The organism is Aeromonas sp. sif2433, from assembly GCF_019218705.1.
Taxonomy (GTDB): domain Bacteria; phylum Pseudomonadota; class Gammaproteobacteria; order Enterobacterales; family Aeromonadaceae; genus Aeromonas; species Aeromonas encheleia.
On sequence record NZ_JAHUXD010000020.1, the window covers coordinates 1 to 40,375 of the forward strand.

Genomic DNA, 40,375 nt, shown 5'->3' on the forward strand with positions numbered 1-40,375 from the left:
TATTGCTAACAAGTCGTTTTGGTCACTTCACCAGACATTGAAAATCAAAAATTGTTTTTGATGCTCGATGCTGTGAGTGCCCACACAGATTGCTTGATTCAAATTGTTAAAGAGCGTTGCAACGTTTAGTCGCTGCGGGAGTGGCATTCTACTCAACCGCCTTCTCGAGTCAAGCCTTATTTTCAGAGGCTTTATCGAGGTACCGACCGGCTTGTTTGCGTTGCCGCTTGCCCTGTCGATGTGGCGCATTATAGATAGATTGATCACGCTGGCAAGGGGGTTACTGCAATAAAACTGTAAAAATCGGCACTTTCTTAGTTATTCATATCCAACCACAGCTTTTGTACAAACTTATCCACAGAAAGGGCCTTCGATTGCTAGAATGGCCGAAAACAAGGAGGCCAAGATGGACCTGAGACTGAGACCTTACAAAGGAAAACGCCCGCAACTGGGCAAACGAGTATATGTGGATCCCTGTGCCACTCTGGTGGGTGATATCGAGCTCGGCGACGATGCCAGCATCTGGCCCCTGGTGGCGGCGCGCGGAGACGTGAACCACATCCGCATCGGCGCCCGCAGCAACGTGCAGGATGGCACAGTGCTGCACCTGAGCCGCAGGAGTGCCAGCAATCCCGATGGCCATCCGCTGCTGATAGGTGATGATGTGACCGTGGGCCACAAGGCCATGCTGCACGGCTGCACCATAGGCAACAGGGTGCTGGTCGGCATGGGGGCCATCCTGCTGGATGGGGTGGTCGTGGAAGACGAGGTGATGATAGGTGCCGGTAGCCTGGTACCGCCGGGCAAGCGGCTCGAGTCCGGCTTCCTCTATATGGGCAATCCCGTCAAGCAGGCGCGGCAGCTCAAACCGGCAGAGCTCGCCTTTCTGAAGATCTCCGCCGATAACTACGTGCTGCTCAAGGACGAGTATCTGCAAGAGGCCTGAGGCAGACAGAATGAACAGAGACAAGAAGCCCGGCATGCTGCCGGGCTTCTCTGCTTATATAGCTAGCCAATCACTATGGTCAGGATCAGTGGGCCTGATCCCAGTTGTCGCCGGTCCCGGCTTCCACCACCAGCGGCACATGCAGCTCGGCGGCGGCCGACATCTTCGCCTTGATGATGGCGACATACTCTGCCAGCTTCTCCTCGCGGATCTCGAACACCAGTTCATCGTGCACCTGCATCAGCATGTGGATGGAGTCATCCGTGATGCCACGGAGCCAGCCATCGACGCCGATCATGGCGCGCTTGATGATATCGGCGGCCGTGCCCTGCATGGGGGCGTTGATCGCCGCCCGCTCGGCACCCTTGCGCAGACCGGCATTGCGGGACTTGATGTCCGGCAGGTAGAGGCGACGACCGAACAGGGTCTCGACATAGCCCTGCGCCTGCGCCTGCTGGCGGGTACGCTCCATGTAGTCGAGCACGCCGGGATAGCGCTCGAAGTAGAGATCCATGTACTTCTGCGCCTCGGCGCGACCTATCCCCAGCTGCTTGGCGAGGCCGAAGGCGCTCATGCCATAGATCAGGCCGAAGTTGATCGCCTTGGCACTGCGTCGCATGTCGGTGGTGACCGCATCCAGCGCCATCCCAAACACCTCGGCCGCGGTCGCCTTGTGGATGTCCTTGCCTTCGGCAAAGGCGGTCAGCAGCCCCTGGTCACCGGAGAGGTGCGCCATGATCCGCAGCTCGATCTGGGAATAGTCCGCCGCCACCAGCTTGTAGCCAGCGCTCGGGATGAAGGCCTGCCGGATGCGGCGCCCCTGCTCATTGCGCACCGGGATGTTCTGCAGGTTCGGATCGGTTGAGGAGAGCCGGCCGGTCGCTGCCACCGCCTGATGATAGGAGGTGTGCACCCGCCCGGTCTGGGGCTTGATCATCAGTGGCAGCTTGTCGGTATAGGTGGACTTGAGCTTGGCCAGGCCGCGGTGCTCCATCAGCAGGCGCGGCAGATCGTAGTTCTCCGCCAGCTCGGCCAGCACCTCTTCGGCGGTGGAGGGGGCGCCCTTGGGGGTCTTCTTGAGGATGGGCAACCCCAGCTTGACGAACAGGATCTCGCCGAGCTGCTTGGGTGAGGAGAGGTTGAACTCCTGCCCGGCCAGTTCGTGTGCCTGCCGTTCCAGCTCCGCCAGACGCACCTCTATTTCCTGGCTCTGCTGGTGCAGCAGCTTGGGATCTATGGTGGTACCCAGCAGCTCCATCCGTGCCAGCACGGGCAGCAGGGGCAACTCGATCTCGGTGAATACCTTGGCCAATTCAGGCAGCTTGCTCAGTTCGCCCCAGAGGGTCTGATGCAGGCGCAGGGTGATGTCGGCATCTTCGGCCGCATAGGGTGCGGCCTGCTCCAGCTCGATCTGATTGAAGGTGAGCTGCTTGGCCCCCTTGCCGGCGATCTCTTCGAACGAGATGGTCTCGACGCCCAGATACTTCTTGGCCAGGGAGTCCATGTCGTGACGGCTGGCGGTGGAGTTGAGCACATAGGATTCGAGCATGGTGTCGAAGGCGATGCCCTGCAGGTCTATGCCGTGGTTGAGCAGCACGTTGCGATCGTACTTGAGGTTCTGACCGACCTTGAGGCGGGCCGGATCTTCCAGCAGCGGCTTGAGCTTGCCCAGCACCAGGGCTTCGGTCAGCTGCACCGGCGCCCCCAGGTAGTCGTGGCCGAAGGGGACATAGGCAGCCTTGCCCGGCTCGATGGCAAAGGAGACGCCGACGACCCGCGCCTCCATATAGTCGAGACTGGTGGTCTCGGTGTCGAAAGCAAACAGCGGGGCGGCGTTCAGCCGAGCCAGCCAGTCGTCAAATTCGCCCTCGTCCAGGATGCAGCGATAATCGGTCTCGATGATGGCGGCGGCAACCGGCTCCTCATCCGCAGCATCCTGACTCACACTGCCTGTGCTGCCAGCACCTTCGTTATCGGACTCCAGCTCCTTGATCAGGTTGCGCAGTTCGTACTCGCGATAGACTTCCAGCAAGGACTCCTTGTCGATCGGGCCCAGTTGCAACTGCTCCAGCTCCTGCTCCAGCTCGACGTCGGTCTTGATGGTCGCCAGTTGATAGGAGAGACGAACCTGCTCTTCCTGCTCGCGGAACTTGTCGGCAAACGCCTTGGAGCCACGGAAACCGAGGGCGGCCACCTTGTCCAGGTTGGCGGCGATCTGGTCTATGCTACCGATCCCCTGCAACAGCGCCTGCGCCGTCTTCTCGCCCACCCCGGTCATGCCGGGAATGTTGTCCACCTTGTCCCCCATCAGGGCCAGGTAGTCGATGATGAGCTCCGGCGGCACGCCAAACTTCTCGATCACCCCCTCCCGGTCTGTGGTCACGTCCTTCATGGTGTCGATCAGGGTGACGTGATCGGAGACCAACTGCGCCATGTCCTTGTCACCGGTGCTGATGAGCACCGGCAGCTGTTTCTCGGTCGCCTGGCGAGCCAGAGTGCCGATCACATCGTCGGCCTCGACCCCTTCGACCATCAAGAACGGGAAGCCCATCGCCTTGATCATCTGGTGGATGGGGGCGACCTGGCTGCGCAGATCGTCCGGCATGCTGGCACGGGTCGCCTTGTACTCGGGGTAGATGTCGTCGCGGAAGGTCTTGCCCTTGGCGTCGAACACCACGGCCACATGGCAGTCGGGGTATTGTTTGCGCAGGCTGCGCATCATGTTGGCCATCACCCGGACGGCGCCACTCGGCAAACCGGTCGATGTGCGCAGATCGGCCTGCTGGGAGGCGAAGAAGGCGCGGTAAAGATATGAAGAGCCGTCGACCAAGATAAGGGGATTGCTAGGGGCCATGAAATCGTCCTGCCAGGAATAAACAGCCGTTAGGATGCCACAGGGCCCGCATCACACCAAGGGGCGGGGATACAGCCTCAGGCGGCCAGATGGAGGGTCGGCGCTGTGGATAACTCTGTGCTCAAAAATGGGAGCTCGTTAGACCCATTGTGACAAAGCTGTGCGTAAATTATAAAAACAACATATAAAACATAAAGTTGAGATCACCAAAACCGATCATCTCAAAATTGAAATGATCTCGATCAATGTGGAAAAAGATTTAAGGGAGTCAATACGGCAGGATCCGAAACGAAACAATCCTAGCACAGCGAGATGACTTGACCAGCGGAGGGCCAGCGATAACCATACAAAAATACAACAATCTACCCTGGCTCACATTTTCAACAACGAGGAGTCTGCCATGAAAAAAGTGGCCGTGATTTTGAGTGGCTGCGGCGTCTTTGACGGCACCGAGATCCATGAAGCCGTCATCAGCCTGCTGGCGCTGGCCCGCCAAGGTGCCGTGACCCAGTGTTTCGCGCCCAACGTGCCGCAGTTGCATGTCATCAACCATCTGACCGGCGAGGTCAGCACCCAGGAGAGCCGCAACGTGCTGGTCGAGGCGGCCCGGATCGTGCGTGGTCAGATCCGGGACGTGGCCGAGCTGGATGCGGCCGACTATGACGCCCTGCTGCTGCCCGGTGGCTTCGGCGCCGCCAAGAACCTGTGCGACTTCGCAGTGCAAGGCGCCCACTGCCAGATCCAGCCGGATGTGCTCAGGGCGTGCCAGAGCTTTGGCGCCGCCCGCAAACCGGCGGCCTATATCTGCATCGCGCCAGCCATGATCCCGCTCATCTACGGGGCCGGCACCCTGGCCACCATAGGCACCGACGAGGCGACCGCCAATGCCATCGAGGCCATGGGTGGCAGCCACCTCAACTGCCCGGTCAACGAGTTCGTGGTGGATCAGGAGCGCAAGGTCATCTCGACCCCGGCCTATATGCTGGCGCAGAACATCGTCGAGGCGGCCGATGGCATCGAGAAGACGGTCAAGCAGTTGCTAGCGCTCTGATGCCTCCCTTGCCATAAACAAACGGGCCGCTCATGGAGCGGCCCGTTTTCAATCTTGTCTGTCAGCGCAGGGATTAGATGGCTTCGCCCATCTGCTCCATCTTGCCAAGCAGGGCGCGCAGACGCTCTTGCCAGGCAACGTGCTCGTTGCGCAGCTGATGGTTCTCGTCTTGCAGCTTGCTGTTTTGCTCTTTCAGCTCGTCCAGCTCCATCTTCAGCAGGGAGATGTTGTCGACGGCGGATTGGACTTTGGATTCGAGTTGCTCAAGGACTTCTAGTGACATAGTTGCATACCTGTTTGTTCAATTGCGATGCCCTACAGCGGGCGATCAAGCGCGTGGAGCCAGCATACCCTGAGGGCATTGGCACAAACAAGCCGGTGCGTTGCAAAATGCGCCTTCCCTGCCGGTATTGTCTAAATATGCGTCGGTTTTTCTCGCAGGCCGCTGCGCCGCAGCCGCAAGGCCGGCTCCAGGGCACGGCGGCGATACTCATGGCGCCGCCGGCCAGGGGGTCGCTTGCTGCCGGTGTCACCCGTGCAGGGCGATAAATGCCCCCAGCAACAGGCAGGCGACCCCGTACATCAGCAAGCCGTAGAGCAGGTTCCAGCGCAACAGCAGCCCGGCGCTCAGGTTATAGCGCGACGCCAGCGCCAGATTGGAGCCGGACAGCGGACTGGTGCCGGTGGCCAGCCCCCACCCCAGCAGGAAACACATGCCGAGCAGGCTGGGATCCGGGGCCAGTGGCCACAGCAGGGGGGCCAGTCCTGAGATGCTGATGAGCGGGTGCACACCTATGATGGCCACCAGGAAGATCAGCAGCAGGGTCAGGCAGGCCTCCAGCCAGCCGAAGTGATTGAACAGCGGCAGGCCGTGGCCACCGCCGACATCGATCACCGACAGCGCGCTGTTGATGCCCGCCGCCAGCAAGCCGGCCCCCAGGAACAACACCAGTTGGCCGCCGATGGCGGGGAAGCGTTCCACCACCTGCCGCTTGAGGGCCGCCCCCCGCCCGGCATGGGGCATGAACAGCAGCGCCAGCAGCGGCGCCACCAGCGCGATCACCGCCAGGATGCTGAGCTGGGGCCAGAGCCGGTTGATCAGCAAGACCAGCAGCGCCAGCGTCACCGGCAGCCCCAGGGTCTGCAGCCGCAGCGGGTAGCCCGCGAAATCCGCCACGCCGAGCCGCTCCACCTGCCAGGCCGTCAACCCCATCGCCAGCAAGGCGGCGACGATGCCAAACGGCAGTATGCTGGCGAGTTGCAGGCCGGGGGCATAAGTGAGCGCCACCGCCATGGCGACGAAGAAGGGGGACCAGAAGGCGGCCGCGCAGAAGATCCGGCTCAGCACCATCACCTGGCGCCGCTCCAGGGTGCCATTGCGCTCCAGCCGGTCGCCGATGATGAACAGCACCGAGAGATTGATGACGGCGCCGAGCAGATTGAGGCTGGCCATGGTGCTCCACAGCCCCTTGCGACCCGACCAGGAGCTGGTGCCAGTCAGCAGGCCGGAGGTAGCGAGGTTGAGGGTGCTGACGGCGGCAAACATGGTGAGCATGTTGATGTTGGGCAACAGCCAGTCGCCGGCGCTGAGACTGGCTCCGCGCCACCAGGAGAAGATCAGCAGCAAGAGCGCGGCACCATAGAGGGCCAGGGCCTGACGCCGTGCGGCGCCCACCAGCCAGGGCCAGGTGAGCAGGGAGGCGGCCCAGGCGGCGATGGCCGCCGGCCAGGGAGAGAAGCCCAGATAGAGATGCAGCAGGTTGAGCAGCCACATCCCCAGGATCAGATAGCCTGACCAGCGCTTGACCATGGTACCGCCTCGGTCAGGGGATCAGAGACACTGATCCATGTCCAGCGAGGGCTTGTCGCACTCGGGGCGACCCACGATCTTGGCCGGCACGCCGGCGACTGTGGTGTGGGGTGGCACCGGGTTGATCACCACGCTGCCGGCACCTATCTTGGCGCCGACGCCCACCTCTATGTTGCCGAGCACCTTGGCACCCGCCCCTATCATCACCCCTTCCCGGATCTTGGGGTGGCGATCGCCACTCTCCTTGCCGGTCCCGCCCAGGGTCACGCTCTGCAGGATGGAGACATCGTCCTCGATCACCGCCGTCTCCCCGACCACTATGCCGGTGGCATGGTCGAACATGATGCCCTTGCCGATCCGCGCCGCCGGGTGCACATCGACCCCGAACACCACTGAGATCTGGTTTTGCAGATAGAGCGCCAGCGAACGACGCCCCTGGCGCCACAGCCAGTTGGCCACCCGGTAGCCCTGCAGGGCATGAAAGCCCTTGAGGTAGAGCAGCGGCGTCGAGAAGAGATCGACCGCGGGATCCCTGTCCTGCACCGCGCAGATGTCGGCGGCCACCATGGCCAGCAACTCGGGCTCGCTGCGCAGGGCCAGTTCGATCACCTCACGCAGGGCGATGGCCGGCATGGTGGTGCTGTCGAGCTTGTTGGCCAGCTGAAAGCTGAGCGCCGAGCGCAGATCCTGATGATTGAGAATAGTGGAGTGAAAGAAGCTGGCCAGCATAGGCTCCTGGGCCGCCATGCTCTGTGCTTCCAGCTGAATTTTTTGCCACGTTTGGGCAACCAGATCATCCATGTTGCAGCCTACTGTTGTTCAGGGTGAGGGCCTTGTTGTTCTTTTGTCAGCACCGAGATGGGGTCCATGTGGATAATCACATCCATCCGCTCAAATGACTGGCGCACGGCCAGCTCAGCCTCGTCGGCTATCTGATGGGCCTTGACCAGGGGCAGCTGATCATCCAGTTCCAGATGCAGCTGCACGAATCGGGTCGGCCCGGATTGGCGGGTACGCAGATCATGGACACCGTGTACCCCCTCCACGGCACAGCAGAGCGCCATTATTCTCGCTTGTTCTTCCTCTGGCAACTGACGATCGAGCAGCGCCTGTACCGATTCGTAGCCGATCTGGACGGCTCCCCACACCAGGAACAGACCGATCAGGATGGCAAACAGGCCGTCGGCCCAGAACCACCCCTGCCCCGCCAGCACCAGCGCCAGCAGCACGCCGGCGTTGAGCAGCAGATCGGAACGGTAGTGCAGCATGTCGGCCTTGATGGCCACGCTGTTGGTGCGCTGCACCACCCAGCGCTGGAAGCCGACCAGCAGCAGGGTCAGCAGGATGGAGCCAGCGCTGACCCAGAGCCCGGCCTCCAGCCGCTGCACCGGCACCTGATTGAGCAGGGAGGAGATGCCGTGCATCACCAGCAGCAGGGCCGAGCCCGAGATGAAGGCCGACTGGATGAGGCCCGCCAGCGACTCCGCCTTGCCGTGGCCGAAGCGGTGCTCGTTATCCGCCGGGGCCAGGGCGTAGCGGATGGCGAACAGGTTGATGAGGGAGGCGCTGACGTCCATCAGGGAGTCGGTCAGAGAGGCGAGCAGACTGGACGAGTCCGTCATCAGCCAGGCGATCAGTTTGCCGGTGATCAGCAGGCTGGCGACGGCGACCGCCGCCATGCTGGCCAGGGTGACCCAGCGAGAATATTGTTGTTGGCTCAAAACCGGCTTTCCTCTGGCGCGTAAAAATTTATTATACCCTGACCCGGGCGTCAGTCTGACGCGCAAAATCAGCGGAATGATTCCAGATGAATAAAATACTCCTGGTCGACGACGATCTCGAGCTGACCCAGCTGCTCACCGAAATCCTGACTCTGGAAAGCTTTCAGGTCACGGTCGCCGAAGATGGCGAGGAGGGCCTGCTGCGGCTGGCAGAGCAGGAATTCGATCTGGTGCTGCTGGATGTGATGATGCCAAGGCTCAACGGCTTCGCCATGCTGACCAAGCTGCGCAAGCGTCATGACACCCCGGTGCTGATGCTGACCGCCCGCGGCGACAGCCAGGACAGGGTCAACGGGCTGGAGGCCGGCGCCGATGACTACCTGGCCAAGCCGTTCGACGATCGCGAGCTGCTGGCCCGGGTGCGCGCCATCCTGCGCCGCACCCAGACCCTCTCCCCCCAGCGCGGCGCATCGGACGAGCTGCGCTTCATGGATCTGGTGCTGCAGCCCGGCCTGCAACAGGCCCGCTGCGACGATCAGTTGCTGGAGCTCACCGCCACCGAGTTCGGCCTGCTGGAGTGCCTGCTGCGCAGCCCCGGCCAGATCGTCAGCAAGAATCTTCTGTCTGAACAAGTGCTTGGCAAGAAGCTGGAGCCCTTCGATCGCGCCATCGACATGCACCTGAGCAATCTGCGCAAGAAGCTGCCGGAGCGCAGCGATGGCCAGCCCCGCTTCAAGACGGTGCGCGGCCGCGGCTACCTCTGGCTGGAACAGGCCTGAGCCGATGAACAGCAACCGCTCCTTCGGCGGCCTCTCCACCCAGATCTTCCTCTGGTTCTGGTTCATGCTGCTGGTCGTGCTGGCGGCCGTGGTCATACTGCCGACCCTGGATCCGCGCAACATCATCCCCCTGCCAGAGCATGAAGTGTCCAGGATGAACAACAATCTCAGGGCGCTGCAGGCGGGCATGGAGCCGGACCAGGAGTTCGATCTGTCCAAGGCCATCGAGTCCGCCGGGCTGCTGCCGGTGGACAACGTCTACCTGCGCGATGCCAAGGGGCAGATGCAGTCCACCGCCCACCTCAGCAAGTTCGTCATCCGCTTCATGCTCGATGCCGACAATCCGGCCAAACCCATGCTGGGGAGCGAGCACAAGCGGGCCATCGCCGGTCCCTTCCAGATGGTGCATCACGGCCAGACCTACCACGTCTACTTCGGGCTCAACGTCGAGAACTCCTACCTGTTCCTGTTCATCCAGATCCTGGATCACCCCATCCAGATCCTGGGCATCGCCATGCTGGTCAGCACCCCGCTCTGCCTGTTGCTGGCCTGGCGGCTGACCCGCCCCATACTGCAGTTGCAGCAGTCGGTCTCCCGGCTGGCGGAGGGCAACCTGGAGGCGCAGATCCCCAACCTGGGGCGGCGGGACGAGATTGGCCAGTTGGCGGATCACGTCAGCCACATGGTGGATACTCTCAAGAGCATGATCCAGAAGCAGAAACAGCTGCTCTCCGACATCTCCCACGAGCTGCGCAGCCCGCTGACCCGCATCCAGCTGGCGCAGGCGCTGATCCGTCGCAAGCAGGGGGACAGCAATGAGCTGGCACGGATCGAGACCGAGATAGCCCGGCTCGACAAGCTGATCGGGGATCTGCTGGATCTGTCGCGAGTACAACAGCATGTGGAGGCCCCCGTACTATTGCCCCTTGCCGATCTGCTGGAGCCCATCCTGGACGATGCCATGTTCGAGGCCAACCAGAACGGCAAGCAACTCAGGCTGCCGCCACTGCCGGCCGAATTCCTCAAGATGTGGCCGGATCTGCTGGCACGCGCCCTGGAAAACCCGCTGCGCAACGCGCTCAAATATGCCCGCGAGTTCATCAAGGTGGACTGGTATCCGGAGGGGCGGGAGTGGGTGATGACCATCCGGGATGACGGCCCAGGCGTGCCGGTGGCACAGCAGGCGCAGCTGTTCCTGCCCTTCTTCCGGGTCGACGATGCGCGCAACGCCAAGACCGGCGGCACCGGCCTCGGGCTGGCCATCGCCGCCGAGGCGATCCAGCGCCATGGCGGCACCATCCGGGCCAGCAGCAATCAGCCGAACGGGCTCGTCATCACCATCCGCCTGCCCATGGCGTGAGACAGCCCTTTTCATCCCAACGGGCGCTGGTTATGCTGGCGCCCTTTCTGCCCCAATCTCGGCCCCCATCAGGATCCCGTCATGCTCGACATCGTGCTCTATCAACCGGAAATCCCGCCCAATACCGGCAACATCATCCGTCTCTGTGCCAACACCGGCTACCGGTTGCACCTGATCGAGCCGCTGGGATTTGAATGGGATGACAAGAGGGTCAAGCGGGCCGGCCTCGACTACCACGAGTTTGCCGAGGTGAAGCGCTGGCCGGACTATGAGAGCTTCCTGGCGGCCGTGGCGCCGACCCGGGTGTTTGCCTGTACCACCAAGGGGCGCACCGCGCACTCGGCGGCGCAGTTTGCGCTGGGGGATGCCTTGCTGTTCGGGCCTGAGAGCCGGGGTCTGCCTGCGGATCTCATCGAGAGCCTGCCGTTCGAGCAGCGGCTGCGCATCCCCATGCTGCCGCAAAGCCGCAGCATGAACCTGGCCAATGCGGTCTCCGTCTTCGTCTATGAGAGCTGGCGCCAGTTCGGCTACGAGGGCTCGCTCTGAGTCGATGCCTGCGCCGGGCCGCAGCCGGCCAGACGCCGCATCATCACCATCCGATGAAGTATCACTGTGCGCCGCGGCTCGCGGGCTCGGCGGCATGCCCCTGACCCAGCAGGCGCCCATCGGACTCCATCCGCCAGCATAGCCAGCCAAGGGTCAACCCCCTCCCCGCCATCAAGGCCGCCATGGCGGCCCACAAGGCCGCCACACCCCAGGCCTGGCACAGCCACCAGACCGGAAAGAAGCCGCAAAACGCCGCTATCAGCATGCTGTTGCGCATCTCGCGGGCGCGGGTCGCGCCGATGAAGACCCCGTCCAGCAGGAAACACCAGACTGCCAGCATCGGCATGACGATCAGCCAGGGCAACTGGCGGTTCGCCTCGGCGATCACCGCCGGGATGTCGGTGATCTGGGCGATGAGCCGCTCTCCCCCCAAGGCGAATGACAGGCTAAAGCCGAGGGCGATCAGCAGGGCCCAGCCCAGGTTGAGGACTATGGCCTCCCGCAGCCCCTGCCGATCCCGCCGCCCTAGGGCCCGGCCCACCATGGCCTCCACCGCGTAGGCAAAGCCATCCAGCCCGTAGGAGATGAGCATCAGGAAGTTGAGCAGCACCGCGTTGGCGGCCACCGCTACATCCCCCAGCCGCGCCCCCTGCAGGGTCATGAAGGCAAAACAGAGCTGCAGGCAGAGGGAGCGGATGAAGATATCCCGATTCAGGCCGAGCAGGCGCCGCAGCGCCGGCCACTGTCGCCAGCGCTGCCAGGCCCCCTGCCACACGTCGGCGGACAGATGGCGCAGTTGGCGGCTCACCAGCCAGAGTCCCACCCCCAGCGCGCCGTAGTCGGCCAGCAACGAGGCGGCGGCGACCCCCTTCACCTGCCAGCCCAGCCCCAGCACGAACCAGGCGTCCAGTACCATGTTGATGAGGTTGCTCAGGATCAGCAGCAGCATGGGGCTGCGGGCATCCTGCATGCCCAGCAGCCAGCCCATGATGACCAGGTTGCACAGCGCGGCCGGGGCACTCCAGATCCGCACCGACACGTATTCCCCGGCATAACCCTGCACCTCGGGCGAGCCGCCACTGAGCGCGATGAGCGCCGGCAGGAAGGGCAGCAACAGGAGCAGCAGTGCGGTGCCCAGACCAATGGCCAGACCCAGCGCCCGCGCCAGGGTGTCCAGCTGTCCCTCGGCGCTGGCGGCGCCATGAGCCTGGGCGGTCAGCCCGGTGGTGGACATGCGCAGGAAACCGAGCAGCCAGAAGAGGAGGTTGATGAGGGTGGCGCCGACCGAGACGCCGCCGAGGAACCAGGCCTGGCCGAGATGACCGATCACCCAGGTGTCCACCAGCCCGAGCAGCGGGGTGGTGATATTGGAAAACACCATGGGCAGGGCCAGGGCAAACACGGCCCTGTGGCGCCTGGGATCCCGCAGCCAGAGCGGGATCAGCATGGGCAGGGCCACTGTTGGGGCATCATTCGTCGGCCAACCGCACTATCCGGCCAAAATCGGAGACCAGGGTCGTCATCGCCACATGGGGCACCTGCCCATCCACCATCTGGGGACGGAACACCGCCACCAGCTTGCCCTGCGGATCGATCAGCACTATGGAAGCCGAGTGGTCGATCAGGTAATCCTTGTCCCCGCTCTCCGCCATTGAATAAACGAGGCCGAGGTTGCGCACGAAGGGGAATAGATGGTTGTGGGGACCGGTGGCGGCCTTGAACTCCGGCTGGAAGAAGGCGGTATAACGCTTGAGGCGGGCGCTGTCATCCCGCTGCGGATCCGCCGAGACGAAGACCACCTGACTGCTGGGAGCGATTTTTTTCAGCTCAGGATAGACGGAGCGCAGATCCGCCAGCGTGGTCGGGCAGATGTCCGGGCAATAGGTATAACCGATGAACAGGAAGGTCCAGCGGCCGCTCAGGCTGTCCGGGGTGAAGGCCTGCCCCTCGGCGTCGGTGAGCGTGAAAGGATTGATGTCCCGGCCCTGTGCGTAGTAGTCCGCCTGCTCGGGCAGGGCGGGCTGGCTCCAATGGTAGGCAGCCATCATGCCGCCGACCAGCAGCAGAAACAGCAGGGGGTAACGAGGTTTAACCATATAAAACAAAGCCTTGCTAGTCTAGTCAGCCGAAGAGAGGGCTAAACGAAGGGCTATTGTAACCCGCTCGGCACCCTTTTTGGCTACCCAAGGTCCGGATGGTGGTCTGGCGGAGGCTCGACAAGAGGGGGAAACAGGCTGGGCCGACAAGCAAACAGAAGCCCCATATTGGATGGGGCTCGCAATAGACCCGGGTAACTCAGGGGCGCCGTCTGTGCTGCGCCTGCGTACGCTTGGCAACGGTGTGCAGCGGCACGACCGGGGCCGTCCAGGGGGCATCCGGCAGCCCCATGTCATGGTGGCGGCGAAACAGCCGCACCAGACGGACTATCTTGTCCTTGGGGCAGCCCAGCCAGATGGTCCAGCCATCGCCCTTGTGATAGACCCAGAGCGCATAAAACCACGTCATCCGGCTGCCCTTGATGAAGCGGGTAATGGAAGATGCGGGCGCTGCGGCCAGACCCGGATCCCATGGCGAGCTTGAAGCCATACCTGTCCTCCTTGCTCAACAGGTCACGCCGACCAGCCCCCTGGACACCCCAAGACACTGTCGCGTGCTGACTGTACGAGTCGCTCCGGGCCTTTGGCTCGCTCGATGTGCGAGCGCCCGAAGACTCTCCCTTCTATCCCGCGCCGCCTCGGCGCAGCGCCAGTGATGCATGCTCGCGGCCTTATGCTGGCCACTCAGGCAACCATCCGGGCCAGCGCTGGCGCACCGGGCCTTATCAAAGGATATATCCGAAATGCCCGCCGTGCGGCGGTGAGATGGAGACAAAAATGGCGGTCATCAGGGAGGACGCGAGCTAGCGGGGAAAAACAGGCAAAACGAGACGGCCTCCCGCAGGAGGCCGTGCCGTTACATCCAGTCGGCGTTGCGGATCACGCCGACGGCCAGACCTTCGATGGTGAGGTGCTGGCTGGAGAGATCCACCTCGATGGGGGAGAGCTCTTCGTTCTCCGGCAGCAGCCACACCTGGCTGCCCTTGCGCTGGAAGCGCTTGACGGTGACATCCTCATCGAGGCGAGCCACCACCACCTGGCCATTGCGCACTTCCTGGGTCTTGTGCACCGCCAGCAGGTCGCCATCCATGATGCCGATGTTCTTCATGCTCATCCCCTGCACCCGCAGCAGGAAGTCTGCCCGCGGATGGAACAGGGCGGGATCCACCTGATAGTGGCTCTCTATGTGCTCCTGGGCCAGGATCGGCTCACCGGCCGCGACCTTGCCGATCAGCGGCAAGCCGCTCTCTTCCGGCGCGACTTCCTCTTCTTCGAGCAGCAGCCTGATACCGCGGGAGGTACCGGGCATGATCTCGATGACCCCTTTCTTGGCCAGGGCCTTCAGATGTTCCTCGGCCGCATTGGCCGACTTGAAACCAAGCTTCTGGGCGATCTCGGCACGAGTCGGCGGCATGCCGGTCTCGCTCATGTTTACCTTGATCAGCGCCAGCACTTCGGCCTGGCGGGGGGTAAGAGGTTTCATAGGATTGGCACCTGTTTTTTTATACAGCACACTGGCAGTATATACAGTGCTGGGGCCAAGGCAAGGCGTTGCTGACATTTGTCGCATCCTTGTCGCACTTCTTGCCAGGAAATAGACCATTCTTGATCCTGCACAGCCACTCATCGTACCTCTCGGCGACAAGCCAACGGTGATTTGTTATGCTCACGCCGCATTTTTTGGAGAGCAGACACCCATGTCCATAGGACAGAACATTTCCAGAGCCATACTGCAATGGCCTATCAGCGGCTTGGTCAATCACAAGAGCCTGCCGGAAAACCCCATTACAGAACTGAACCTGGACCCGGCCAGACCCATTGTCTATGCCCTGAAAACCAGCTCGATCACCGATCTGATGACGCTGCAGCAATGCTGCGAGGATCTCGGTCTGCCCGGTCCCTTCACCCCGCTGGAGCTCGGTGACCAGCTGCTGCCGCGCTACGTCTGCCTGGATCGTCCGCCTCCCCTGTTCGGCAAACGCAACAAGCCACTCCCCTTCTTGCAAGAGTTTCACCAGCTGCTGGATCTGCACAAGCAGGATCCGGCGCTGGATATCCAGGTCGTGCCCGTCACCCTGTTCTGGGGCCGCGCCCCGGGCCGCGAGGGTGAAGAGGCCTCCGGCTGGAACATCATCAGCAGCCTGGCCCCGAACCGGCTCAAGAAGGCGATGATCGTGATCCTCAAGGGGCGCGAAAACCTGGTGCGCTTCTCGCCGCCACTCTCCCTGCGCCATATGGCGGACAAGCACGGCACCGACGAGGCCATAGCCCACAAGCTGGCGCGGGTGGCCCGCACCCACTTCAGCCGCCAGCAGCTGGCGGCGACCGGCCCCAAGCTGCCGAACCGCAACCTGCTGTTCAAGCAGCTGCTGGATTCCAGCGTGATCCAGCAGGCCATCGAGGAAGAGGCCCAGCGCGAGGGCATCAGCATGGAGAAAGCCCAGAAGCGCGCCCACGGCTACATGGACGAGATCGCCGCCAACTTCTCCTTCCGGTTGATCCGGCTCGGCGAGACTTTCCTCGGCTGGCTGTGGAACAAGCTCTACCGCGGCCTGTCGGTCAACGGCGCCGAGCGAGTGCGCCAGCTGGCGCAGGAAGGCCACGAGATCGTCTACGTGCCCTGCCATCGCAGCCACATGGATTACCTGCTACTCTCCTACGTCATCTATCATCAGGGCATGGTGCCGCCCCACATCGCGGCCGGCATCAATCTCAACTTCTGGCCGGCGGGCCCCATCTTCCGCCACGGCGGCGCCTTCTTCATCCGCCGTACCTTCAAGGGCAACCCGCTCTACAGCACCGTATTCCGCGAATACCTGAATCTGCTGTTCGCCAAGGGCTACTCGGTGGAGTTCTTCACCGAGGGCGGGCGTTCGCGCACCGGGCGCCTGCTGCCGCCCAAGACCGGGATGCTGGCCATGACACTGCAGGCCATGATGCGCGGGCTGGACAGGCCGGTGACCCTGGTCCCCGTCTATCTCGGCTATGAGCACGTGATGGAGGTGAACACCTACCACAACGAGCTCAAGGGCAGCCGCAAGGAGAAGGAGAGCTTCCTGCAGGTGCTCGGCATACTGCGCAAGCTGCGCAACTACGGCCGGGGCTTCGTCAACTTCGGTGAGCCGCTGACCCTCAACAACTACCTCGGCGAGCACGTGCCGCACTGGAAGGAGAGCATCGGCAAGGAAGAGCGCCCCGAGTGGATGGCGCCCACCGTCAACCGGCTGGCCGAGCTGCTGATGACCCGCATCAACGATGCCGCCGCCGTCAACGGCCTGACCCTGAGCGCCCTGGCGCTGCTGGCCGCCGAGCGCCACGCCCTGACCCGCGACGAGCTGCAGGCGCAGCTCAACACCTATCTGGACCTGCTCAAACAGGTGCCCTACAGCCCCCAGAGCACCCTGCCGGATGAGGATGCTAGGACCCTGCTGGATCAGGCGATGGAGCTCAACAAGTTCGAGGTGAGCGAGGACAAGCTGGGCCAAATCATCAGCCTGGACCGCTATCAGGCGATCCTGCTGACCTACTATCGCAACAACATACTGCACCTGTTCGCCATGCCGTCCTTGGTCGCCACCCTGATCGAGCGCTGCGAGGGGATCTCCCGCAGCGAGATCGTCGCCCGCTGCGTCGACATCTACCCGCTGCTCAAGACCGAGCTGTTCTTGCGCTATGAAGAGGAAGAGCTACCGGAGCTGATCGATGCCCTGCTGGATGAGCTGCAACGCCAGCAGCTGATCGAGGCGCGCGACGGCGGCTACTGGGTCAACCCGGGCAACCAGATGCGCCTGCTGCTGCTGGCCGAGAGCATCCAGGAGACGCTGCAACGCTACGCCATAGTGCTGACCCGAGTGCTGGCCCAACCCTATATCGAGGCGGAGCAGCTGGAGGCGGACGGCCTGATGATGGCGGAACGCCTCGGCACCCTGCACGGCATCAACGCCCCCGAGTTCTTCGACCAGAAGCTGTTCAGCACCCTGATCCACAGCCTGCGCAGCGAAGGCTATCTGGACACGGGCTGCAAACCGGATCTGGGCCGCTTCCAGGCGCTGGCCGACAACATAGTGCCGCTGCTCAGCACCAGGATCCGGCGGACGATAGAGGCCGGCAACCGACCCTGAGGCTGCGGCCCGGCATCAAAAAGTCTGCCGGCCGAGACGCCGCGTCAAAACAAAAAGGCCGCATCATGCGGCCTTTTTCATGGGAGCCTGCGGCTCAGAGGTAGTGGATCACCACCCCGATCAGCACCAGGGCCCCCACGTAGTTGTTGTTGAGAAACGCCTGGAAGCAGGACTCCCGCTGCCGCTCCCGGATGAGCCGCTGCTGATAGACGAACAGCACCGCCGCCCCCAGCAGCCCCCAGTAGTAGCTGGCCCCCAGCGCCATCAGCTCTCCCACCAGCAGCAGGATCAGCAGGGTCGCCAGCTGCAGCATGCCGATGATCCGCTTGTCGTGGCGGCCGAACAGGATGGCGCTCGACTTCAGGCCCAGCTTGAGGTCGTCATCCCGGTCCACCATGGCGTACTGGGTGTCATAGGCGATGGTCCACAGCAGGTTGGCGAGAAACAGCAGCCAGGCCACGGCGGGCAGGGCGTTGGCCTGCGCCGCATAGGCCATGGGAATGGACCAGGAGAAGGCCATCCCCAGCACCAGCTGAGGTATCGGGATGAAACGCTTCATGAAGGGGTAGCAGACCGCCAGCAGCAGGCCGGCGAACGACAGCCCTATGGTGAGCGGGTTCAGGGTCAGCACCAGGCCGAACGAGATGAGGGCCAGCACGGCGAACAGTGCCAGCACCTCCCGCGGCCCGACCCTGCCCATGGGCAGCGGCCGGCCGGCGGTGCGCTTCACATGGCCGTCGAAGTTGCGATCCGCATAGTCGTTGATGACGCAGCCGGCCGAGCGCATCAGGAAGACACCCACCACAAACACCACCAGGATCCAGGGATCCGGCGGGCCACCGGCCGCCAGCCAGAGTGCCCACAGGGTCGGCCACAGCAGCAGCAGGGTGCCGATGGGCTTGTCGATGCGGGCCAACTGCACATAGGCCAGTCCCCGCTCCTTGGTTAACAGCTTCACTCCAGCTCCTTATTCGATGGCAGCGCATCAGACGATAGCGAGGGCAAGAAGAGTTCGTGGACCAGCAAGGGCCACTGCCCCAGATAGAGACGGGAACGGCGTCCCCAGACGGTGGCGGCCTGGCACCAGGGGTTGGCCGCTATTTCGAAACAGGCCAGCTGCAGGTGATCGCGCCGCGCCGGCGCATGGCCGAATATGCGCTCCCCCAGCGGTTGCTCGCCCAGATCATGCAAACCGCTCCCTTGCAGCGCCGCCTCGGCAAACAGGGTCCAGCCCAGGATCGCCGGCCCGCCATCCCCATGCAGGATCACCTCGCGGCACAGCCCCATGGGATGCGGGGCGGCCACCAGCCCCTGCTCATCGGCACCGAGCGACACGCTGCGATTGCCCAGCAGTTGCACCGAGAGATGGCGATTGTAGCGACGCAGCCGCCGGGTCATGGAATCGGCTTCCAGCAACCAGGGGCGCAGCGCCTCGGGGAGATCGCACTGCTCTGGCGTCCGCCACGGGGCAAGCTGGATCAGGGGAACAGTCAACTCGGACTTCACAACTTCACCATCCGGAGATTTCCGTTGTCAGGTTAAAATCCGGTTTATTATCCGTAAATCAATCGAGAATTGTAAGAACATCCGTGCTTGACGGCCCCGATGGCAGCATCAAAAATGGGGCATCTGTCGCTGCTGAGCCATCTTGATGAAGATCTCCAGAATTCTGCTGGTGTTATTGCTGGGCTGTACCGCATTGAATGCACAAGCCTCCTCCGAGGAGAGCGCCGCCGATCCAGCCTCCTCCGCCGTCAAGCCGGGCTTTGCCTACCATGCGCTGGATCCTGACATCATCACCAACTATCTGGGGGAAGGCAAAACCCTGGGCTACGTGCGGGTGACGGTGGAGCTGATGGCCGAGAACGGGGCAGACCTCAAGCTGCTGGAGCAGCACGATCCCCTGATCCGCGACGCCATCATCCGCCTGATTGGCAGCAAGACCGGCGATCAGATCAAGTCGCTGGTAAGCCGGGAAGAGCTGCGCAAGGAGTGTGAGAACCGGGTCAATGAGCTGCTGGTGAAAGAGACCGGCAAGAAGGCGGTACGCGAGCTCATCTTCACCAAGTATCTGTACCAATGAGGCCGTGACCGGGGTGCCGGCCATGAGTCCTGCTCACCCCCATTCGTTGTCGAGGATATGACTCTCCATGGGCCACAAGACGCTGTGTGAATGGCGCCGTCACGAGATCCCATTTGACCTCAAGGCGCTGCGCAAGATAGTACGCAAACCCAAGTTCGTGTGCGGCAAGTGCGCCCGCAGCGCCAACGACAAACAGTATCTGTGCCAGCCGCTGCGATTGAAGAAAGAAGAGTGAAGCCAATAAATTAACTGGCTAACCAGATTGCAGGCGAACTCTTCGCTACATTTTGTTCTGCACCACCTTAGAGTGGTATAGGTCGAGCTCGGAGGTCACTTGACGCAATTTCGAGTCCAAGTCTGCATACATAGCTTCGACAGCCTGTCTTCCGCTGGGGCTATGTTCAAGCTGTTTAGCCATAGTCTCTTGATGCCGCATCAGTTCGAGATAGTGTGCTCTAAAAGACAGCAAAGCATTGAGGCGACCCATATTATTGGCTCGTTCAGCCTCCTTAGCCGATTTCCGTGCATACACTACCGCCACAACAGCGATAACTCCGGCAACCAGTGAGATCACGTCACTGGTAGAGATTGCGATAATCTCCCCCATTACATGAATCTCAAACATCATTGATCGGTCCAGCCCTGGCGACCCTGCTCGAACAGGCGACGGGCCTGCTCATCGTTGGGGCAGACGCCACGGTACTCCTCCCCGGCTCGACCGGCCAGATAGAGGTGCTCGGGGCGGCAATACCAGGCCAGTCCCTTCTGCCGGCCCTGCTGCCACACGGCAACATCCACCTTGGTCCCGCACTGGGCCTGATGGAACTCAACCCTGTCGGCGGCAAAGCCCAGCTTGCCATCGGCCTCCCCCACATCGCTCCACACCTTCTCGCAGGGATCATCCGAATTGGAGACGCATCCCCCGAGCAGGCCGGCGCACATCATGATGACGAGTAATCGCATATTCATCCTTGAGCATCGATTGAACAGTTCACTAACGTCTCGAGCAACCCGAACCGGCCACTACCATGACGCAGGACCACCTTAGCATTCCTGAGCGCCATTTGAGCAGTTCATTCTATCCAGCCCGCCCGTCCCCACCAAGTCCATCCCGCGCCCTGCGTTCTCAAAGGGCGCACAAAAAAATAGGGCGGGCCCCTGGGCCCGCCCCTACTCTGCACCGCGATTTACTGGTCGTCGAGAGGCTCATAATCCTGCCAGCTCTCGTCATCCAGCTCCTCCAGCTCATCCTCCCAGGATTCCGGCTCCCAATCATCCTCGAGCTCGTAATCCGGCTTCTGTTCACCCATGCTCATTCTCCTTGGATAGTGCACCGGCCTTCAAAGTCTATCCAGAAAAATGGTGCTCGCCAGTCAGCTCGAGGTCAAAGTTTGACCAGGGTGCGGCCCGCGATCTGGCCAAGGGTGATGGCCTCGGCGGCGGCAGCGACCTGCTCCAGTCCTATCTCGGTCACCGCCTGGGCGAAGAAGCTGGCGGGCAGATCTCGAGCCAGTCGTGCCCAGGCCTGCTGGCGGCGGGCCAGCGGGCACAGCACCGAATCCACTCCCTGCAGGCGCACGTTGCGCAGGATGAAGGGCATCACGCTGGTCGGCAGATCGAAGCCCCCCGCCAGCCCGCAGGCCGCCACGGCGCCGCCATAGTTCATCTGGGCCAGCAACTTGGCCAGCACCTGGCTGCCGACGGTGTCGATGGCACCGGCCCACAGCTGCTTCTCCAGCGGCTTGGCGGGCTCCAGCAGCTCGCTGCGCGGCACTATGCGGCTGGCACCGAGCGCGCTCAGCATCTCGCCCTGCTCCTGCACCCGGCCGGTCAGGGCCGCGACGCTATAACCCAGGGCTGCCAGCAAGGCGACAGCGGTGGAGCCCACCCCACCGGCGGCCCCGGTCACCAGGATCTCGCCGCTCTCGGGGGTGATGCCCGCCTCTTCCAGCGCCAGCACGCAGAGCATGGCGGTGAGACCGGCGGTGCCGATGCACATGGCCTGGCGCTCATCCAGTCCGGCCGGCAGCGGTACCAGCCAGTCGGCCTTGACCCGCGCCTGTTCGGCCATGCCGCCCCAGTGGCCCTCACCCACGCCCCAACCGGTCAGCACCACCTTGTCACCGGGCCGATAGCGGCCATCCGCCGACTCGAGCACCGTGCCGGCGAAGTCGATGCCGGGCACCAGCGGCCACTGGCGCACTATCTTGCCCTTGCCGGTGATGGCCAGCCCATCCTTGTAGTTGATGGAGCTGTAACTCACCGCCACCCGCACCTCGCCTTCCGGCAGCTGGCTCTCGGTCAGCTGGGTGAGGGTCGGGACCGTCTTGCCATCTTGGTTTTCCAGTAACAGAGCCTTGAACATGCTTTCCTCTCGGGGTTGTGGCGCCGGCATCAGGTGCTCTGGCGCTTGTGCAATTCAAACTCGATGGTCTGGGTACCGTCTTGCAGTACCTCGCCAGCCAGTTTACGCAGGATCATCTCCGCGGCCATGCCGCCCATCTTGCAATAGGGGATCTGTACCGACGTCAGGGCAGGATAACAGGCCTTCGCCACATCCGAATCATCGAAACCGGCGATGGCCAGCTGATCACCTTCCTGCCGGTGCTGGGGGATCTCGGCTTTGCCAATACCACCTTCAGCGATGCCGACTTCGGCGTGGCAGGCATACAGCTGGGCCTTATCGTGCGTTGATGCCATTCACACTCCTCTCTGTTTGCCTCATCTGGACGCGACTCACGCTGAATGGGAACCTAACGTGTCGGAAATATGCGCAATCAGGTTGCGCCAGATCGGATTTTCACCCAGCAGCGGCAGCATCTGACCGCCTAGTAAGATATGCTGTTGCGCTGACGTTCAACCCCGACCTCGCCTGAGGCCTTGCATGAAATACCTCGTAGTCCAGACCAAACAGATAGGAGACGTGCTGATCTCCACGGCGCTGTGCAACAACCTCAAGCAGAACGATCCCAATGGGGAGGTTCACTATCTGGTCATGGACTATTGTGCGGGCATGGCAGAGGGCAACCCCAACATAGACAGGCTGATCGTCATCGAGAAGGCCAAACGCAACGAGTGGCGCTACATGAAGGCACTGCTGCTGGGGATCCGGCGCGAACGCTACGACGTGGTGATCAACAGCCAGGGCCAGATGATAGGCCTGCTGACCTGCCTGATATCGGGCGCCAGGCTGCGGATCGGATTCGACTCCTTCCCCTGGCGGCTCGGCCACAACCGCATAGTGCGCTTTCGGCATGACACCGAACATCGGGGTAACAGCACCCTGGTGGACGACAGATTTTCCCTGCTCAAGCCCCTCGGCCTCGCACGGGAGGATCGCAACTACTATCTCTGGTTGAGCGAAGAGGAGAAACGGCAGGGGCGCGAGACCCTGCTGGCGGCCGGGGTCGATCTATCGCGGCCGCTGATCGCCATGGGGGTCAACTCGCTGGGGCATTACAAACGCTGGCCCATCGACTGCTTCGCCGAAGTGGCGCGCTGGCTGATCGAGGAGCATGACGCCCAGATCCTGGTCTATTGCGGACCAGGAGAAGAAGAGTACAACCGAGGCCTCAAGCCGCTGTTGCCCCCTGAGGTGCAGGCTAGTGTGTTTGACCAGATCAAGACCCGCTCGGTACGGGAGCTGGTGGGGCTGTTCGCCCACTGCCAGCTGTTTGTCGGTAACGATACGGGGCCCCGTCACATTGCGCAGGCGCTGGACATGCCGCTGCTGACCATAGTCGCACCACAGGGGCACCTGAATATTGCAAACCCACATGATCATCCTCGATTCCAAGCCATAGAATGCGGTTTCAATAACAAAGAGGCGGATATTTCCGCAGTAAATATTAGGCTGGCTAAGTTCCCCTCAGATTTTTGGGTATGAATGTACATGAAAAAAATATTATTTATTGTTGATGACTTTTATGGTGGGGGAGCAGAAAAAGTTCTGCTAAATACGGCATCTCTACTTCAAAAAAATAAAGCTAATGTTATTGTTTATACCTTGCGCAACAGGATAGAACATAGTATTCCAGACAATATAAAGCCACTCAATCTAGCTATCGTTAATCGCTTCACGAAAGCTATATCCAATGTCTTTGTAGAAAAAATACAGGCATCACTTATCTACCAAAAAATTCTGAAAGAGGCTCCAGATGTCATTATATCTTGCTCATGTGATAAAATAACAAGACATCTCCCTGATAATCTAAATGTATATTACTGGATTCACGGCAATATAACTGGTTTCGCAAGCGATAACGCAAAAAGCTATGCCAAGTTCAAACGCTTTTATAATGGTAAAAAACTGATATGCGTTTCTCATGGCATTGCCGATGACATCATGAACAATGTCCAGGCCAAACCACTGTCATGCCAAGTTATTTATAATCCATTTGATATTGCCAAGATACAAAGCATGGCTGATGAGTCAATAATAAAACCTTTCGAGAAGTATTTTATTCATATCGGTTCATTTGAAGAACGTAAACGCCATGATCGTTTACTTCAGGCGTACAAACTGAGTGGTATCGACACACCATTGATATTGATGGGAAAAGGGGCGTTACGACAAAAAATTGAAATGATGATTGATGATATGGGACTTGGAAATAAAGTTATTATTATTGATTTCCAAAAAAATCCATACCCATACATCAAAGCAGCTCAAGCATTAATCCTAACTTCTGATGCCGAAGGTTTACCCACTGTACTTATTGAGGCATTAATATGCCATACCCCAGTGATCAGTGTCGACTGCCCCTCTGGGCCGGCAGAAATCCTCACCGAAGAATTAAAGAAATTTTTGTGTCCATTAAATGACATACAAACAATTGCGGCATCGTTAACTACTCAAAATGAAAGCCCCACTAATATAGATAAAAGTTACTACCAGGCATTCTCAAGCGAAGAGACCATTAATAAATTCATGCAGTTGTGAAAAATATAAGGTGAACACTACGCTGCTCACCTTGTTGAAATATAATGAAAAAACCTATCTTAATTTCCATTTAAGGAAAAACAAGATATTAAATATATTGTTTTTCCTATCATTAATAAATCTATACGCCTCTTTTCGCAATCGCACATCGAGCCGACGCCTTCCTTTATGCTCTCTTTCTGCATAACCTATTTCCGATGGCAAATCTGTTTGTAATACAAGAGGCGGTTCAATACCATAATCGCACACATGATGGCGGTATTCACTATCCATGTAATCATCCACCGGCCACCACCATGTCTCTGAATGACGTAAAAACTTTTCTGCCGCCACAGGAGAAAGGGTATAACCATGGCAGCAGCTTGGCCCACGCAGATATTTCACCAATGAATAAGGGTTCTTTTTATCTCCATCATCGATGCTATAATAGGCGCCCAATATGGGCATCCTCTTTAATGGCCCTCGCCCCAGCCTTATGTATTCATATTGGGTAGTCAAAGAATCAGCCATTTTAAAAAATGTCAAAAAATCATCTGAAAGATCAATGTCATCCTCCAGAATCAATATATTTTCCTGCAAGGATACACATTTCTCCCAAAGTGCACGATGACTGGCGAAACATCCCATCTCACCGGAGGTTAACCCATGACCTTTCTCTTTTAACCTGCGATCATTGTCATAGCCGGTGATTTCAGTCACTCGGCCATCTATCGCGGAAAAAAACTCAAACTCCAGCCACATGCCAGATAATAACGTACCGATCCTCTCTCTTCTATCCGTCGAGCGTGCCATATTGACGACATATATCTTCATGATTGAGTCTTACCTTCTAGAGAAGCGGACAGGGCTAACACCAGCGAAAATATAAAGAAGGTAATGCCCGAGTTATGTGCGAAATAGGCCTGACTGAGGTTGTAATCTATCGTGGTCAAGCAGGTCACCATGACAATAGTTAGCCCACCAAAGACTGACGATGTGATGGATACTCCTGCCATCCTTGATCTCACAATAATCATGGGAACAAATAATATCCCCAAGAGGCTGAACAAACCGATCAAACCACGCTTCGCCATATCTTCCAAATATTGATTATGGGCGTGATAGTTAAAGCTATAAATAAACTCGGTTATTTTTCCCTCTTCCAACTGCTGCTTTTGTGATAATCGCAAGCCATCGTGTCCCCAACCAAGCACCGGTTTCTCAATAAAGGAGTCCCAAGCACTTTGCCACAATTGGAATCTCACCCCCAAGGAAGTATTACGCACTGAACCATCGATATATCTTACAACATCCGATTTCGCCTCATAAATTCTATTCATTACCCCGGATTGCGGCGTAAAAACGATGGCCGAGACAGCAACCAGAATAAGCAGGAGCCATTTTCTATCTCTCTTGGAGATAGCACTCCGATAGAAGAATAGGACGGACAGCACAACCAACGGCAGCAAGATCCAGCCACCACGAGTGCCAGATAAAAAACTTCCAGTAAGACCAGCCAGGGTGCTTAATAGGTAAAGATACGACCATTTACTCTCTCCCTTTGCTCTATACCATAAAAAACCACATAAACAGAATATCCCAAGGGACATACTGATATTCCCAGTTTGAATAGGCATAGAATAAAAAGCGAACGCTCGCTCATAACCTAAATAGAATTTATCATAAATTGCAATACAGGCAGAAACGAGTGCACCAACACCAAAGCCAAACAGTAGTACATCAAGTTTCACCTTATGCCGAGCTAACAAAGGCAGTGTCAGCATGGCCATCAAGGCCCGACTTGGCCTATCCAGCTGGCTTAATTTACTGCCATCCAACATGGTTGAAATAAGAAAAACTAAAAAATATAAAAAAAGCAATCCAGCAATTACCTTGTATTCTTTGGTAAGGCACTCTAAATAATCTCTGCGCCAGAATACAAACAGGCTAATCACAGCTAATAAAGTCGGTCCATATGAATAACCGCTAGGTATAGCAACGGCTAGCGCTCCAAATAAAAATGCTGATAGTTGAACTAGCCAAGGAAGCAATTCTGTTCGCTTCGTAGGAATCATTGAAATCGCAGAAGACATTTTATTTCCTGAAGACATAGTTGCCACGGATCTTGCGCCACAGGCCAAACACGTCGGTACGGGGGAAGATGGCGATCCGACGGATCTGCAGCGGATCCCGATGCATGGCTCTGGGGCCGCTGTTGGTGGCCACAGCATAACGGTAACCGGCCGCACTGGCTTGGATCTTGGCACTGTCATTCAGATCCCCGTAAGGGTAGGCAAACGACAAGAGCGGATGACCGAGCAGCTGTTCCAGCCGATCCTTGTTAGCCTGGATCTCGTGAGCCTGCAGTGTTGGTGTGAGCGTGCTGAGGCGCGGGTGGGTCAGGGTATGACCCCCGATCTCCACATGGCCCGACGCGGCGAGCGCACGGATCTCATCGCCGTCCATCAGTGCCACCGGCGTATCGGGGTGGGTCGGGTGCTCCACATCCCAGCGATTGTGATCCTCACCGGTCACTATGTACACCACGGCTTTGTAACCATATTTTTCAAGCAGCGGCAGCATGCGGGTGAGGTTATCCCGATAACCATCGTCGACGGTGATCATCAGGTACTTTTTGCCGTACTGCAGCCGATGGATGAAGCCCTTCTCCTCCAGATCGGCGAAGGTCAGCGTCTCGTAACCGAGCCACTTCATCAGCTTGAGGTGTTTCTCGAACATGGCGATGGGCAACCAGGTGCCATGCACCCCCTTCTCGCTCTCCTGCTCGATGAAGCGGTGATACATGATGACCGGCATCTCGCGGCGCAGCGTCTCCACCACGGCGTCCTGATAGACGGACTCGAGCCCGCTCACCACGCCCTGCAAGCCATATTCATGCTGAATACGCAGGCGCAGGGGGTCGGACACCGTCTTGCTGGCCAATGCAGTGACTATCTGTGCCTTCAATACGGCAAAGTCGATCGCCAGATCCTGCGGCCCTATGTCGCCAAAGTTGCTGGCCAGGGCCTCATCCAGATTCTGTTCGCTCACCAGGCCGATGGCCCTGGCTTCCCCGATGGCAAAGGCGGGACGACCACACAACAGGGCCTCCATCGCCACCCGACCGGCCCCGATCACCAGATCGCAGCCCGCCAGCAGAGTGGGGACGTCATCCACATAGCCGACAAATTCGACCCTGTCCTCGAAACGGGCAAAACGCTCCGGCAACCGAGTACCGCTAACGACTCGAACCCGGCAGGCGGCCAGATCCAGCACCTCGTCCAGCAGGCGATAGCAGAGCTCGCCCTTGGGACCGCTCAGCCGCCCTATGATGGCGATCACCGGCTTGGCATTGTCCGGGGAAGGCATCGGCTGGAACTTGTCGGTCTCGATGCCGTTGCGCAGCACCTGCACCTTGGCCGGATCGACCCCCAGGTTGTCGATGATCTGGTGGGCGATGTCTTCGCACACCGCCACCGCCCGGTAGCCGAGCGCATGGAAGGCCTTGCGGGAGGCGTGCACCGGCTGACGGCCATGCACAGTGGTGATCATGGGGGTGCCGGTCAGCTTGCAGGCCACATAGCTGCTCCAGCCTGAGGCCCGGGAGTGAGCGTGCACCAACTGGATATGGTACCTCTTGATGAGGTAGATGAGGTAAAACACATGCCAGAACCGGCGCAATATGCTGCGCTTGTTGAACCGCAACTTGAACACCGGACCAAGGGTGGGTTTGGTCAGGGTATCTGAAACGTAAAAGACGTTGTGGCCACGCCGGGTAAGCTCGTTACCGACCGTGGTGGCATAGACCTCAGCTCCCGTCACCTCGAGCTGGGAGAGTGCCATCAATATATTCATGCAAGCGTATCCGATCGACGGGTGGCCAGAGCCACCCGTCAGAGGGGGATCAAACCCGGTTCAGCCAGGCCATGTAATCGGCCACGCCTTCGGCCACTGTCTTGAACTCGCCATCATAGCCGGCCGCACGCAAGCGGGTCAGATCTGCCTGGGTGAAGCTCTGATAGCGACCTTTGAGGTGGTCCGGGAAGGGGATGTATTCGATGGCGCCCTGCTGATGATGCTTGATCACCGCCTCGGCCACGTTCTGGAACGGCTCGGCACGGCCGGTGCCGCAGTTGAAGATGCCGGAGTGCTGCGGATGCTGCCAGAACCAGAGGTTCACCTTGCAGACGTCATCCACATAGATGAAGTCGCGCATCTGGCCGCCGTCCGGGAAGCCGTCGCAGCCTTCAAACAGCTTGGGATTGCCGCCCTGCTTCACCTGGGTATTGAGGTGGAAGGCGACGGAGGCCATGGAGCCCTTGTGCTGCTCGCGCGGACCGTAGACGTTGAAGTACTTCAGACCCACGACCTGGGAATTGATCTCCGGCAGCCAGCGACGCACGTACTGATCGAACAGCTGCTTGGAGTAGCCGTAGACGTTGAGCGGCTGCTCGAACTTGGGATCTTCGATGAAGTTGTCGTTGCGACCACCGTAGGTGGCGGCGGAGGAGGCGTAGATGAACGGAATTTCCCGCTCGATGCAGTAGTGGAACAGATCCTTGGAGTACTCGTAGTTGACCTCCATGATGAACTTGCCGTTCCACTCTGTGGTCGCGGAACAGGCGCCTTCGTGGAAGATCACCTCGATGCCGCCATCCCACTCCTCAAACTCGTCACCGGAGACGATACGCGCCTGGAACTCGTCCTTATCCATGTAATCGGCAATGGTCAGGTCGACCAGGTTGACGAACTTGGTGCCATCGGTCAGGTCATCGATGACCACCACATCGGTCCGTCCTTGAGCGTTCAGCTGCTTGACCAGATTGCTGCCGATAAAGCCAGCACCGCCAGTTACTACGATCATGGAGTTTGCCTCGCGTACGTTGATGGCCACGTGTGACTGCTTGTTAAAGCTGTGTATAGTGGGCCAATTTGAAATTGCCGAAAAGTTTATCACGGGCCGCAAGGGGATTCGACCTTGATGCACAGGGCCCGGCAGAGGGATCAGTGATGAAAACCAGAGACAGGATCATTCACAGCGCCACCGAGCTGTTCAACGATCAGGGTGAACGCAACATCACCACCAACCACATTGCCGCCCATCTCGGCATCAGCCCAGGCAATCTTTATTACCACTTCCGCAATAAAGAAGACATCATCCACTCCATCTTCGATCAATACGCCCGTCACCTGAGCGAGAGTTTTACTCCCGCCCGCAGCAACGAGATCAAGCTGGCAGACCTGATGGGCTATCTGGATGCCATCTTCTATCTGATGTGGCAGTTCCGTTTCTTCTACGCGAACCTACCGGACATCCTCAGTCGCGACGAGCCGCTGCAGCAGAAGTACCTCAAGGCCCAGGAGCAACTGAGGGCCGCCGTGGTCGCCCTGCTCAGGAGCCTGCGCGAGGGGGGCATCATCGCCGTCAGCGACGAGGATCTGCCGGATCTGGGCCAGACCATCAAGATGGTGGTGACCTGCTGGATCCCGTTCCAGATTGCCCAGGCCCCCAGCGCCCGCATCACCAAGCCCTTGCTTTATCAGGGCGTGTTGCGGGTGCTGTTCCTGCTGCGCCCCTATGTGCAGCCCCAAGTGGCCGCGCAGATCCGGCAACTGGAGCAACACTACCATCAACTGGCCCAACCAGCCGGGTGAGATCTGTTTCACAATTGTTGAATATCAGCACAATAATTTGAATTCATGCGCGGCGATTACAGTAAAATGTTGCCCACTGTAGTTACACCGCCGAAATAGCCAATGAGGACCGAGGATGTCTAACGGATTCTATCGTCACCTGACCGAGCAGTTGGAACAGGTCAAAGCGGAAGGCTTGTACAAGCAGGAACGCATCATCACCTCGGCCCAGCAGGCCCAGATCGCGGTGGGTGGCGAGCAGGTACTGAACTTCTGCGCCAACAACTACCTGGGGCTGGCCAACCATCCCGATCTCGTCGCCGCGGCCCATCAGGGGCTGGACAGCCACGGCTTCGGCATGGCCTCGGTGCGCTTCATCTGCGGCACTCAGGATCAACACAAGGTGCTGGAGCAGAAGCTGTCGACCTTCCTCGGCACCGAGGACAGCATCCTCTATTCCTCCTGCTTCGATGCCAACGGCGGTCTGTTCGAGACCCTGTTCGGCGCCGAAGACGCCATCATCTCCGATGCCCTCAACCACGCCTCCATCATCGACGGGGTGCGGTTGTGCAAGGCCAAGCGCTATCGCTACGCCAACAACGACATGGCCGAGCTGGAAGCCCAGCTCAAGCAGGCCAATGCCGACGGCGCCCGCTTCAAGCTGATCGCCACCGACGGGGTCTTCTCCATGGATGGGGTCATCGCCGACCTGAAATCCATCTGCGATCTGGCGGACAAGTACGATGCGCTGGTGATGGTGGATGACTCCCATGCGGTCGGTTTCATCGGCGACAACGGCCGTGGCACCCACGAATACTGCGACGTGCTGGATAGGGTCGACATCATCACCGGCACCCTGGGCAAGGCCCTCGGCGGCGCCTCCGGCGGTTACACCTCCGGCAAGAAAGAGGTGATCGACTGGCTGCGTCAGCGCTCACGCCCTTATCTGTTCTCCAACTCCCTGGCCCCCTCCATCGTCTCGGCCACCATCAAGGTGATCGACATGCTGGCGGAAGGCCACGAGCTGCGCGCCCGTCTGAAGGAGAACAGCCAGTATTTCCGCACCCGGATGAGCGCCGCCGGCTTCACCCTGGCCGGCGCCGATCACGCCATCATCCCGGTCATGCTGGGGGATGCCAAGCTGGCCTCCGAGATGGCGAGCCGCATGCTGGCGGCCGGCATCTATGTGGTGGGCTTCTCCTTCCCGGTGGTGCCCAAAGGCCAGGCCCGCATTCGCACCCAGATGTCTGCCGCCCATACCCGCGAGCAGCTGGACAAGGCGATCGACGCCTTCATCCGCATCGGCCGCGAACTCGGCGTGATCTGATCACATGGCTATTTGATTAAAACGGGGGCCAAGGTTGGGCCCCATTTTATTACCCTCTGTACCCGGCGCAGCGCCGTGAGGAATCTGTCATGAAAGCACTCTCCAAACTCAAATCCGAAGTCGGCATCTGGATGACGGACGTCCCGGCCCCCGAGCTCGGCCACAACGATCTGCTGATCAAGATCCGCAAGACCGCCATCTGCGGCACCGACATGCACATCTACAACTGGGACGAGTGGGCCCAGAAGACCATCCCCGTGCCCATGGTGGTGGGTCATGAATACGTCGGTGAGGTGGTCGCCGTCGGCCAGGAAGTGCGCGGCTTCGCCGTGGGCGATCGGGTCTCCGGCGAGGGCCACATCACCTGTGGCCACTGCCGCAACTGCCGGGCCGGCCGCACCCACCTGTGCCGCAATACCATAGGGGTCGGCGTCAACCGCCCTGGCAGCTTCGCCGAATACCTGGTGATCCCGGCCTTCAACGCCTTCAAGCTGCCGGACAACATCCCCGATGAGCTGGCCGCCATCTTCGATCCCTTCGGCAACGCCGTGCACACCGCCCTCTCCTTCGATCTGGTCGGCGAGGACGTGCTCATCACCGGTGCCGGCCCCATCGGCATCATGGCCGCCGCCGTCTGCCGCCACGTCGGCGCGCGTCATGTGGTGATCACCGACGTCAACGAATACCGGCTGGAGCTGGCCCGCAAGATGGGCGCCACCCGCGCGGTCAACGTGAGCAAAGAGAAACTCGCCGACGTGATGAGCGAGCTCGGTATGACCGAGGGCTTCGACGTCGGGCTGGAGATGTCCGGTGTGCCCTCCGCCTTCCAGGACATGATCGACAAGATGAACCACGGCGGCAAGATCGCCATGCTCGGCATCCCGCCCTCCACCATGGCCATCGACTGGAACAAGGTGATCTTCAAGGGGCTGTTCATCAAAGGGATCTACGGCCGCGAGATGTTCGAGACCTGGTACAAGATGGCCAGCCTCATCCAGTCAGGGCTGGATCTCAGCCCCATCATCACCCATCACTTCCATATCGATGACTTCCAGCAGGGCTTCGACGCCATGGGATCAGGCAAGTCCGGCAAGGTGATCCTCAACTGGGATAAGTGAGTCTTTTTCACTGCTGACTGAAAAAACCCGGCGAAAGCCGGGTTTCTTTTTGCGGTTGTCTGGCCTGCTACGCCTTCCGGCGCAGAAACTTTGTTCGCAGATTGCTTAACACTTCACACACAAGCGTTTAAATGCTTGTAACTATTCGGTTATAATCCCGTCGTTTTCTAGGGATAATAAGAGCCTGCTGGGAGTACATGAGCGTGTTGAAAAAACTGAGCTATTTGCTGACTGCCGGGATCGCGGCTGCCAGTCTGTCCGGCGCCGCCCTTGCGGCAGAGAGTGCCGCCGATGAGATGTCACCGGAGGCCATCGCAGAGCGAATTGCCCCGGTCGGCCAAGTCTACACCGCCAAGGATCTGGAAGGGATCGCGACCGCGGCCGCCGTCCCTGCCGCCGCATCCTCCGGCCCCCGTGACGGCGAGACAGTGTTCAAGGGTGCCTGTTTTGCCTGCCATGATACAGGCGCGGCCGGGGCCCCGAAACGCGGGGACAAGGCGGCCTGGGAGCCCCGTATCGCCCAGGGCTTCGATACGCTGAAGAAGCATGCCATCGAGGGCTTCACCGGCAAGGCTGGCATGATGCCCCCCAGAGGCACCTGCGCCGCCTGTAGTGATGAAGAGATCGAAAACGCCATTCACTACATGATCGACAAGCTCTAAGTACTTGAAAGGGCTTCTATTGCGGCCCTTTCAATCTGTTTACTTCCGGCTACCCTTGAAGGTAAGCATTTTCGGGAGTTTTGCATGTCTGTCCAGCCCACCACACCGCACGACTCCATGCCGCTGCTGGCGATCGTCTCCTCCATCATGGACTTCCCTGCGCCAGGCATAGCCACCCCTGCGGACTACACCAGACTGGTGCAGCAACTGGACAGGCTCTGCCCCTTGCAGCAGTTTGCCATGCTGGGGCTGGCCGATGGGGGCCTGCACTGGGTGTACGAACACCAGCTGGCGGAGGATTTCAAGCAGCAGCTGGGGCTGGAGGAGCCCCGCCTCACCGAGCAGCTCACCCAGCTCGATGAACGCCTGGGCTGGTGCGTCCAGCCAGTCGAGCACACCGATGTACAGTGGTTGCTGGCCCGCAGCGCCCCCGAGCACCTGTCCACCCTGCGGCTGCTGCTGGAGTGCCTGGCCAAGCGGCTGCATGAGACCCAGACCGGCGCCCAGCTGTCTGAGCTGGCCTCCCCCCTGATGCGGCGCGATCCGCACTGGCAGCAGAAGATAGAAAATATCAGCCGCATCATGCGGTTGGCTCACAGCCTCCCCCCTCACGCCCTGTTCTCCCAGCTGGAGGCCGTGCTGCGCCCCATGCTGGCCATCCGCGACATGTTGCTGGTCCGCCTCGACAACCTGCGGATGGAGAAGCTCTACCCGTCGCAGCTCCCCTATGATGACGAGGTCATCAGGGCGCTGTGCCACAGCACCAACAACGTCGAGCGGCACGAGGGTGACCTGTACTGGTACAGCCTGCCGCTGCGCCAGCAGCAGCAATATTTTGCCCACCTCCTCATCAGCACCCCCCAGGCGCTGGAAACCGACGATCGGCTGTTCCTCGACTTCCTGCGCAATCAGCTGACCCTGTTGCTGGAGCTGAAGCGGGTCAGGCAACAGCTGGATGAGCTCAACTCGGAGGAGTCCATCAATCAGCGCTTGCAGCAGCTGCGCCAGACCAACCTGCGGCTACAGAAGCAGCTCAAGCAACATCAGGAGCTGGAGCGGCGGCTGCAGTTCAACGCGCTGCACGATCCGCTGACCCAGCTGCCGAACCGGGCCCTGCTGATGAACCACCTCCATCACGCCATCACCCGCTATCGCCGCTATCTGACCCCCGCCTTCACCCTGATCTTCATCGATGTGGATCACTTCAAGCAGGTCAATGACGCCCTGGGCCACAGCGCGGGGGATCAGCTGCTGCAGGAGCTGAGCAAGCGGCTGCAGAGCTGCATCCGGCAGAACGACATGGTGGCCCGGCTGGGGGGAGACGAATTCGTCATCTATCTGGACAACAGCCAGCAGGAGGAAGACATCAGCCCGGTGCTCAACCGCCTCCTCGGCCGCATCGCCCACCCGTTCCGGCTGCAGGGCAATGAGTTGACCATCACCGTCAGCCTGGGGGTGGCCAGCGTGACGGAGCAGACCACGGACATCAGCGAGCTGCTGCACCAGGCCGATCTCGCCATGTATCAGGCCAAGCGCAACGGCCGCAGCCGCATCGTCAGTTATTCCGAGGCCTGTGCCGAGCACGCCGGCTCGCCGGAGGAGATGCTGACCCGGGCCCTGCGGGAGGGGCGGATAGTGCCCTACTTCCAGCCGGTGATCCGGCTCGAGGACAGCTGTCTGACCGGGCTGGAGGTGATGGCGCGCTGGATAACGGAGGAGGGGGAACTCAAGGACGCCTTCGATTTCATCCCGCTGGCCGAGCAGTGTGGCCTCATTCAGGAGCTGGATCAGCAGATCCTCAGGCGGACTTGCCAGCAGCTGAAGAACTGGCTGCCGGTCTCGGGCCAGAGCCGCTTCAAGATCGCCCTCAACCTCTCCGGCAAGCATCTGGCCAGCCGCGAACAGCTCATGCGGCTGGTCAACATCATGGAGGAGGAGGGGGTATTGCCGAGTTACTTCATCTTCGAGTTCAACGAGCGGGAGCTGTCCAGGCAAAACTCCGACTCCCTCACCTCATTGCACGAGCTGAGGGCCAAGGGGATCCAGATCAGCCTGGATGACTTCGGTACCGGCTTCTCCTCCCTCAACGCCCTGTTTCACTTCCCGGTGGACTACATCAAGGTGGATGACAGCTTCACCCACCGCATGCTGAACTCCCCCAAGGATCTGGCGCTGATCCGCGCCATGCGGGACATCTGCCAGGATCTGGACTTCACCCTGGTGGTCGAGGGCATCGAAAACCAGCAACAGCTGCAGAAGCTGATCGATCTCGGCTGCACCATGGGGCAGGGCCGCTACATCTCCCCGCCCCTGCCCGGGGCCGATATCACCCCGCTGCTGAGCCAAGCCAGTGCGGGTTAACGCCGGCTCAATCCTGCTTGAACTCAATCCTTCTTGAATAAGGCCCGCAGGTTAGCTACCCCGACCTGCCCCTTCTGCTGACGCTCCTCGGCGGTCACCTTCTTCTGATTCTCCCACTCCAGATCGTCCTGAGGCAGCTCCAGCAGGAAGCGGCTCGGCTCGGGCCGCACCGACTCGCCGTATTGGCGTCGCTCCTTGCAGAGGGTGAAGGTCAGCTCGGTCTGGGCCCGGGTGATGCCCACATAAGCGAGGCGCCGCTCCTCCTCCACGTTGTCTTCATCGATGCTGGTCTGGTGTGGCAACAAGCCCTCCTCCATGCCCACCATGTATACATAGGGGAACTCCAGCCCCTTGGAGGCGTGCAGCGTCATCAGCTGCACCTGATCCGCATCATCCTCCCCCTCGTTGCGCTCCATCATGTCACGCAGGGTGAGGCGCGTGACCACCTGGTTGAGCGTCATGGCCTCCTCCAGTTCGTCCCCCTCCAGCATCTCGGTGATCCAGCGATAGAGGGTGGAGACGTTCTGCATCCGCATCTCGGCCGCCTTGGGGCTCGGTGAGGTCTCGTAGAGCCACTCCTCGTAGTGGATCTCCTTGATCATGTCCCGCACCGCCTCCACCGGATTGCCGCGCTGCGCCTGATCGCCGAGCCGCACCAGCCAGTTGGTGAAGGCCTGCAGGGCCACCAGACCACGGCCGGAGAGGGATTGCTCCAGCCCCAGCTCGAAGCTGGCGGCAAACAGGCTCTTGCCGCGCTGGTTCGCGTACTGGCCCAGCTTTTCGAGGGTGGTGGGACCGATCTCCCGCCGCGGCAGGTTGACCACCCGCAGGAAGGCGGTGTCCTCGTCCGGATTCACCAGCAGCTTGAGGTAGGCCATGATGTCCTTGATCTCGGTGCGGGAGAAGAAGGAGGTGCCGCCCGAGATGCGATAGGGGATGCGGTTGGTCATCAGCGCCTTCTCGAAGATGCGCGACTGATGGTTGCCCCGGTAGAGGATGGCGTAATCCTTGAACCGGGTGCGGTTCATGAACTTGTGGCCCATCAGCTCGGCGGCGATCCGCTCCGCCTCGTGCTCCTCGTTCTTGGCAAACAGCACCTTGACCGGCACCCCGTAGTCGAGCTCGGAGAACAGCGCCTTGTCGAACACATGGGGGTTGTTGGCGATCAGGATGTTGGCGCATTTCAGGATGCGCCCCTTGGAGCGGTAGTTCTGCTCCAGCTTGATGAGCTTGAGGCTGGGGAAGTCCTCGTTGAGCAGCACCAGGTTCTGGGGCCTGGCACCGCGCCAGGAGTAGATGGACTGGTCATCGTCCCCCACCACGGTGAAGCGGGCCCGCTCGCCGACGATCTGCTTCACCAGCTCGTACTGGCTGGTGTTGGTGTCCTGATACTCGTCGACCAGCAGGTAGCGGATCTTGCTCTGCCAGCGGGTGCGCACCTCCTCGTTGCTTTTCAGCAGCAGGGTCGGCATCACGATGAGATCGTCGAAATCCAGCGCGTTGTAGGCCACCATCTGGCGATGATAACGCTCGTAGAGCTGGGCCATCAGCACCTCTTCCGGCCCCTTGGCGATGCGCATGGCTCGCGCCGGCAAGATAAGGTCGTTCTTCCAGTTGGAGATCTGGCTGATCAGGGCCGACAGCTTGTCCTTGTCGTTGTCGAGCTCGGCTTCGGTCAGCTCTTTGAGCAGTGCCAGCTGGTCGGTGTCGTCGAACAGGGAGAAGTTCGCCTTGAGATTCAGGCTCTTGTGTTCGCGGCGAATGATATCTAGCCCCAGGGTATGGAAGGTGGAGACCATCAGCCCCCGCGCCTCCTTGCGGCCCAGGGTCTGGCCGACCCGCTCCTTCATCTCCCGCGCCGCCTTGTTGGTGAAGGTGACCGCCGCTATGTTGCGCGCGTTATAGCCACACTGCTGCACCAGGTAGGCGATCTTGTTGGTGATGACGCGGGTCTTGCCCGATCCGGCACCCGCCAGCACCAGGCAAGGGCCGGAGACAAACTTGACCGCTTCATTCTGATTGGGGTTGAGCTTCATGGGCCGGATCTCTTGGCTTATGATGAGGGGCGGCATTGTAACAGAGATCGCCTGGACAGCCGAAGCCGGACGCCGGGGCCCGCCACTTCGCCTTGTGTTTGGGCGCCATTTTCAGGATCATGGCCGACTTTTCCAGATGATGATGAGGGGAGCATGAACCAGCAACAGCACGCCCGATTGCGCAGCCAGTTTCCGGCCTTGGCGCAGGAGGTCAATGGCCATCCCCTGGTCTATCTGGATAACGCCGCCACCACCCAAAAACCCCAGGCAGTGCTGGACGTCATCGCCCATTACTACCGGGCCGATAACGCCAACGTGCACCGCGCCGCCCATGCCCTGAGCGGTCGCGCCACCCGCGCCTTCGAAGCCGCCCGCGAGACCACGGCCCGCTTCATCAATGCGCCTCATGGCCGCGAGATCATCTGGACCCGCGGCACCACTGAGGCGATCAATCTGGTGGCCCAGAGCTGGGGCTCAAGCGAGCTGAAGGGGGGGGACGAGATAGTCCTCAGCACCCTGGAGCATCACGCCAACATAGTGCCCTGGCAGTTGATCGCCCAGCGCACCGGCGCCATCATTCGGGTCATTCCGCTGGATGAGCGCGGGGACCTCGATCTCGACGCTTACCATAAACTGCTGGGGCCGCGCACCCGGCTGGTAAGCGTCGCCCATGTCTCCAATGCCCTTGGCACCGTCAATCCGGTGGCGCAGATAGTGGCGGCCGCCAAGGCGGTCGGTGCCCTGACCCTGATCGATGGCGCCCAGGCGGTGGCCCATCTCGAGGTGGATGTGCAGGCCATCGGCTGTGACTTCTATGCCTTCTCCGGTCACAAACTCTATGGCCCGACCGGGATCGGCGTGCTCTGGGGCAGGACCGAACTGCTGGAGCGGATGCCTCCCTGGCAGGCGGGCGGCGAGATGATCGATAAGGTCAGCTTCGCGGGTACCAGTTTCAATGCCCTGCCGTTCAAGTTCGAGGCGGGCACCCCCCATATCGTCGGGGCCATCGGCCTGGCCGCCGCCATCGACTTCATCACCCAGCAAGACAGGGCCGCCCTGGTGCGCCACGAACAGGCGCTCACCGACTATCTGGTGGCAGGTTTGCGCCAAGTGCCCGGCCTGCGCCTGGTCGGCGAACCCAGGCAGCGCGCTGGTGCCGTCTCCTTCCTGTTGGACGACATACACCCGCAAGATGCCGCCACCCTGCTCGACATGCAGGGCATAGCGCTGCGAGTCGGCCATCACTGCGCCATGCCGCTGATGGAGAGCCTGGGACTGAGCGGCACGATGCGAGCCTCATTGGCCTGCTACAACAACCGGGACGACGTGGATGCCCTGCTGGCGGCCCTGCACAGACTGGAAGATTTCTTTTAAGGCATGACGGACATGAATACCCTCGAAAGCTATACCCCCATAGGCCGGGAGCCGAACGCCGATAGCCTGCGCCAACAGTTTTCCGCCGCCAACGGCTGGGAGAACCAGTACCGGCTCATCATCCAGCTCGGCAAGTTGCTGCCCGCGCTGCCGGCCGAGTGGCAGCAGGAGGAGTTTCGCCTCAAGGGATGCGAGAGCCAGGCCTGGCTGAAGGCGGAGAAAAGTGAGGACGGTTGCTGGCACTTTGCCTGTGACTCCGACGCCCGCATCGTGCGCGGCCTCATCGTCATAGTACTGGCGGCGCTCAATCACCAGCCCGCCGAAGCCATTCAGGCCTTTGATATGGAAGCCTATTTCACCGAGCTGGGGCTGGAGAAACACCTGAGCCCGTCACGGGGTAACGGGCTCAGGGCGATCGTGCTGGCGATTCGGGCTCAGGCCTCCGCCTGATCCCCGGCCACCGGCGGCTGCGATATATCCTCGCGACTGTCCATGAGGGCGGCACGCTCCACCCTCGCACCCCGCTCGGCAATCTTCTTCAATACCCGGGCAGCGGCGACCAGACCAAAGGTCGCTGTCACCGGTGTCACTGCCCCGAAGCCGGAGGCGCAATCCATCTTCATATTGCCATCGCTGGCCACCTTGGCCTGACAAGTGCCGCCCTGGCCATCGGGGTAACTCAACTGCTCGGTTGAGAACACACACTCCACCCCGAATTTGCGGGCCGGATTCTTGCTGAAGTTGTGCAGCCGACGCAGATCCGAGCGCACCTTGGCCGCCAGCGGATCCTGAATGGTCTTGGCCAGATCGGCCACGGTGATTTGGGTGGGGTCCATCTGGCCGCCGGCGCCACCGGCCACGATCACCGGGATCTTGTTGCGCTTGCAGAACGCTATCAGCGCCACCTTGGCCTTGACCGAATCGATGGCATCCACCACATAGTCAAACTCCCGCTTGATATGCTCGGCCAGGTTGTCGGCCGTAACAAAGTCATCCACCTCGATCACGGTGCAATCCGGGTTGATGGCACGGATGCGCTCGGCCATGACTTCGGTCTTGAGCCGACCGACCGTGCCCTGCATGGCGTGGATCTGGCGATTGGTGTTGGTGATGCAGATATCGTCCATGTCGATCAGGGTGATCTGATTGATGCCGGCCCGGGCTAGTGCCTCCGCCGCCCAGGAGCCAACCCCGCCGATCCCCACCACACAGACCCTGGCCTGGCTGAAGGAGCCGAGTGCGCACTGACCATAAAGACGGGCAATGCCCCCGAATCGCTGTAGATATTCTGCTTTCATACCACCACCTTGCTTGAGGCGGCCATTATAGCGGCAACGATGGTCAACGGCGATCATCAGATGAGACGCTGGTGATACAAAGGAGGAAATGAGAAGGGGTAACAGTAGGGTTTGGCGGATGTCAGACATGAAAAAAAGCCCAGTCTTTCAACTGGGCTTCTTAATCATTGGCGGAGCGGACGGGACTCGAACCCGCGACCCCCGGCGTGACAGGCCGGTATTCTAACCAACTGAACTACCGCTCCGCAATTTGGCTAGCTTCTGCTAAATCGTCTGC

At 60.3% G+C, this 40,375-nt stretch carries 39 protein-coding genes and 1 tRNA gene; 17 read left to right on the plus strand and 23 right to left on the minus strand.

The features are described 5' to 3' along the window. Positions 1–406 precede the first annotated feature (406 nt). A complete protein-coding gene (locus tag KW825_RS19825) occupies positions 407–946 on the plus strand; it encodes a gamma carbonic anhydrase family protein (protein WP_218330189.1) in 540 nt (179 codons plus the stop codon). A gap of 85 nt (positions 947–1,031) precedes the next feature. Here the strand turns inward: KW825_RS19825 and polA are convergent, their stop codons facing one another. Beyond that, entirely contained in the window at positions 1,032–3,800 is a 2,769-nt protein-coding gene (gene polA / locus KW825_RS19830) for a DNA polymerase I (RefSeq protein ID WP_218330190.1), read from the minus strand. 400 nt (positions 3,801–4,200) lie between these two features. On the opposite strand from polA, the gene elbB reads away from it, so the two are divergent. Beyond that, the gene (gene elbB, locus KW825_RS19835; protein WP_218330191.1) at positions 4,201–4,851 is read left to right on the plus strand and encodes an isoprenoid biosynthesis glyoxalase ElbB; all 651 of its coding nucleotides are present in this window, start codon (positions 4,201–4,203) and stop codon (positions 4,849–4,851) included. Positions 4,852–4,924: 73 nt separating this feature from the next. Here elbB and KW825_RS19840 read toward each other — a convergent pair whose 3' ends face one another. The 4 genes from KW825_RS19840 to KW825_RS19855 form a co-directional block, all read right to left on the minus strand. After that, positions 4,925–5,134: a cell division protein ZapB gene (locus KW825_RS19840; protein WP_042655046.1), complete on the minus strand. Its 210-nt coding sequence runs from the start codon at positions 5,132–5,134 to the stop codon at positions 4,925–4,927. Between the two features lie 246 nt (positions 5,135–5,380). Further along, positions 5,381–6,661, minus strand: coding sequence for a hypothetical protein (locus KW825_RS19845; protein WP_218330192.1), 1,281 nt, complete (start codon positions 6,659–6,661; stop codon positions 5,381–5,383). Positions 6,662–6,682: 21 nt separating this feature from the next. After that, positions 6,683–7,462 (minus strand): serine O-acetyltransferase, encoded by a 780-nt coding sequence (gene cysE / locus KW825_RS19850; protein ID WP_042655044.1) that lies wholly within the window; start codon positions 7,460–7,462, stop codon positions 6,683–6,685. An 8-nt stretch (positions 7,463–7,470) separates the two neighbouring features. Further along, positions 7,471–8,382 carry a cation diffusion facilitator family transporter gene (locus KW825_RS19855; protein WP_042655043.1) on the minus strand — a complete coding sequence of 304 codons (912 nt, stop codon included), beginning with the start codon at positions 8,380–8,382 and terminating at the stop codon, positions 7,471–7,473. Between the two features lie 86 nt (positions 8,383–8,468). Between KW825_RS19855 and KW825_RS19860 the strand changes: the two genes are divergently transcribed. From KW825_RS19860 to trmL, 3 genes are all read left to right on the plus strand, one after another. Further along, positions 8,469–9,161, plus strand: a complete 693-nt coding sequence (locus tag KW825_RS19860) for a response regulator (RefSeq protein ID WP_218330193.1) — start codon at positions 8,469–8,471, stop codon at positions 9,159–9,161. Between the two features lie 4 nt (positions 9,162–9,165). Next, on the plus strand, positions 9,166–10,521 hold the full coding sequence (locus KW825_RS19865) for an ATP-binding protein (RefSeq protein WP_218330194.1): 1,356 nt from the start codon (positions 9,166–9,168) through the stop codon (positions 10,519–10,521). Positions 10,522–10,602: 81 nt separating this feature from the next. Next, positions 10,603–11,067: a tRNA (uridine(34)/cytosine(34)/5-carboxymethylaminomethyluridine(34)-2'-O)-methyltransferase TrmL gene (trmL, locus tag KW825_RS19870; protein ID WP_218330195.1), complete on the plus strand. Its 465-nt coding sequence runs from the start codon at positions 10,603–10,605 to the stop codon at positions 11,065–11,067. Positions 11,068–11,128: 61 nt separating this feature from the next. Here trmL and dinF read toward each other — a convergent pair whose 3' ends face one another. The 4 genes from dinF to lexA form a co-directional block, all read right to left on the minus strand. Further along, entirely contained in the window at positions 11,129–12,514 is a 1,386-nt protein-coding gene (gene dinF / locus KW825_RS19875; RefSeq protein ID WP_218330216.1) for an MATE family efflux transporter DinF, read from the minus strand. A gap of 22 nt (positions 12,515–12,536) precedes the next feature. Continuing rightward, the gene (locus KW825_RS19880) at positions 12,537–13,163 is read right to left on the minus strand and encodes an SCO family protein (RefSeq protein WP_218330196.1); all 627 of its coding nucleotides are present in this window, start codon (positions 13,161–13,163) and stop codon (positions 12,537–12,539) included. A 199-nt stretch (positions 13,164–13,362) separates the two neighbouring features. Continuing rightward, on the minus strand, positions 13,363–13,653 hold the full coding sequence (locus tag KW825_RS19885; protein WP_042655038.1) for a hypothetical protein: 291 nt from the start codon (positions 13,651–13,653) through the stop codon (positions 13,363–13,365). Positions 13,654–14,019: 366 nt separating this feature from the next. After that, complete coding sequence (gene lexA, locus KW825_RS19890; RefSeq protein WP_042655037.1) at positions 14,020–14,646, minus strand: transcriptional repressor LexA; 627 nt, start codon at positions 14,644–14,646, stop codon at positions 14,020–14,022. Positions 14,647–14,860: 214 nt separating this feature from the next. Between lexA and plsB the strand changes: the two genes are divergently transcribed. Then, complete coding sequence (plsB, locus tag KW825_RS19895) at positions 14,861–17,284, plus strand: glycerol-3-phosphate 1-O-acyltransferase PlsB (protein WP_218330197.1); 2,424 nt, start codon at positions 14,861–14,863, stop codon at positions 17,282–17,284. A gap of 94 nt (positions 17,285–17,378) precedes the next feature. On the opposite strand, the gene ubiA is transcribed toward plsB, so the two are convergent. Together ubiA and KW825_RS19905 are read right to left on the minus strand one after the other, a co-directional pair. Continuing rightward, a complete protein-coding gene (gene ubiA, locus KW825_RS19900; RefSeq protein WP_218330198.1) occupies positions 17,379–18,242 on the minus strand; it encodes a 4-hydroxybenzoate octaprenyltransferase in 864 nt (287 codons plus the stop codon). Further along, positions 18,239–18,790 carry a chorismate lyase gene (locus KW825_RS19905; RefSeq protein WP_218330199.1) on the minus strand — a complete coding sequence of 184 codons (552 nt, stop codon included), beginning with the start codon at positions 18,788–18,790 and terminating at the stop codon, positions 18,239–18,241. Before KW825_RS19905 ends, ubiA begins: the two co-directional genes overlap by 4 nt. A gap of 145 nt (positions 18,791–18,935) precedes the next feature. Here KW825_RS19905 and KW825_RS19910 point away from each other — a divergent pair, with 145 nt between their 5' ends. Continuing rightward, positions 18,936–19,367 (plus strand): flagellar basal body-associated protein FliL, encoded by a 432-nt coding sequence (locus tag KW825_RS19910; protein ID WP_218292760.1) that lies wholly within the window; start codon positions 18,936–18,938, stop codon positions 19,365–19,367. Positions 19,368–19,434: 67 nt separating this feature from the next. After that, entirely contained in the window at positions 19,435–19,602 is a 168-nt protein-coding gene (locus KW825_RS19915; protein WP_218330200.1) for a hypothetical protein, read from the plus strand. Between the two features lie 45 nt (positions 19,603–19,647). Here KW825_RS19915 and KW825_RS19920 read toward each other — a convergent pair whose 3' ends face one another. The 5 genes from KW825_RS19920 to KW825_RS20610 form a co-directional block, all read right to left on the minus strand. Then, positions 19,648–19,995 carry a hypothetical protein gene (locus KW825_RS19920; protein WP_218330201.1) on the minus strand — a complete coding sequence of 116 codons (348 nt, stop codon included), beginning with the start codon at positions 19,993–19,995 and terminating at the stop codon, positions 19,648–19,650. Then, positions 19,992–20,330, minus strand: a complete 339-nt coding sequence (locus KW825_RS19925) for a DUF2799 domain-containing protein (RefSeq protein ID WP_042655032.1) — start codon at positions 20,328–20,330, stop codon at positions 19,992–19,994. Before KW825_RS19925 ends, KW825_RS19920 begins: the two co-directional genes overlap by 4 nt. A 224-nt stretch (positions 20,331–20,554) precedes the next feature. Continuing rightward, positions 20,555–20,677, minus strand: a complete 123-nt coding sequence (locus KW825_RS20605; RefSeq protein ID WP_126623425.1) for a hypothetical protein — start codon at positions 20,675–20,677, stop codon at positions 20,555–20,557. 74 nt (positions 20,678–20,751) lie between these two features. Then, positions 20,752–21,732 (minus strand): MDR family oxidoreductase, encoded by a 981-nt coding sequence (locus KW825_RS19930; RefSeq protein ID WP_218330202.1) that lies wholly within the window; start codon positions 21,730–21,732, stop codon positions 20,752–20,754. A 29-nt stretch (positions 21,733–21,761) separates the two neighbouring features. Beyond that, positions 21,762–21,923, minus strand: coding sequence for a substrate-binding domain-containing protein (locus tag KW825_RS20610; protein WP_232018883.1), 162 nt, complete (start codon positions 21,921–21,923; stop codon positions 21,762–21,764). A 328-nt stretch (positions 21,924–22,251) separates the two neighbouring features. Here KW825_RS20610 and KW825_RS19940 point away from each other — a divergent pair, with 328 nt between their 5' ends. Both KW825_RS19940 and KW825_RS19945 read left to right on the plus strand, forming a co-directional pair. After that, positions 22,252–23,253 (plus strand): glycosyltransferase family 9 protein, encoded by a 1,002-nt coding sequence (locus tag KW825_RS19940; protein WP_218330204.1) that lies wholly within the window; start codon positions 22,252–22,254, stop codon positions 23,251–23,253. A gap of 6 nt (positions 23,254–23,259) precedes the next feature. Then, positions 23,260–24,309 (plus strand): glycosyltransferase, encoded by a 1,050-nt coding sequence (locus KW825_RS19945; RefSeq protein WP_256354018.1) that lies wholly within the window; start codon positions 23,260–23,262, stop codon positions 24,307–24,309. Positions 24,310–24,363: 54 nt separating this feature from the next. Here KW825_RS19945 and KW825_RS19950 read toward each other — a convergent pair whose 3' ends face one another. The 4 genes from KW825_RS19950 to rfaD are packed head-to-tail and all read right to left on the minus strand — an operon-like array spanning position 24,364 to position 29,152. Continuing rightward, complete coding sequence (locus tag KW825_RS19950) at positions 24,364–25,122, minus strand: glycosyltransferase family 25 protein (protein ID WP_218330206.1); 759 nt, start codon at positions 25,120–25,122, stop codon at positions 24,364–24,366. Beyond that, positions 25,119–26,381, minus strand: coding sequence for an O-antigen ligase (locus KW825_RS19955; RefSeq protein WP_218330207.1), 1,263 nt, complete (start codon positions 26,379–26,381; stop codon positions 25,119–25,121). Before KW825_RS19955 ends, KW825_RS19950 begins: the two co-directional genes overlap by 4 nt. A gap of 1 nt (position 26,382) precedes the next feature. After that, positions 26,383–28,143 carry a polysaccharide deacetylase family protein gene (locus tag KW825_RS19960; RefSeq protein ID WP_218330208.1) on the minus strand — a complete coding sequence of 587 codons (1,761 nt, stop codon included), beginning with the start codon at positions 28,141–28,143 and terminating at the stop codon, positions 26,383–26,385. A gap of 49 nt (positions 28,144–28,192) precedes the next feature. After that, on the minus strand, positions 28,193–29,152 hold the full coding sequence (gene rfaD, locus KW825_RS19965; protein WP_218330209.1) for an ADP-glyceromanno-heptose 6-epimerase: 960 nt from the start codon (positions 29,150–29,152) through the stop codon (positions 28,193–28,195). 146 nt (positions 29,153–29,298) lie between these two features. On the opposite strand from rfaD, the gene KW825_RS19970 reads away from it, so the two are divergent. The 5 genes from KW825_RS19970 (at position 29,299) to KW825_RS19990 (ending at position 35,390) form a co-directional block, all read left to right on the plus strand. After that, positions 29,299–29,943, plus strand: coding sequence for a TetR/AcrR family transcriptional regulator (locus tag KW825_RS19970; RefSeq protein WP_042655026.1), 645 nt, complete (start codon positions 29,299–29,301; stop codon positions 29,941–29,943). 115 nt (positions 29,944–30,058) lie between these two features. Beyond that, a complete protein-coding gene (locus tag KW825_RS19975; RefSeq protein ID WP_218330210.1) occupies positions 30,059–31,249 on the plus strand; it encodes a glycine C-acetyltransferase in 1,191 nt (396 codons plus the stop codon). Positions 31,250–31,338: 89 nt separating this feature from the next. Continuing rightward, positions 31,339–32,367 carry an L-threonine 3-dehydrogenase gene (gene tdh / locus KW825_RS19980; RefSeq protein WP_042655024.1) on the plus strand — a complete coding sequence of 343 codons (1,029 nt, stop codon included), beginning with the start codon at positions 31,339–31,341 and terminating at the stop codon, positions 32,365–32,367. Between the two features lie 197 nt (positions 32,368–32,564). After that, on the plus strand, positions 32,565–33,029 hold the full coding sequence (locus KW825_RS19985; RefSeq protein ID WP_218330211.1) for a cytochrome c5 family protein: 465 nt from the start codon (positions 32,565–32,567) through the stop codon (positions 33,027–33,029). Between the two features lie 84 nt (positions 33,030–33,113). Then, the gene (locus tag KW825_RS19990; RefSeq protein ID WP_218330212.1) at positions 33,114–35,390 is read left to right on the plus strand and encodes a bifunctional diguanylate cyclase/phosphodiesterase; all 2,277 of its coding nucleotides are present in this window, start codon (positions 33,114–33,116) and stop codon (positions 35,388–35,390) included. A 23-nt stretch (positions 35,391–35,413) separates the two neighbouring features. On the opposite strand, the gene rep is transcribed toward KW825_RS19990, so the two are convergent. Next, on the minus strand, positions 35,414–37,426 hold the full coding sequence (gene rep, locus KW825_RS19995; RefSeq protein ID WP_218292751.1) for a DNA helicase Rep: 2,013 nt from the start codon (positions 37,424–37,426) through the stop codon (positions 35,414–35,416). Positions 37,427–37,579: 153 nt separating this feature from the next. Between rep and KW825_RS20000 the strand changes: the two genes are divergently transcribed. Both KW825_RS20000 and KW825_RS20005 read left to right on the plus strand, forming a co-directional pair. Next, positions 37,580–38,800, plus strand: coding sequence for an aminotransferase class V-fold PLP-dependent enzyme (locus KW825_RS20000; RefSeq protein ID WP_218330213.1), 1,221 nt, complete (start codon positions 37,580–37,582; stop codon positions 38,798–38,800). 12 nt (positions 38,801–38,812) lie between these two features. Continuing rightward, entirely contained in the window at positions 38,813–39,250 is a 438-nt protein-coding gene (locus tag KW825_RS20005) for a SufE family protein (protein ID WP_218330214.1), read from the plus strand. Here the strand turns inward: KW825_RS20005 and tcdA are convergent. Together tcdA and KW825_RS20015 are read right to left on the minus strand one after the other, a co-directional pair. Further along, a complete protein-coding gene (gene tcdA, locus KW825_RS20010; RefSeq protein WP_218330215.1) occupies positions 39,235–40,098 on the minus strand; it encodes a tRNA cyclic N6-threonylcarbamoyladenosine(37) synthase TcdA in 864 nt (287 codons plus the stop codon). The two genes, KW825_RS20005 and tcdA, sit on opposite strands and share 16 nt — an antisense overlap. 168 nt (positions 40,099–40,266) lie before the next feature. Next, positions 40,267–40,343, minus strand: a tRNA-Asp gene (locus KW825_RS20015). Positions 40,344–40,375: the final 32 nt, after the last annotated feature.

Coding starts and splice junctions, on each gene's coding strand:
- polA (WP_218330190.1), bottom strand. CDS start 3,800: ATGGCCCCTAGCAATCCCCTTATCTTGGTCGACGGCTCTTCATATCTT.
- plsB (WP_218330197.1), top strand. CDS start 14,861: ATGTCCATAGGACAGAACATTTCCAGAGCCATACTGCAATGGCCTATC.
- KW825_RS19990 (WP_218330212.1), top strand. CDS start 33,114: ATGTCTGTCCAGCCCACCACACCGCACGACTCCATGCCGCTGCTGGCG.
- KW825_RS19960 (WP_218330208.1), bottom strand. CDS start 28,143: ATGAATATATTGATGGCACTCTCCCAGCTCGAGGTGACGGGAGCTGAG.
- KW825_RS19940 (WP_218330204.1), top strand. CDS start 22,252: ATGAAATACCTCGTAGTCCAGACCAAACAGATAGGAGACGTGCTGATC.
- KW825_RS19825 (WP_218330189.1), top strand. CDS start 407: ATGGACCTGAGACTGAGACCTTACAAAGGAAAACGCCCGCAACTGGGC.
- KW825_RS19860 (WP_218330193.1), top strand. CDS start 8,469: ATGAATAAAATACTCCTGGTCGACGACGATCTCGAGCTGACCCAGCTG.
- KW825_RS19970 (WP_042655026.1), top strand. CDS start 29,299: ATGAAAACCAGAGACAGGATCATTCACAGCGCCACCGAGCTGTTCAAC.
- dinF (WP_218330216.1), bottom strand. CDS start 12,514: ATGCTGATCCCGCTCTGGCTGCGGGATCCCAGGCGCCACAGGGCCGTG.
- tdh (WP_042655024.1), top strand. CDS start 31,339: ATGAAAGCACTCTCCAAACTCAAATCCGAAGTCGGCATCTGGATGACG.
- KW825_RS19865 (WP_218330194.1), top strand. CDS start 9,166: ATGAACAGCAACCGCTCCTTCGGCGGCCTCTCCACCCAGATCTTCCTC.
- KW825_RS19925 (WP_042655032.1), bottom strand. CDS start 20,330: ATGCGATTACTCGTCATCATGATGTGCGCCGGCCTGCTCGGGGGATGC.
- KW825_RS19915 (WP_218330200.1), top strand. CDS start 19,435: ATGGGCCACAAGACGCTGTGTGAATGGCGCCGTCACGAGATCCCATTT.
- KW825_RS19840 (WP_042655046.1), bottom strand. CDS start 5,134: ATGTCACTAGAAGTCCTTGAGCAACTCGAATCCAAAGTCCAATCCGCC.
- KW825_RS19910 (WP_218292760.1), top strand. CDS start 18,936: ATGAAGATCTCCAGAATTCTGCTGGTGTTATTGCTGGGCTGTACCGCA.
- rfaD (WP_218330209.1), bottom strand. CDS start 29,152: ATGATCGTAGTAACTGGCGGTGCTGGCTTTATCGGCAGCAATCTGGTC.
- KW825_RS19955 (WP_218330207.1), bottom strand. CDS start 26,381: ATGTCTTCTGCGATTTCAATGATTCCTACGAAGCGAACAGAATTGCTT.
- tcdA (WP_218330215.1), bottom strand. CDS start 40,098: ATGAAAGCAGAATATCTACAGCGATTCGGGGGCATTGCCCGTCTTTAT.
- KW825_RS19945 (WP_256354018.1), top strand. CDS start 23,260: ATGAAAAAAATATTATTTATTGTTGATGACTTTTATGGTGGGGGAGCA.
- cysE (WP_042655044.1), bottom strand. CDS start 7,462: ATGGATGATCTGGTTGCCCAAACGTGGCAAAAAATTCAGCTGGAAGCA.
- rep (WP_218292751.1), bottom strand. CDS start 37,426: ATGAAGCTCAACCCCAATCAGAATGAAGCGGTCAAGTTTGTCTCCGGC.
- KW825_RS20605 (WP_126623425.1), bottom strand. CDS start 20,677: ATGGGTGAACAGAAGCCGGATTACGAGCTCGAGGATGATTGGGAGCCG.
- KW825_RS19845 (WP_218330192.1), bottom strand. CDS start 6,661: ATGGTCAAGCGCTGGTCAGGCTATCTGATCCTGGGGATGTGGCTGCTC.
- KW825_RS19885 (WP_042655038.1), bottom strand. CDS start 13,653: ATGGCTTCAAGCTCGCCATGGGATCCGGGTCTGGCCGCAGCGCCCGCA.
- KW825_RS19985 (WP_218330211.1), top strand. CDS start 32,565: ATGAGCGTGTTGAAAAAACTGAGCTATTTGCTGACTGCCGGGATCGCG.
- KW825_RS19930 (WP_218330202.1), bottom strand. CDS start 21,732: ATGTTCAAGGCTCTGTTACTGGAAAACCAAGATGGCAAGACGGTCCCG.
- KW825_RS19950 (WP_218330206.1), bottom strand. CDS start 25,122: ATGAAGATATATGTCGTCAATATGGCACGCTCGACGGATAGAAGAGAG.
- lexA (WP_042655037.1), bottom strand. CDS start 14,646: ATGAAACCTCTTACCCCCCGCCAGGCCGAAGTGCTGGCGCTGATCAAG.
- elbB (WP_218330191.1), top strand. CDS start 4,201: ATGAAAAAAGTGGCCGTGATTTTGAGTGGCTGCGGCGTCTTTGACGGC.
- KW825_RS19880 (WP_218330196.1), bottom strand. CDS start 13,163: ATGGTTAAACCTCGTTACCCCCTGCTGTTTCTGCTGCTGGTCGGCGGC.
- KW825_RS20005 (WP_218330214.1), top strand. CDS start 38,813: ATGAATACCCTCGAAAGCTATACCCCCATAGGCCGGGAGCCGAACGCC.
- KW825_RS20000 (WP_218330213.1), top strand. CDS start 37,580: ATGAACCAGCAACAGCACGCCCGATTGCGCAGCCAGTTTCCGGCCTTG.
- KW825_RS19975 (WP_218330210.1), top strand. CDS start 30,059: ATGTCTAACGGATTCTATCGTCACCTGACCGAGCAGTTGGAACAGGTC.
- trmL (WP_218330195.1), top strand. CDS start 10,603: ATGCTCGACATCGTGCTCTATCAACCGGAAATCCCGCCCAATACCGGC.
- KW825_RS19920 (WP_218330201.1), bottom strand. CDS start 19,995: ATGATGTTTGAGATTCATGTAATGGGGGAGATTATCGCAATCTCTACC.